This window comes from Streptomyces sp. NPDC050504, assembly GCF_044458065.1.
In the GTDB taxonomy this organism is placed as follows: Bacteria; Actinomycetota; Actinomycetes; order Streptomycetales; family Streptomycetaceae; genus Streptomyces.
In genome coordinates this window covers 1,232,829-1,288,745 of record NZ_JBITHO010000001.1, presented here as the reverse complement: position 1 = coordinate 1,288,745, position 55,917 = coordinate 1,232,829, and the positions used below count along the sequence as shown (strand labels likewise).

52 protein-coding genes (1 of these 52 cut by a window edge) are annotated in these 55,917 nt (G+C 73.6%); 19 read left to right on the top strand and 33 right to left on the bottom strand.

Features of this window, described 5'->3' with window-relative positions; genetic code table 11:
- On the bottom strand, positions 1 to 235 hold the 5' portion of the coding sequence (locus ACIBNE_RS05345; RefSeq protein WP_399269726.1) for a hypothetical protein. 140 nt of this gene lie to the left of the window's left edge; 235 of the gene's 375 nt are visible here — the first part of the coding sequence; its start codon is at positions 233 to 235; its stop codon lies off the left edge, out of view.
- A gap of 305 nt (positions 236 to 540) precedes the next feature.
- Here ACIBNE_RS05345 and ACIBNE_RS05340 point away from each other — a divergent pair, with 305 nt between their 5' ends.
- Entirely contained in the window at positions 541 to 1,875 is a 1,335-nt protein-coding gene (locus ACIBNE_RS05340; RefSeq protein ID WP_399269724.1) for a hypothetical protein, read from the top strand.
- A gap of 402 nt (positions 1,876 to 2,277) precedes the next feature.
- On the opposite strand, the gene ACIBNE_RS05335 is transcribed toward ACIBNE_RS05340, so the two are convergent.
- The 3 genes from ACIBNE_RS05335 to ACIBNE_RS05325 form a co-directional block, all read right to left on the bottom strand.
- Complete coding sequence (locus ACIBNE_RS05335; RefSeq protein WP_399269722.1) at positions 2,278 to 2,604, bottom strand: WhiB family transcriptional regulator; 327 nt, start codon at positions 2,602 to 2,604, stop codon at positions 2,278 to 2,280.
- A gap of 184 nt (positions 2,605 to 2,788) precedes the next feature.
- Positions 2,789 to 4,102 (bottom strand): tetratricopeptide repeat protein, encoded by a 1,314-nt coding sequence (locus ACIBNE_RS05330; RefSeq protein WP_399269720.1) that lies wholly within the window; start codon positions 4,100 to 4,102, stop codon positions 2,789 to 2,791.
- 141 nt (positions 4,103 to 4,243) lie between these two features.
- Positions 4,244 to 5,542, bottom strand: a complete 1,299-nt coding sequence (locus ACIBNE_RS05325; protein WP_399269718.1) for an alpha/beta hydrolase family protein — start codon at positions 5,540 to 5,542, stop codon at positions 4,244 to 4,246.
- Positions 5,543 to 5,782: 240 nt separating this feature from the next.
- Here ACIBNE_RS05325 and ACIBNE_RS05320 point away from each other — a divergent pair, with 240 nt between their 5' ends.
- Positions 5,783 to 6,286, top strand: a complete 504-nt coding sequence (locus ACIBNE_RS05320) for a hypothetical protein (protein ID WP_399269716.1) — start codon at positions 5,783 to 5,785, stop codon at positions 6,284 to 6,286.
- Between the two features lie 59 nt (positions 6,287 to 6,345).
- Positions 6,346 to 6,594 (top strand): hypothetical protein, encoded by a 249-nt coding sequence (locus ACIBNE_RS05315; protein ID WP_399269714.1) that lies wholly within the window; start codon positions 6,346 to 6,348, stop codon positions 6,592 to 6,594.
- Positions 6,595 to 6,640: 46 nt separating this feature from the next.
- Here the strand turns inward: ACIBNE_RS05315 and ACIBNE_RS05310 are convergent, their stop codons facing one another.
- Positions 6,641 to 7,243, bottom strand: coding sequence for a DNA-binding response regulator (locus tag ACIBNE_RS05310; RefSeq protein WP_399269712.1), 603 nt, complete (start codon positions 7,241 to 7,243; stop codon positions 6,641 to 6,643).
- The gene (locus tag ACIBNE_RS05305; RefSeq protein WP_399269710.1) at positions 7,240 to 8,412 is read right to left on the bottom strand and encodes a sensor histidine kinase; all 1,173 of its coding nucleotides are present in this window, start codon (positions 8,410 to 8,412) and stop codon (positions 7,240 to 7,242) included. The genes ACIBNE_RS05310 and ACIBNE_RS05305 overlap by 4 nt, the downstream gene beginning before the upstream one ends.
- A 255-nt stretch (positions 8,413 to 8,667) precedes the next feature.
- Here ACIBNE_RS05305 and ACIBNE_RS05300 point away from each other — a divergent pair, with 255 nt between their 5' ends.
- The 4 genes from ACIBNE_RS05300 (at position 8,668) to ACIBNE_RS05285 (ending at position 13,665) form a co-directional block, all read left to right on the top strand.
- Entirely contained in the window at positions 8,668 to 8,949 is a 282-nt protein-coding gene (locus ACIBNE_RS05300; RefSeq protein ID WP_399269708.1) for a hypothetical protein, read from the top strand.
- Between the two features lie 166 nt (positions 8,950 to 9,115).
- The gene (locus ACIBNE_RS05295; RefSeq protein ID WP_399269706.1) at positions 9,116 to 10,282 is read left to right on the top strand and encodes a radical SAM protein; all 1,167 of its coding nucleotides are present in this window, start codon (positions 9,116 to 9,118) and stop codon (positions 10,280 to 10,282) included.
- A 94-nt stretch (positions 10,283 to 10,376) separates the two neighbouring features.
- Positions 10,377 to 11,882 carry a glycine betaine/L-proline transporter ProP gene (gene proP / locus ACIBNE_RS05290; RefSeq protein WP_399269704.1) on the top strand — a complete coding sequence of 502 codons (1,506 nt, stop codon included), beginning with the start codon at positions 10,377 to 10,379 and terminating at the stop codon, positions 11,880 to 11,882.
- Between the two features lie 154 nt (positions 11,883 to 12,036).
- Positions 12,037 to 13,665 carry a PP2C family protein-serine/threonine phosphatase gene (locus ACIBNE_RS05285; RefSeq protein ID WP_399269702.1) on the top strand — a complete coding sequence of 543 codons (1,629 nt, stop codon included), beginning with the start codon at positions 12,037 to 12,039 and terminating at the stop codon, positions 13,663 to 13,665.
- A gap of 25 nt (positions 13,666 to 13,690) precedes the next feature.
- Here the strand turns inward: ACIBNE_RS05285 and ACIBNE_RS05280 are convergent, their stop codons facing one another.
- A complete protein-coding gene (locus tag ACIBNE_RS05280) occupies positions 13,691 to 14,203 on the bottom strand; it encodes a DUF4383 domain-containing protein (RefSeq protein WP_399269700.1) in 513 nt (170 codons plus the stop codon).
- 170 nt (positions 14,204 to 14,373) lie between these two features.
- On the opposite strand from ACIBNE_RS05280, the gene ACIBNE_RS05275 reads away from it, so the two are divergent.
- From ACIBNE_RS05275 to ACIBNE_RS05245, 7 genes are all read left to right on the top strand, one after another.
- Complete coding sequence (locus ACIBNE_RS05275) at positions 14,374 to 15,267, top strand: AfsA-related hotdog domain-containing protein (RefSeq protein WP_399269698.1); 894 nt, start codon at positions 14,374 to 14,376, stop codon at positions 15,265 to 15,267.
- Positions 15,268 to 15,315: 48 nt separating this feature from the next.
- A complete protein-coding gene (locus ACIBNE_RS05270) occupies positions 15,316 to 16,863 on the top strand; it encodes an SDR family oxidoreductase (protein WP_399269696.1) in 1,548 nt (515 codons plus the stop codon).
- Positions 16,860 to 18,230, top strand: coding sequence for a cryptochrome/photolyase family protein (locus ACIBNE_RS05265; protein WP_399269694.1), 1,371 nt, complete (start codon positions 16,860 to 16,862; stop codon positions 18,228 to 18,230). The genes ACIBNE_RS05270 and ACIBNE_RS05265 overlap by 4 nt, the downstream gene beginning before the upstream one ends.
- Positions 18,231 to 18,417: 187 nt before the next feature.
- Complete coding sequence (locus ACIBNE_RS05260) at positions 18,418 to 19,629, top strand: polyprenyl synthetase family protein (protein WP_399270086.1); 1,212 nt, start codon at positions 18,418 to 18,420, stop codon at positions 19,627 to 19,629.
- Positions 19,626 to 21,194 (top strand): phytoene desaturase, encoded by a 1,569-nt coding sequence (locus ACIBNE_RS05255; RefSeq protein WP_399269692.1) that lies wholly within the window; start codon positions 19,626 to 19,628, stop codon positions 21,192 to 21,194. The genes ACIBNE_RS05260 and ACIBNE_RS05255 overlap by 4 nt, the downstream gene beginning before the upstream one ends.
- Positions 21,181 to 22,236 carry a phytoene/squalene synthase family protein gene (locus tag ACIBNE_RS05250; protein ID WP_399269690.1) on the top strand — a complete coding sequence of 352 codons (1,056 nt, stop codon included), beginning with the start codon at positions 21,181 to 21,183 and terminating at the stop codon, positions 22,234 to 22,236. The genes ACIBNE_RS05255 and ACIBNE_RS05250 overlap by 14 nt, the downstream gene beginning before the upstream one ends.
- Positions 22,233 to 23,291, top strand: coding sequence for a DUF5914 domain-containing protein (locus ACIBNE_RS05245; RefSeq protein ID WP_399269688.1), 1,059 nt, complete (start codon positions 22,233 to 22,235; stop codon positions 23,289 to 23,291). The genes ACIBNE_RS05250 and ACIBNE_RS05245 overlap by 4 nt, the downstream gene beginning before the upstream one ends.
- A 25-nt stretch (positions 23,292 to 23,316) precedes the next feature.
- Here ACIBNE_RS05245 and ACIBNE_RS05240 read toward each other — a convergent pair whose 3' ends face one another.
- The 5 genes from ACIBNE_RS05240 to ACIBNE_RS05220 form a co-directional block, all read right to left on the bottom strand.
- On the bottom strand, positions 23,317 to 24,888 hold the full coding sequence (locus ACIBNE_RS05240) for an FAD-dependent oxidoreductase (protein WP_399269686.1): 1,572 nt from the start codon (positions 24,886 to 24,888) through the stop codon (positions 23,317 to 23,319).
- The gene (locus ACIBNE_RS05235; protein WP_399269684.1) at positions 24,885 to 25,616 is read right to left on the bottom strand and encodes a methyltransferase domain-containing protein; all 732 of its coding nucleotides are present in this window, start codon (positions 25,614 to 25,616) and stop codon (positions 24,885 to 24,887) included. Before ACIBNE_RS05235 ends, ACIBNE_RS05240 begins: the two co-directional genes overlap by 4 nt.
- Positions 25,613 to 26,860, bottom strand: coding sequence for a lycopene cyclase family protein (locus ACIBNE_RS05230; protein WP_399269682.1), 1,248 nt, complete (start codon positions 26,858 to 26,860; stop codon positions 25,613 to 25,615). Before ACIBNE_RS05230 ends, ACIBNE_RS05235 begins: the two co-directional genes overlap by 4 nt.
- Before the next feature lie 221 nt (positions 26,861 to 27,081).
- Positions 27,082 to 28,044, bottom strand: coding sequence for a MerR family transcriptional regulator (locus ACIBNE_RS05225; protein WP_399270084.1), 963 nt, complete (start codon positions 28,042 to 28,044; stop codon positions 27,082 to 27,084).
- 36 nt (positions 28,045 to 28,080) lie between these two features.
- Positions 28,081 to 28,956, bottom strand: a complete 876-nt coding sequence (locus ACIBNE_RS05220) for an anti-sigma factor (protein ID WP_399269680.1) — start codon at positions 28,954 to 28,956, stop codon at positions 28,081 to 28,083.
- Between the two features lie 367 nt (positions 28,957 to 29,323).
- On the opposite strand from ACIBNE_RS05220, the gene ACIBNE_RS05215 reads away from it, so the two are divergent.
- Positions 29,324 to 29,986: an RNA polymerase sigma factor gene (locus ACIBNE_RS05215; protein WP_399269678.1), complete on the top strand. Its 663-nt coding sequence runs from the start codon at positions 29,324 to 29,326 to the stop codon at positions 29,984 to 29,986.
- A 445-nt stretch (positions 29,987 to 30,431) separates the two neighbouring features.
- On the opposite strand, the gene ACIBNE_RS05210 is transcribed toward ACIBNE_RS05215, so the two are convergent.
- Together ACIBNE_RS05210 and ACIBNE_RS05205 are read right to left on the bottom strand one after the other, a co-directional pair.
- The gene (locus ACIBNE_RS05210; protein ID WP_399269676.1) at positions 30,432 to 31,235 is read right to left on the bottom strand and encodes a maleylpyruvate isomerase family mycothiol-dependent enzyme; all 804 of its coding nucleotides are present in this window, start codon (positions 31,233 to 31,235) and stop codon (positions 30,432 to 30,434) included.
- A gap of 127 nt (positions 31,236 to 31,362) precedes the next feature.
- Entirely contained in the window at positions 31,363 to 32,325 is a 963-nt protein-coding gene (locus ACIBNE_RS05205) for a LysR family transcriptional regulator (RefSeq protein ID WP_399269674.1), read from the bottom strand.
- 105 nt (positions 32,326 to 32,430) lie between these two features.
- On the opposite strand from ACIBNE_RS05205, the gene ACIBNE_RS05200 reads away from it, so the two are divergent.
- Positions 32,431 to 33,363, top strand: a complete 933-nt coding sequence (locus ACIBNE_RS05200; protein WP_399269672.1) for an NAD(P)H-binding protein — start codon at positions 32,431 to 32,433, stop codon at positions 33,361 to 33,363.
- Entirely contained in the window at positions 33,353 to 33,724 is a 372-nt protein-coding gene (locus ACIBNE_RS05195) for a darcynin family protein (protein WP_399269670.1), read from the top strand. The genes ACIBNE_RS05200 and ACIBNE_RS05195 overlap by 11 nt, the downstream gene beginning before the upstream one ends.
- Before the next feature lie 77 nt (positions 33,725 to 33,801).
- Here ACIBNE_RS05195 and ACIBNE_RS05190 read toward each other — a convergent pair whose 3' ends face one another.
- The 7 genes from ACIBNE_RS05190 to ACIBNE_RS05160 form a co-directional block, all read right to left on the bottom strand.
- Positions 33,802 to 35,037 carry a serine hydrolase domain-containing protein gene (locus ACIBNE_RS05190; RefSeq protein ID WP_399269668.1) on the bottom strand — a complete coding sequence of 412 codons (1,236 nt, stop codon included), beginning with the start codon at positions 35,035 to 35,037 and terminating at the stop codon, positions 33,802 to 33,804.
- A 209-nt stretch (positions 35,038 to 35,246) separates the two neighbouring features.
- On the bottom strand, positions 35,247 to 35,915 hold the full coding sequence (locus tag ACIBNE_RS05185) for a class I SAM-dependent DNA methyltransferase (protein ID WP_399269666.1): 669 nt from the start codon (positions 35,913 to 35,915) through the stop codon (positions 35,247 to 35,249).
- A 133-nt stretch (positions 35,916 to 36,048) separates the two neighbouring features.
- Positions 36,049 to 36,624 carry a hypothetical protein gene (locus ACIBNE_RS05180; RefSeq protein WP_399269664.1) on the bottom strand — a complete coding sequence of 192 codons (576 nt, stop codon included), beginning with the start codon at positions 36,622 to 36,624 and terminating at the stop codon, positions 36,049 to 36,051.
- Positions 36,621 to 38,090, bottom strand: a complete 1,470-nt coding sequence (locus ACIBNE_RS05175) for a sensor histidine kinase (RefSeq protein ID WP_399269662.1) — start codon at positions 38,088 to 38,090, stop codon at positions 36,621 to 36,623. Before ACIBNE_RS05175 ends, ACIBNE_RS05180 begins: the two co-directional genes overlap by 4 nt.
- On the bottom strand, positions 38,087 to 38,773 hold the full coding sequence (locus tag ACIBNE_RS05170) for a response regulator (protein ID WP_399269660.1): 687 nt from the start codon (positions 38,771 to 38,773) through the stop codon (positions 38,087 to 38,089). Before ACIBNE_RS05170 ends, ACIBNE_RS05175 begins: the two co-directional genes overlap by 4 nt.
- A 49-nt stretch (positions 38,774 to 38,822) precedes the next feature.
- Positions 38,823 to 40,514 carry a murein biosynthesis integral membrane protein MurJ gene (gene murJ, locus ACIBNE_RS05165; RefSeq protein WP_399269658.1) on the bottom strand — a complete coding sequence of 564 codons (1,692 nt, stop codon included), beginning with the start codon at positions 40,512 to 40,514 and terminating at the stop codon, positions 38,823 to 38,825.
- Positions 40,511 to 41,701, bottom strand: a complete 1,191-nt coding sequence (locus tag ACIBNE_RS05160) for a lipid II:glycine glycyltransferase FemX (RefSeq protein WP_399269656.1) — start codon at positions 41,699 to 41,701, stop codon at positions 40,511 to 40,513. The genes murJ and ACIBNE_RS05160 overlap by 4 nt, the downstream gene beginning before the upstream one ends.
- A 209-nt stretch (positions 41,702 to 41,910) precedes the next feature.
- On the opposite strand from ACIBNE_RS05160, the gene ACIBNE_RS05155 reads away from it, so the two are divergent.
- Both ACIBNE_RS05155 and ACIBNE_RS05150 read left to right on the top strand, forming a co-directional pair.
- A complete protein-coding gene (locus tag ACIBNE_RS05155) occupies positions 41,911 to 43,092 on the top strand; it encodes an Ig-like domain-containing protein (protein ID WP_399269654.1) in 1,182 nt (393 codons plus the stop codon).
- Positions 43,093 to 43,340: 248 nt separating this feature from the next.
- Positions 43,341 to 44,381, top strand: a complete 1,041-nt coding sequence (locus ACIBNE_RS05150) for a methyltransferase (RefSeq protein WP_399269652.1) — start codon at positions 43,341 to 43,343, stop codon at positions 44,379 to 44,381.
- A gap of 84 nt (positions 44,382 to 44,465) precedes the next feature.
- On the opposite strand, the gene mgtE is transcribed toward ACIBNE_RS05150, so the two are convergent.
- From mgtE to ACIBNE_RS05090, 12 genes are all read right to left on the bottom strand, one after another.
- A complete protein-coding gene (gene mgtE, locus ACIBNE_RS05145; protein ID WP_399269649.1) occupies positions 44,466 to 45,824 on the bottom strand; it encodes a magnesium transporter in 1,359 nt (452 codons plus the stop codon).
- Between the two features lie 253 nt (positions 45,825 to 46,077).
- Positions 46,078 to 46,821, bottom strand: coding sequence for a VOC family protein (locus tag ACIBNE_RS05140; protein ID WP_399269647.1), 744 nt, complete (start codon positions 46,819 to 46,821; stop codon positions 46,078 to 46,080).
- 387 nt (positions 46,822 to 47,208) lie between these two features.
- Complete coding sequence (gene wrbA, locus ACIBNE_RS05135; RefSeq protein WP_399269645.1) at positions 47,209 to 47,880, bottom strand: NAD(P)H:quinone oxidoreductase; 672 nt, start codon at positions 47,878 to 47,880, stop codon at positions 47,209 to 47,211.
- The gene (locus ACIBNE_RS05130; RefSeq protein ID WP_399269643.1) at positions 47,877 to 48,401 is read right to left on the bottom strand and encodes a flavin reductase family protein; all 525 of its coding nucleotides are present in this window, start codon (positions 48,399 to 48,401) and stop codon (positions 47,877 to 47,879) included. The genes wrbA and ACIBNE_RS05130 overlap by 4 nt, the downstream gene beginning before the upstream one ends.
- Positions 48,402 to 48,436: 35 nt before the next feature.
- A complete protein-coding gene (gene phzG / locus ACIBNE_RS05125) occupies positions 48,437 to 49,084 on the bottom strand; it encodes a phenazine biosynthesis FMN-dependent oxidase PhzG (RefSeq protein WP_399269641.1) in 648 nt (215 codons plus the stop codon).
- A gap of 10 nt (positions 49,085 to 49,094) precedes the next feature.
- Positions 49,095 to 49,928: a PhzF family phenazine biosynthesis protein gene (locus tag ACIBNE_RS05120; RefSeq protein ID WP_399269639.1), complete on the bottom strand. Its 834-nt coding sequence runs from the start codon at positions 49,926 to 49,928 to the stop codon at positions 49,095 to 49,097.
- Positions 49,913 to 50,296, bottom strand: coding sequence for a hypothetical protein (locus ACIBNE_RS05115; RefSeq protein ID WP_399269637.1), 384 nt, complete (start codon positions 50,294 to 50,296; stop codon positions 49,913 to 49,915). The genes ACIBNE_RS05120 and ACIBNE_RS05115 overlap by 16 nt, the downstream gene beginning before the upstream one ends.
- Positions 50,286 to 52,178, bottom strand: coding sequence for an anthranilate synthase family protein (locus ACIBNE_RS05110; protein ID WP_399269635.1), 1,893 nt, complete (start codon positions 52,176 to 52,178; stop codon positions 50,286 to 50,288). The genes ACIBNE_RS05115 and ACIBNE_RS05110 overlap by 11 nt, the downstream gene beginning before the upstream one ends.
- Positions 52,175 to 52,798: an isochorismatase family protein gene (locus tag ACIBNE_RS05105; protein WP_399269633.1), complete on the bottom strand. Its 624-nt coding sequence runs from the start codon at positions 52,796 to 52,798 to the stop codon at positions 52,175 to 52,177. Before ACIBNE_RS05105 ends, ACIBNE_RS05110 begins: the two co-directional genes overlap by 4 nt.
- A 41-nt stretch (positions 52,799 to 52,839) precedes the next feature.
- Positions 52,840 to 54,024 (bottom strand): 3-deoxy-7-phosphoheptulonate synthase, encoded by a 1,185-nt coding sequence (locus ACIBNE_RS05100; RefSeq protein WP_399269631.1) that lies wholly within the window; start codon positions 54,022 to 54,024, stop codon positions 52,840 to 52,842.
- A 73-nt stretch (positions 54,025 to 54,097) separates the two neighbouring features.
- Positions 54,098 to 54,577, bottom strand: coding sequence for a PhzA/PhzB family protein (locus tag ACIBNE_RS05095; RefSeq protein WP_399269629.1), 480 nt, complete (start codon positions 54,575 to 54,577; stop codon positions 54,098 to 54,100).
- A gap of 56 nt (positions 54,578 to 54,633) precedes the next feature.
- Positions 54,634 to 55,842 carry an acyl-CoA dehydrogenase family protein gene (locus ACIBNE_RS05090; RefSeq protein WP_399269627.1) on the bottom strand — a complete coding sequence of 403 codons (1,209 nt, stop codon included), beginning with the start codon at positions 55,840 to 55,842 and terminating at the stop codon, positions 54,634 to 54,636.
- Positions 55,843 to 55,917 lie beyond the last annotated feature (75 nt).

The window sequence follows — 55,917 nt, the reverse complement described above, 5'->3', positions numbered from 1 at the left end:
CCCATGCCTGGTATCCCCAGGTGAGCCCCGCGACGACCACGAGCGCGGCCGCCGCGTTCCGCAGCAGCCCCGCCAGGGCCGGGCGCCGCTGCCTGGTCAGGTCCGCGGCTGCCTGCAGCATGACCAGCGGCCCGAAAGCCTGGTAGGGCTCCACGTATCCGGCGTGGAAAGCGTCGCTGACGGCGCCTGCCGTGACCACCACTCCGCAGAGCATGGCCAGCTTCGCTATCGTCATCGGTTCTCCTGCGGTTCCCCTGCGATTCCGTGCGGTGCCCGTAGCGCTTCGGGCGTACTAGGGAGGACTTTCGAACCAAGCCCCGCCCGCGCGGAAATGCTATTTCGTCCGCACCACCCCTTGCAAATCGATTCGCGGGATTTCGGAATTCCCGCTGTTTCACGGCGTGTTCACCGCTCCGGGCCTGTGACCTGGATTGATTCCCTCCTGGGGACCGGTTGTTCAACGACCGCGCGCCTGGTGGACTGACCCCGAGCACACAGCAGTTCGCACGAGGCTGCTGGGGAACGAGAGGCAGGACGGGAATGACGGGGATCAGTCGCCGGGGGTTGCTGCGCGGCGGAGCGGCAGTTGGCGCCATCACGGTCGCGGGAGGTGTCACGTCGTCGGCGCGGGCCGCCGCGCCCGGCATCAATCCGGTCGTCGCGAGCGAGGCGGCCCACGTCCGCGCTCTGCGCAAGGCCCTGGACAACGCGGCGGCGGGCATCGCGGGACCGGAGGGCGTCGACGGCAAGGGCCGGATCATCGTGAAGGCCGGGTACGCGGGTGTTCCCACGTACACCCTGCTCGACACCCTCGTCATCGGCGGCAACACCGTGCTGGACGCCACCGGCGCCCGGTTCGTCGCCAAGTTCGGCACCACCGCGCGCACGTACACGCTGGACAGGAAGAACCAGCACTCCCCCACGCCCGTGTACGACACCGACGCGCAGGGCGTCTTCACCGCGCCCGCCGTCAGTGGCGCGAAGGCCGCCACCATGCTGATCAACCACGTTCCCGGCACCGGGACGACGGGCTATTCCGCGCCGGGCAACATCAAGGTCGAGGGCGGCGAGTGGGACCCCGTCTCCGCCTGGGTGTGGGAGGACACCGGCGCGGCCAGGGCCCGTGCGGACAAGGCCCCGCCCATGAACGTGCTGACCTTCGTGCACACCCAGGACGTCGAGGTGGCGGGCGTCACGGTCTGGAACGTCAAGTGGTGGCACGCGGTGGAGCTCAACGCCGTGCGCCGGGCCGTGGTCAGCGACTGCTTCTTCAAGGGCTGGGTGGAGGACCCGACGCAGGGGCTGTGGCACGGCGAGGCCGTCCAGCTCGACCTCCCCCTCACCGGCAACACCTGGGCCGGTGCGGCCGACGGCACGCCGACCGTGGACGTACAGCTCCTGCGCAACTACGCGGGGGCCTCCGGCTCCCAGCCCGCCTGGGCGAAGCTGATCGGCTCGCACACCGGCGGCGAGAAGACCGGCCAGGTCCACGCGCGGGTGCTGATCGAGGGCAACATCGTGGACGGCGCCAAGTGGGACGCCATCGGCCCGATGAACACGACGGCCGTCACCGTCCGCGGCAACACCGTCAACAACAGCTGCGGCGGCATCTACGTCAGCTCCATGACGGCACGGAAGGCCGGTGCAGCGGTGGGCGCGAATCCCATCGCGGGCATCGACATCGTCGAGAACCGGGTGACGATCGTGGCCGGAGCCTCGGGAGCCAGGCGCAACGCGGTCCGGGTGAACGCGGACACCGCCGACTTCGTCTCGCCGGTGAGCGATGTCGCGGTGGCGGGTAACACGGCCGTCGGCGGCGCGTACTCCTACCACCCCGAGGTGACGTTCCGGGCAGGCACCACGCCGCAGCGGTAACCGCACCCTGGTCGGAGTCCTGTTCGACGCCTCGGCGCGTTACCGGGTGCCGGTTCCGCCGGGGCGTCCGTCCGACACAGCAGCGCTTCGTCGTCGCTCAGTGCCGCCAGGTACCGGGGGTCGGCGCTGAAGGTGAGTCCCCGCAGGCCCGTGCGGACGATGCTGCGGCCCGTCCGGCCCGTCGCGGGGGCGATGAGCTGGATTACTTGGATGTCCAGGAGGCCCAGGGCGGCGCCATCGGGAGTGAAGCCCGGTTCGAGTCCTCCGCAGTCGGCCCGTCTCGTCCATGCCGGCCGGAGGGTGTCGGCCCGGCCGGATTCGGCCGCCGCCCCCGGCTCCCCCGGATCTCCCAGGTCCCACGGGGAGAGGCTGGTGCCGATGCGCAGGGCCGCGCGGCCGGGCTCAGCTGGCCGTCGCGTATCCGATGTCGTCGTCGGGGCGCGCGTGCCGGGCGTGTTCCGTGCGGGCCGCTTCCAGCAGGCCCCGCCACGAGGTCACGGTGGGGCGGCGACGCAGCAGGGCGCGGCGCTCCCGCTCCGTCATCCCGCCCCACACGCCGTGGTCGATCCGGTGGTCCAGGGCATAGGCCAGGCACTCGGTCCGCACCGGGCAGCCCGCGCACACCGTCTTCGCCTGGTTCTGTGCCGCGCCCTCGACGAACAGCTCCTCCGGATCCGCGCTCCGGCAGAACGCTCGCGCGCGCCAGGCCTCTCCGTTCCCGTGTGTCACTCCGTTGCCGTCCTCTCCCCTGAGACAGGCCCGCCCGCCCCCGACTCCCCGGGGCGGCAGTGCGGAAACGGTACGGCAACCCCGCCGGACATAGTCCACCGTCACAGTGAGGCAATCCCATCGAGTGAACGGGACTTGACGACCAGGCGGATGCTCCTCCAACAGCGCTGGAGGCGGCGAACGGTCAGGCGGCCTTGCCTCGGGCGACGTAGAGCCGCATGGCGGTGAAGTCGACGGTGATGTTGTAGGGCTTGTGGAAGCAGTGGAAGAAAGCGGCCCGTACGTCGAACCCGTACGGGGCGAGCCCGGCCTGGGGGTGCGTCTCGCAGTAGATCTCCCGCGCGACCGCCTCGCCCAGGCGGATCTCCTTCGGGTAGCAGGGGTAGGTCACGGCCGGGTGGCTGTGGGCGAACGTGCCGAGCGGGCGGTCGTAGTCGGCGCGCACCCCCAGCTTCTCGGCCGTCTCCCCGAACAGGACCGCCGCGCTCTCGCCGCCGCTTCCGCCGAAGTTCACGCCCACGATCCCCGTGCGGGAACCGTCGGCGCCCGCCACGCTGCCCCTGCTGTGCAGGAACTGGTCGGCCAGCCACAGCGGCAGCGGCTCGACGCCCGCTCGGGCCGCCGCCGCCCGCGCCTTCCCGGACGTCTCGGGGGTGCGGCGACGCAGGATCAGCTGTCGGCCCGCGTAGTCGAAGGTGGTCAGCAGGTGGGCGAAGACCCATGTGCCGATCATTCCGCCGCCCCCGTCGGGGTTGGGGCCGACGTCCTCGCCCGACTCCGTCGACGACCAGCCCACGGGGACGTTGCGCAGTTCGATGCCGCCCAGCCTGAAGGAGTCAAGCATTCCGTAGTGCGCCCAGACCGAGCCGCCCTCGAACTCGACCTTCTGGCTGGCGACCGGGCTCAGCCCGGCCGCCTTGGCCACCGTCGCGGTCAGGCTCAGGTTCGAGGCGCCGGTGTAGAAGGCGAAGCGCATCGGCGGACCGCCGTTCACCGACGCCTCCACCAGCGGCCCGGGGTCCGTCTGCTTCCATTCCAGCCGTGCGGTGTCGCCGTGGACCTGGTACGCCTCGCCGCTGACCGCCGCGAACCACTTGGCGTACGCCTCTTCTCCGGCCGCTCGCCAGTGGGGTGCGCAGAGCGCGAACTTGTCCTGCCTGAGGTAGCAGTCGCCCAGGAGGTAGTGGGCGTCCTTGTCGCCGGGCGCCAGCCGCACGGCCTGCTTGAGGTACTTCTCGGCCGCCGGGAACTCCCCTGCCAGCAGCCCCAGTTGGCCGCGCCGACGGGCCGCGTGCAGGTTCTCGGGATCCTTCCGCAGGATCTCCTCGTACGCGCGGCCCGCCTTCTCGAACTCCCCCGCCTTGAACAGCGCGTCCGCGTCACCGCCACCGGACAGCGCCGTGGCGGCCCCGTCCAGCAGCGGCGCGGCCGCCGCGGCACCGGCCAGAACGGCGGCACCCCGCAGCAGCGAACGCCGGTCCCACTTCCCGTCAGTCACGCCTTCTCCTTGTGGTGAGTCGGTACGTGACTCCACTGAACAGGCGGGCGTGTTGCCGAGGCGTATGCGTTTTTCGATACGCCCGCGATATGCCCCGGCCGACGGACGGGAGGGGAGGGGAGGGGAGGGGAGGGGAGGGGACTATCGGTCGCCGCCCGTGCGGAGCGTGCTGAACCAGCGCACCACCTCCGCCGTCCCCCGCACGTTCGAGCCGAGGTGCCGCGACTTCTGGTGGTCGACGGCACCGAGGTCGACGACAGGCACCTCGACGCCCTTCCCTGCGAAGGCCGCGGCGCAGTTGGCCGTGTTGCGGACGGTCGCCTGCTCGTCGCCCTTCGCCATGTAGAGCCGCATCGGCGCCTTGGGCTTCCAGTCCTCGCACACGCTGTCGGTCGCCCGCAGCCCGGCCGCGAGGCCGCCCCTCGGGTGGGCGAGCAGATCGCGGCCGTACGGCGTCAGCAGGTCGTCCAGCGTGCGGGGCAGCGCGCCGATCATCTGCGGACCGGTGTGCAGGCCGTCGAAGAGTTCCTCCACGGCGGGGTCGCGGAACACCTCGCCCGGCTGCTCGTACACATCGTGGACGCGGTCGAAGGCGACCAGGGTGTACGCGGCGTACGCCACGCCCGACCTGGGTTCCAACTCGCCGTCGCCCGCCAGCAGCGCGGGGAGCTCGGCGCCGCCGAAGTCGTAGGCCCCGCTGATGGGGGCGAGGGCACCCAGCCGGAAGTACCGGTCCTCGTCCGCCTGGAGCGCCCTGCCCAGACCGAGCGCGGCGGACGCGCCCTGCGAGAAGCCGGTGACCAGGACTTCGCGCTCCAGGGTGCGTCCGGTGCGCGGGGCGAACCGGTGGGCGGCGCGGAGCAGGTCGAGCGACGCGGTGGTCTCGGACGGCACGTCCATCCAGGGGTGCCTGCCGGGCCCCGTGCCCATGCCGAGGTAGTCGGGAGCGACGGCGGCGAAACCAGCGGAGGCGTACGCGACGGAGGGGCCGGTCAGGAACGTCTTGCGCTGCATCGAGGGCGCGTCGACGCGGTGGACGCCGGTGCCGTGGGCGAACGAGACGGTGCGCAGCCGCCCCTGGACCCCGCGCGGGACGGTGAACAGCCCGCTGGCGACGGTGGGTCGGCCGTGCTCGTCGACGGTGCGGTAGACGAGGCGGTACGCGTCCACGCCGTGGCGGGCGGCGCCGGGGTCGTACCCGGAGGCGGTCAGCTCGGCCGCGGATTCCTTGGCCGATGCGAGGGTGTAGAGCAACTCGGCGGAGACCAGGGTGCCGCGCTGGGGAGCGGTGCGGGAGGAGGCCGCGGTGGACGTCCGCGGCTCGGCTCCGGCGCTGGCACTGGCGACGCCCGCCCCGGCGAGGACCGTGAGGGCGACGGCGACCGTGGCGAATCGACGGCGGTCGCGGTGACGGCGGTGTGGGGTCCGGGCGACGGGCATGACGTGTTCTCCCTCGACTTTCGATGATCCGAAGCGGGTTCAGACTCCATCGGGAGGGGCGCCGGGCGCACTGGTGCACACCCCCGGACGGGGGGAGGGAAACCCCCCGTCCGCCGACCTCGCGGGGAGGAGCGCGGGCCTTCGTCCGCGCGGGCCGGGCGCATCCGCAACACCCGCTCGCCGCCGCGTCGTCGGCGCGGTGTGTACTGAGGTCCGATCCGCTTCGACCTGGAGGTTTCGATGCCCCAGCTGTACGTACGGTCCGGTGTGGACCCCGACGACCCGAACGTGCCCGCGGCCGTCCTCGTCATCGACCCCGAAGGGACCCTTGGGGAGCGCGCCCTGGCCCGGCTCGGCGGTGCCCACTGCCACGAGATGGACGGATGGGCCTGCCTGCTCCAGACCGACGGCTGGGCCGAGCACACCCGCGACGGCAACCGGCTGAAGGTCCAAGTGGCCGTCCACCCGGCCGCGCTTCGGGCCGTCGACGTGGATCCCGCCGACTTTCCCGGACGCTCGGCCGTCGATCCGGCGGCCGTGCTGGTCCTGCGCGCGGAAACGGACACCGCTCCGGAACCTTCCGTACCCCTGTCGGAGGGAACCGCCATCTACGCCTCGGTCCTGGACCTCCCCCTGGACGAGCTGCTCGCGGCCTACGACGACTGGCCCATGGTCCTCATGCCCCCGCCCGAGAGCCCAAGCGGCGGCGAGGGGGACGAGGCGCCGGCCGGGGCCGGGGACTGACGCCCCCGGCGCGGCGGGGGCGCGAGCATCCTGACGCCGCGTTCGTCGTTGGACCGGACATGAAGATTCTCGCGTCCGCCTCGCTCGCCGTCGTGGCCCTTGCCCTGCCCACCGTTCCCGCCGCGGCGGACTCCGGTCCCGCGCTCGGCGGTGCCGTCGTGGGGCGCACCGAGTCCTCGCTGGACAGCGCCGGTCCCGGGCTCGCCGGGGGCCTCACCGGCAAGGACGGGGGCGCACCCCACGCCATCGTGGAGACGGGCGAGCCGGGGGCCGTCTCCGGCCTGGTGAGCCAACTGACCGCCCCGTAGCCCTCGTCGACGGTCGCGTCGACGGCGGACCGGGCTCGGGCCGACGTCAGATCCAGCCCTCCTCCCACGCCTTCCGCGCGGCCTCGTGGCGCGTGCGGGAGGCGAGTTTGGCCATCGCGGACGAGACGTAGTTGCGGACCGTCCCGGGAGCGAGGCCGATGGCCACCGCCATGGCCTCGACCGTGTCTCCGCGTCGGGCGTAACGAAGCACGTCGAGCTCGCGCGGGGTCAGCGGGCAGGGGGCCTCGGTGAGTGCCAGAGCCGCGACCGACGGATCGATGTACCGCGCCCCGGAGTGGAGGTCGCGCAGGATCGAGGCGATCCGGGCGGCGGACGTGGACTTGGGGACGAAGCCCTGGATGCCCGCCGTCAGGGCACGCCTGAGCACACCGGGGCGGGAGTGCCGGGTCACCAGCGCCATCGGCACATCGAGGTGGCGGCGGATCTCCAGGGCCGCCTCGACCCCGTCGAGCACCGGCATCTCCAGGTCCAGCAGCACGACGTCCGGGCGCAGTTCGACCGCCGCCCGGACGACCGTGGCGCCGTCGCCGACGTGCGCCACCACGTGGATGTCGGGTTCGAGGTCGAGCAGGGCGGCGAGCGCTCCGCGCGTCAGCTCCTCGTCCTCGGCGATCAGTACGCCGATCACGGCTCCCCTCCTTCGCACCCGGCTCCCACCAGACCCGTCAGTTCGAACGTCCCGTCCGGCAGGCGGGTGGCGCTGACGCGGCCGCCGACCGAGCCGAAGCGTTCCCGCAGGGCCGCGAGGCCGCTGCCGCCGCTGCCCTCGGCAGGGGCGGCCGTGCCGTTGTTGCTGAGCCGTACGCGGGTGCGGGCGCCGTCCGCCGAGATGGTGATGAGGCAGCGGCTCGCCGCGCTGTGCCGCAGCACGTTGGTCGTTCCCTCCCGTACGAGCGTGCCGAACAGCGGTTGCAGCTGGGACGGTACGCGGGCCGCGTCGCCCTCGACTTCCGTACGGATCCCGGCGGCGCGCAGCACCTGCACGGCGTTGGCCAGTTCGGTGCCGAGGCTGGCCCGGCGGTACCCCCGTACGACGGCCTGGGCCTCCGCCATGGCCTCGCGGGCCAACCGCGCGGCTTCGGCCACCTGCTCCCGCGCCGACGAGTCGTCCCGCCCGATCATCCGCTCCGCCAACTCGCTCTTGAGGGCGATGACTTGAAGCCTGTGGCCCTGGATGTCGTGCAGGTCGGCGGCGAAGCGCAGCCGCTCCTCGGCCACGGCGAGCGCGGCGGCGCCCGCGCGCGCCCGCTCGGCCTCCTCCAGCGCCTGCCACAGGCGCACCAGCATCAGCTCGACACCGCTGATGAAGAGCACCAGGGACACGCCCGTCAGCGCCGGAACCCCCGGCAGGGCAAGGGGGTCGCTCGCACGCCACCGCGTGAGGGCCTCCCCCGCGACGCCACCCACCGACGCCGTCGCCGCGAGCAGTCGCCACCGGGCCGGCGGGGGCAGGGCGACGGCGAGCGCGGCGGCGTGCGCGGCCGGGACCATGGCCCAGTCGATGCCCGTCAGCGGCCGTTCCGCGAAGTTCGCCCAGAGGAGGAGCGTCACGACGAGCAGCGGGCCGTCCACCCACGGAAGGACCGCACCCGGGCCGGCCCCCGACAGGGCGCGCACGGTCAGCCGCGTGTGCCGCAGGAGCACGAGCACCAGGACACAGCCGATCGCGGCGCTCGCGGCGACGGGGCGGATGTTGAACCCCAGGTCGTTCGCGGCCAGCACCAGCCACATCGGTCCCAGCCCGACCAGGCTCCAGCGCGTCAGCACGCCGAGCCGTCGCGCACGCGCGTCGATCATGAGCCACAAAGTAGGTGCTGCCCCGTCGGCTGTCACCGGCTAAAACTGGCCACGCCATGACAAAAGTCACGGGTGCGGGCTGAACACCGCACTGCCGACTCCTGACGTTTACGACTACCCGCCGGTCCCGGCCCGCGGAGAGGCTGGGCGCCACCGGCAGCCGGGGCCGCGCCGTTCGGGCCAGGGCCGCATCCCGGGGCCGAACGGCCTCCCGGCCGACCGGACCACATGACGTGACAAGGCAGGAGAATCAGCATGGAGAAACCGGCGAAGCTGCTCGCCCGGCTCGCGGTGATCGCGACCACGGCGAGCGTGCTACAGCTGACCGCGCCCACGATCGCCTCGGCCACCGTCTCCGACCGCGCGCTGGACAAGGCGCACGGCGCGGTCCAGGCGGTCGGCGCCGCGGACGCGAACGCCGCGTCCCCGCAGTGGGGGGAGTGCTGGGGCGAGACGTGGAGCCAGGTCTGGCACGAGATCCCCGGCGGCCCGGGGCAGTGCGATTCCGGGTCGGCGCTGCACACGATGCTCGACTGACCACCGGACCGAGTCCCCCGCACGACGAGCCCCCCACGGCATCCCCGCGTCACGCGCGCCCCACCGCTGACGCGGCACACCCCGCCCCGCCACCCGTCAGGGGCGCCGGCCGTCGCGGCCGGCGCCCCTGGCGCTCCGCCCGGTCCGCGACGAGAGGAACGGCCCCGTGCCGACAGACCGCACCATGCAGTTCGTCATCAAGGTCTCCAAGTTCTGCAACCTGCGCTGCCAGTACTGCTACGAACTCCCGGAGCTGGGCAACCGCGAGAGGATGTCCACGCGACAACTGGCCACCATGTACGAGCACATCAGGGACTTCGTGGTGGAGCGGGACCGGGCCGACGGGGTGCGCTCGGGCGTCTCGCTCATCTGGCACGGCGGGGAACCCCTGCTGCTGGAGCCGGAGTTCTACTGGACCACCTTCGCCGACCAGCGCCGCGTCTTCGGTGACGCGGTCGAGGTCCGCAACGCCGTGCAGACCAACCTCACCCGCCTCGACGAATCCCGCGTCGAGCTCCTGCGCGACGGTTTCGACCAGGTCGGCGTCTCCCTCGACCTGTACGGCCAGTTGCGGATCAACCTGGCAGGACACGATTCGCAGGACCGGGTGCTCGACCACCTGGAGACGCTCCGCACCGCCGGTGTCGCCTTCGGCTGCATCACGGTGCTCACCCGGCGCAACCTCCACCGGCTGGACAGCGTCTTCCGTTTCTACGACCGCTCCGGGATCGGATTCCGCGTCCTGCCCCTGTTCGACGCGGCCTCCGACGAACAGACCGAGCAGTTCGCCCTCACCCTGGACGAGGAACTCTCCGCGCTGTGCCGCACGGCCGACCTGTGGTTGGAGAGCGACAGGATGAAGCACCCGCCCGCCCCTCTCGGCACGTACGTCGACGCGGCGGCCCGCGTGGTGGCCGACACCGGCGAACGCCGCTACTACAACCGCCGCAACTGGCCCTGGGTCGTCCTGGTCAACACTTCGGGGGACTGCTACACGCAGGGCGAGCCCTACGGCGACCCCTCCTGGTCCATCGGCAACGTCTTCACCACCCCGCTGACGGAGATCCTGGCCGGTGGCGCCTTCGACCGGTCGGCCCGGGAGGCGGAACGGCGGCAGGCCGCCAACTGCCTCTCCTGCCCGTTCTACGGGTACTGCGACGGCCTGCCGGTCGCCGAGGCCGAGCGGCGGGGCCGGGACGCGGACGACGAGGGCGTGCAGGCGTGCACCGCGCGTCCCGTCATCGGGCACATCGCGAGCCGCATGCGCGCCGGCGCCCGTGCGGCCGCGGTGGAGGCGGACGCCCCTGCGGCCGCGGTGGGCGCGGACGTGTGACGGACGTCTTGGTTTGCGGGAATTCCGTTTGCAACCGCTCGAACCGTGCAGGAGCCCTCCTCGGAGCCACGTACCCGAGGAAAGGACCCCGCACATGGCGGCCCGCGAACCCGATCAGGCGGCCGATCCCGAGACGGCCGAGCGGCGCAGACGGCATCCGGCCCTCTTCCGGGCCGTCAACCAGCGGAAGAACCCCAGGCTGCGCCGCTCGGACATCACCGTCACCGACGACGCCGCGGTCAAGCGGGCGGTGCGGGCCGCCTCGCTCGGCAACGCGATGGAGTGGTTCGACTTCGGCATCTACAGCTACCTCGCCGTGACCATCGGCCACGTCTTCTTCCCCTCGGGGAACGACACGGCCCAGCTCCTCTCCTCCTTCGCCACGTTCGCCGTCGCGTTCCTCGTGCGGCCGCTCGGCGGGATGTTCTTCGGGCCGATGGGCGACCGGCTCGGCCGCAAGAAGGTCCTCGCCCTGACGATGATCCTGATGGCGGTCGGCACCCTGTCGATCGGGCTGATCCCTTCGTACGAATCGATCGGCTTCTGGGCCCCCGCACTGCTGATCTTCTTCAGGCTGGTGCAGGGCTTCTCCACCGGCGGCGAGTACGGCGGCGCGTCCACCTTCATCGCCGAGTACGCGCCCGACAAGCGGCGCGGGTACTTCGGCAGCTTCCTGGAGTTCGGCACCCTCGCCGGGTACGTCGGGGCCGCGGGCCTGGTCACCGCGCTCACCGCGTGGCTCGGTTCCGGGACGATGGAGGCGTGGGGCTGGCGCATCCCGTTCCTGGTGGCGGGTCCGCTCGGCCTGGTCGGCCTCTACCTGCGGATGCGGCTGGACGAGACCCCGGCGTTCCAGAAGCTGGAGGGCGGCCACGCGCACGCCACGGACGCGGCCGACCCGGTGGAGGCCACCGCCAAGGGCGACCTCGCGAAGATCTTCCGCCAGTACTGGCCCACGCTGCTCCTGTGCGTCGCGCTCGTCGGCGCGTACAACGTCACCGACTACATGCTGCTGTCGTACATGCCGACGTACCTCTCCGACGAACTCGGCTACAGCGAGACCCACGGGCTGCTGGTCCTGCTCCTGGTGATGGTCTGCCTGATGCCCGCGGTCAGCCTGGTGGGCCGCCTCAGCGACCGCTTCGGGCGCAAGCCACTGCTCATGACCGGCATGCTCGGTTTCCTCCTCCTCTCGCTGCCCGCGTTCCTGCTCATCGGACAGGGCGGCCTCCCGGCGCTCACGGCGGGCATGCTGATGCTCGGCCTCTCGCTGGTCTGCCTGCTCGGCACGATGTCGGCGGCGCTCCCCGCGCTGTTCCCCACCCACGTCAGGTACGGCTCGCTCTCGGTGGGCTACAACCTCTCGGCGTCCCTGTTCGGCGGTACGACTCCGCTGGTCGTCACCGCGCTGATCGGCCTCACGGGCAGCCGACTGGTTCCCGCGTACTACGCCATGGCCGCGGCCCTGGTCGGGGTCGTCGCGGTGGCCTGCATGAAGGAGACCGCACGGCAACCGCTGGCGGGCTCGCCGCCCTCCGTGGAGACGCGGGAGGAAGCGGCCGAACTGGTCGAGGCGCGGGCACCGTCCCCGAAGTTCTGACCGGACGTGCCGACGGGCGCGTGCGGCGGACCCCGCGGTCCTGATCCGGTCGGGCTCGGTGTGTCGTCGCAGTCCGCGATGGCAGAATCACCGGGCGACGGGAGACTCGCGGGCACGCCGTGCCCGGACCGTGAGGGACGGTGAGGAGCCTCAGATGGCTGGATCGGGCAGAAACGGCATCGGTACGTTCGGCGGCGACCCCGCCTTCGCGTCGAACCGCTGCGCAGTGCCCCGGCCGGCCACCGCCGCTCAGGAACCCCCCGTACCGGCCTCCACGATGCAGCCGGTGCTCGACGGACTGTCCGGTTCGGTGATCTTCCTGATGCCGGTGTACGGGTGCGACGGCCGGGTGACGGACTTCCGGGTGACGGCCGCGTCGCCCGACGCGGTCGACATCGGGTCCCGCCGGGGCGGGGAGCTGGTCGGGCTGAGCGTCCTGGAGACCTACCCGACGGTGGTCGGCACCGAGTTGTGGGACGGGTACCTCAAGGCCCTGGAGGGCGGGGGCCGTTACGAAGGGGAACCGTTCGAGTACGAGGAGGTGCTGGCCGGCGTGGCGCGCCTGTCGCGCTTCGCCGTTCGGGCGGCGGCCTGTCAGGGCGGGCTGGTCGTCTCCTGGGTGCGGCTGGACACCGGGGAGCGCGAGCAGCGCCGCCTGACGGCGATGCAGCGCCTGGGCGGGATGGGCTGGGCCGACTGGGACCTGGTCCGCGGCGGGGTCACCTGGTCGCGGGAGGCGTTCGCCGTCTTCGACCGGGACCCGTCCCTGGGGCCGATGACGCTGGAGGAACTGGCCGCCCACGCCGTCCCCGACGACCTTCCCGACGTGGAGGGCCGCGTCGAGCGCCTGCTGGTGCGGGGCGAGCCGGTCGACCACACCTTCCGGATCACGACCGCCGCCGGAGAGGTGCGGCACGTGCGCTTCGTCGCCGAGGCCGAACTGGACGTGCGGGGCGCTCCGGTGGAGGTGCACGGCTTCTTCCAAGACCTCACCGCGTCCAAGCGGGCCGAGCAGCAGTTGCTGGCGCACCAACGGGCCGTCATGGCCCAGCGCGGCCTCCTGGAGGCCGAGCGCGATCTCGCGGGCCGCCTCCAGCACGCCCTGCTGCCCCTGCCCCAGCAGTCCCTCCGCCTGGCCGGGCTCACCGTGGACGTGGCCTACCAGCCCCTCCAGGAGGGACTCAACGTGGGAGGGGACTGGTACAGCGCCATCGAACTGCCCGACGGCAGCGCCCTGCTGGTCGTCGGCGACGTCGCGGGCCACGGGCTGGACGCGGTGGCGGTCATGGCCCAGCTGCGCTTCACCGCGAAGGGCATGGCCATCACCGGAACCCCCCTGCCCGCCATCCTCGACCGCCTCAACACGCTGATGCTGCACTCGTCGGAGCGGTCACCGAGCACGGCGACCATGGTCATGGCCCGCTACGACCCCGGCACCGCACGGTTGACGTGGGTGCAGGCCGGTCACCTTCCGCCCTTGCTGCTGAGCGGGGACCGGGCGCACTACCTTCCCGCTCCCCGGGGCATCCTCCTGGGCGCCTCGTCCGCACCCCGTTACGAGGAGTCCACCCTCCGGTTGAGGCCGGGGGACCAACTGCTGATGTACACCGACGGCCTGGTCGAGGATCCGGGCCGGGACCTCGACGAGGGGCTCGCCCGCCTGTCCCGCGCCGCGACGGCCCACCGGGAGAGCACCCGGGTCCTGGACAGCGTCCTGGAGTCCCTGGTCCTGCCCCATGCCCGTCGTGACGACATTTGCGTCCTGCACGCCGCCCTGTGCTGACGCTCCCCAGCCGGGACCGTCGGGCTCACTTCCCCGGCAGCCCCGCGACAGGCGCCCGCGGCGTCTCCCGGTCGGTCCGCCCGGGGTGTCTGCGGCGCCAGTAGGGATTGTCGTGGGCGAGTTTGCTGGAGACCCTGCCGTACATCCCGAACGTGGCGATGAGCAGCCCCATCAGGAAGCTGAAGACCACGTTGGTCATGCCGAAGTCGAGGACGTTGGCGGGGCGGTCGAGCACGAAGAGGTGGGCGAAACCACTGAGCACGAACAGCCCGCCCACCACCAGGTTGAGCGTGGAGGCGAAGTTGCCCCCGACGGCGGCTCCGACGAGGAGGGCGACCCCCACCACGGTGGAGACGACGCTGAGCGCGATGTTGGTGGACATGCCCGCGATCGTGTCGCCCGAGGTGTCGAAGGGGCTGAGCGCGTCGGCGAAGCCCAGAGCGGCGAAGACGAGCAGGACCAGGCCGCAGAAGGCGGCACCGCAGCGGTAGACGGTCGCCAGGTGGTGGTCGACCGGTAGTTCTTCTCGCAGCTTCATGCCCGGTTCTTCCGCGCGGGAACCGACAACGGATGCGTTTTCTCCCGAAGCCCTGTGAATCGCGTGCATCTCGCGCATCTCGTGCATCCAGTGGCGGTCCCGCGGGCGAAGTGATCAGTGAAGGCCCTGCCGGTGGCGGCACGGCCCCGGACCTCAGGCAGGAGACGCCCATGCGCGGTGTGGCGATGGAACCGGCCCACGCGGCGGACCGCCGCCCGGCCGATCCGCTCTCCTGGCACTCGCTCGGCCTCGGCACCATGGCCTCGCTGCTGGTCGTGTCCCTGGAGCAGTTGGGCGGCCGCTACTACGAGGCGCGGTGCCAGTGGGCGCGTACGCACCCCCTCAACGAACGGACGGTGGCGGCCGTCCGGCACCACCCGATGCTCCTGGCGGAATCGACCCGCCAGCTGGCCTCGGCCGTGGAACGCCGCCACCTGTCGGCACCCGGCCGACCGCCCCTCGTCCCGGTCTCGGTGCACCTGGGCCTGGACGCGGCGGCGCACCCGGTGGAGCACGGCAACGCCACCGACGTCGCGGTACGCGTGGTGGTCAGCGACCTCGCCCCGCGGAACGAGGGGCCGACGGCCTACCGCCTCACGGCCGAGTACCTGCACGCCGGGGTGCCGTTCGGCTCCTGCACCATGCGCTTGGCCCCTGGCCCGGCCGACGCCCCGGATCCCTGGAAGGACGCCGGTGCCGTCGGTGCCCTCCACCCGTCCGCCGCCGCGGTGGGCGCCGCCGCGGAACCCGACGTCCTGCTCGCGCGGTCCCCCAGGGGGCGCCTGCTGATCGTCCCGCGCGACGCGGGACACCCCGTCTTCCTGCCCGACCGCCCCCGTCGGCTGCCCGCGCTGGCCGTCATGGAGGCGGGGCGGCAGGCGGCGCTCTTGGGCTGCGGCCTCACGTCGGCCGCCGTGATCGGACTGCGCGTGGAGCTGCACGCGGCCACCCCGGCGAACGGGGCGGAGATCGAGGCGGTGGCGGAACACGGCGGCGCACGGTTCGCCGTCAGCGCGGCGGGTGGCGTCACGGCGACGGGTGGTGTGACGTTGCGGTGTCCGTGACGGCGCGGGCGACGGAACAGATCGAGACGAACGCACGGAGGAAGAGCCATGGACGGTGACGGACCGCGTACGCCCGAGCGGCTGCGCTGCCTGGTCACGGGCGCGTCCGGGTACATCGGCGGACGGCTGGTGCCGGAACTGCTGCGGGCGGGGCACACCGTGCGGTGTCTGGCCCGCTCCCCCGGCAAGCTCCGCGACCACCCCTGGGCGGGAGAGGCGGAAGCGGTACGGGGAGACGTCACCGATGCCGCGTCGGTCGCCGCGGCCATGACCGGCATCGACGTCGCCTACTACCTGGTGCACTCGCTGGGCAGCGGCCCCGGCTTCGAGGACACCGACCGGCGTGCGGCGGAGGTCTTCGCCGCGCAGGCGCACGCCGCCGGGGTCCGTCGCATCGTGTACCTCGGCGGGCTCACCCCCCGGGACGTCCCCGAGCGGTCGCTCTCCGCGCACCTGCGCTCCCGCGCGGAGGTGGGGCACGTCTTCCTGGACGGCCCGGTGCCCGCCACGGTGCTGCGGGCCGCGGTCGTCATCGGCTCGGGGTCCGCCTCCTTCGAGATGCTGCGCTACCTCACGGAGCGCCTGCCGGTCATGGTCACCCCCAGCTGGGTGCACACCCGCACCCAGCCCGTCGCGGTGCGCGACGTCCTGCGCTACCTCGTCGGCTCGGCGGCCATGCCCGCCGAGGTGGACCGGGCGTTCGACATCGGCGGGCCCGACGTCCTGACGTACCGGGACATGATGTGCCGCTACGCGGAAGTCGCCGGGCTGCGGCGGCGCCTCATCGTGCCGGTCCCCGTGCTCACGCCCCGGCTGTCCAGCCACTGGGTCGGGCTCATCACCCCGGTCCCCGCCTCCCTCGCCAAACCGCTCACCGAGTCGCTGCGCCACGAAGTGGTCTGCCACGAGCACGACATCGCCCGCTACGTGCCGGACGCGCCCGGGTACCCGCTGCCGTTCGACGAGGCGCTCGCGCTGGCGCTGCGCAAGGTGCGGGAGGCGCAGGTCGCCACCCGCTGGTCGTCCGCCGCGCTGCCCGGCGCCCCCAGCGATCCGCTGCCCACCGATCCTGACTGGGCGGGCGGCAGCCTCTACGAGGACGAGCGGCGGCGCACGGTCGACGCCTCAGGGGCCGACCTGTGGAAGGTCGTCGAGGGCATCGGCGGCGACAACGGCTGGTACTCCTTCCCGCTCGCCTGGGCGGTCCGGGGCTGGCTGGACAGGTTCGTCGGCGGGGTCGGCCTGCGCCGCGGCCGCCGCGACGCCCAGCGGCTGCGCGTCGGCGACTCCCTGGACTTCTGGCGCGTGGAGGAGATCGAGCCCGGCCGTCTGCTGCGGCTGCGCGCGGAGATGCGGCTGCCCGGACTCGCCTGGCTGGAGATGTACGTGGAGGAGGCCGAGGGCCGCACCCGCTACCGGCAGCGGGCCCTGTTCCACCCCCGGGGGCTGCTCGGCCACGCCTACTGGTGGAGCGTCTCGCCCTTCCACGCCGTCGTCTTCGGCGGCATGGCCCGCAACATCGCGCGGGCCGCCGCCGGGACACCTCCCCCGCGCCGTTCCCACCCCCGTACCACTGCTCCAGGAGAGTCACCATGACCGTTGCGGTCGTCCTGTTCACCTCGGACCTGCGGCTGCACGACCACCCGCCGCTGCACACCGCGCTCGCGTCGGCCCGTGAGATCGTGCCCCTCTTCGTACGGGACCCGGCCGTCGCGGCGGCCGGCTTCGACGCGCCCAACCGCCTGGCGTTCCTCGCCGACTGCCTGCACGACCTGGACGCCTCCCTGCGCGAGCGCGGGGGCCGACTGGTGGTGCGCAGCGGTCCCGTGCCGCGCGAGGTCGGCGCGGTGGCCGAGGCCTGCGGGGCGACGCAGGTGCACGTCGCCAAGGGCGTCACCGCGTACGCCAGGCAGCGCGAGAAGCGGCTGCGGACGTACCTCGCCGGGCGCGGCATCGAGCTGTACGCGCACGACGGCGTGATCACGGCGGTGGCGCCCGGGGCCGTGACACCGGCCGGTTCCGACCACTACGCGGTGTTCACCCCCTACTTCCGCCGCTGGTCGCAGGAGCTGACGCGGGTGACCGTCCCCGCGCCGCGCACCGTGCGCGTCCCCGCCGCCGCCCGGGGCGAGGAACTGCCCTCCCGCGACGGCACGCCGGAGGTCTCGCCCGGTCTGCCCGACGGGGGCGAGACGGCGGGGCGCGAGCAGTTCTCCCGCTGGGTCCGCAGGGACCTGTCGGACTACGAGGACCTGCACGACGACCTGGCGGGCGACGCGACGTCGCGCCTGTCGCCCTACTTGCACTTCGGCGCGCTGTCGGCCGCGGAACTGGTCCACGGGGCCAGGGCGCACGGCGGGGCGGGGGCCGAGGCGTTCGTGCGCCAGCTGTGCTGGCGCGACTTCCACCACCAGGTGCTGGCCGCCCGGCCAGGGGTGTCGACCGAGGACTACCGCACCAGGAACGACCGCTGGCGCACCGAGGACGAGGCCGCGAAGGACATCGAGGCGTGGCGCGAGGGCCGCACCGGCTACCCGCTCGTCGACGCGGCGATGCGCCAGCTGCGCCACGAGGGCTGGATGCACAACAGGGCGCGCCTGCTGACGGCCAGCTTCCTGACCAAGACCCTGTACGTGGACTGGCGCGTGGGCGCCCGGCACTTCCTGGACCTGCTCGTGGACGGCGACGTCGTCAACAACCAGCTCAACTGGCAGTGGGTCGCGGGGACCGGCACCGACACCCGCCCCCACCGGGTGCTCAACCCCGTCGTCCAGGGCAAGCGCTTCGATCCCCGGGGCGCGTACGTGCGCCGCTGGCTGCCGGAGCTGCGGGGCGTGAAGGACGCGCTGGTCCACGAACCGTGGCGGTTGTCCGGGGACGAGCGGGCCACGGGCTATCCGGCGCCGGTGGTCGACCTGGGCGAGGGCCTGGCGCGGTTCAAGCGGGCGCGGGGGCGGGACTGAGCGTCGGGCCTGCGCGGGGACGGGACCCGACGGGGGCGTCCCGTCGCCGCCCCTGCCCTTGACGGTCGCAGCCTGGCTCTCCCCTCGACGGTCGCATCCAGGCTCTCCCCGCAATGGGCGCATCCGCCGCGGGCCCGGTGGCGGAAGCAGTGGTGTGCAGATGACCGAGAGCCAGAAGGGGTTGCGCATGCTGGGACTGCGCCCGGTGGGGGCCGAACCACTCGCACACGTCGACGGGCCGGGTACGGCCCGCGACGCCGCCCGGGACGTGGACGCCGTCCTCGCGGACCTCATGGCGGCGTACCTGCGCCGGGCGCGCGAGGTGGACCCGGTGTTCGCCCGGGACGTGGTCGAGCGGCTCGCCGGTTTCGTCCAGCGGGGCGGCAAGCGGCTCCGTACGGCCTTCGCGTGGTGCGGTTGGCGGGCCGCGGGCGGTACGGGCGACGCCGGGGACCTGCTGCGCACCGCCGCCGCGATCGAGCTGCTCCAGGCGTGCGCCCTCGTGCACGACGACGTGATGGACGGCTCCGCGCTGCGCCGGGGCGGGCCCGCCCTGCACGTGGAGTTCGCCCGGATGCACCGCGGGGCCCGCATGGCCGGCCCTCCGCAGGTGTTCGCCGCCTCGACGGCGGTGCTCGCCGGTGACCTGGCCCTGGCGTGGGCGGACGACCTGCTGACCGAGACGGCGTTGGGCTCGCCCCACGGGACGCGGTTGCACCGGGAGTGGCGAGCGGTGCGCGGCGAGATGGTCGCCGGGCAGTACCGCGACCTCCAGGCACAGGCCACCGGCTCCCGCGACGTCGCCGACGCGCTGACCGTCGCCACCCTCAAGAGCGCCCTGTACACCGTCGCGCGCCCCATGGCGCTGGGCGCCGCGCTCACCGGCGCCGACGGACCGGTCCTGCGGTCCCTGCACGCCGCGGGGCGGTGCGCGGGGCTGGCCTTCCAGCTCCGCGACGACCTGCTCGGCGCGTTCGGCGACCCCGCGCTGACCGGCAAGCCCGCCGGTGAGGACCTCAGGGACCGCAAGGTCACCTATCTGCTGGCCGTGGCGCTGCGGCTCGCCGAAGCCGTGGGCGACGAGGACGCCATCGCGGTCCTCGCGGCCCCGCGCGCCTCCGGTGACCCGAGGGGGAACGTCGAGGCGATGCGCGCGGCACTGGACCGCACCGGGGCGCGCGCCGCGGTGGAGGCCAGGATCGCGGAACTGGCCGCGGCAGGCGTGCGGCACTTCGCGCACACCGGCGCCGCGCCTGCCGTACGGCGGGAGTTCGCCGCGCTGGTGGCCAGGGCCGCGGGAACCGCCCCGGGTGAGGCCGCGGACGCCGCTTCCGGCGGCGCCACGGGCGGCGCGCCCGGCGAGGCCGCGGGCACCGCCTCCGACGGGGAGGCGCGATGAGGACCGTGGCGGGACCGACCGACCACGTCGTGGTGGTGGGGGCGGGGCTGTCCGGGCTCGCCTGCGCCCTGCACCTGCTGGGCGCGGGGCGGCGGGTCACGGTGGTCGAGCGGGATCCCGGCCCCGGCGGCCGGGCGGGCCTCCTGGAGATGGGCGGCTACCGGGTGGACACCGGGCCCACCGTGCTGACCATGCCGCACCTGGCCGACGAGGCGTTCGCCGCCGTCGGCGACAGCCTCGCCCGCCGCGTGGACCTGCTTCCGCTGCGCCCCGCCTACCGGGCCCGCTTCGCGGACGGCTCCCGGCTCGACGTCCTCACCGACGGCGCGGCCATGGAGGCGGAGGTCCGGCGCTTCGCCGGTCCCGCGGAAGCCGCGGGGTACCGCAGGCTGCGCCAGTGGCTGGAGCGGCTGTACCAGGCGCAGTGGCGGCGCTTCATCGACACCAACTTCGACTCCCCCTTCCAGTTGCTGCACCCCGATCTGGCGCGGCTCGCGGCGCTGGGCGGCTTCGGGCGCCTCGACCGGCACATCGGCCGCTTCCTCGGCGACGAGCGGCTGCGCCGCGTCTTCTCCTTCCAGTCGCTGTACGCCGGGGTCGCCCCCGCACGGGCGCTGGCCGCGTACGCCGTCATCGCCTACATGGACACCGTGGCGGGCGTGTGGTTCCCCAAGGGCGGCATGCACGCGCTGCCCCGGGCGATGGCGGACGCGGCCCGGTCCGCCGGGGCCGACTTCCGCTGGTCGTCCGAGGTGACGAAGCTGGAGCGGTCGGCGGGGCGGGTGCGTGCCGTACGTCTGGCGTCCGGCGAGCGGATCGCGTGCGACGCGCTCGTACTGACCTGTGAACTGACCACCGCGCACCGGCTGTTGGGCCGCGCACCGCGGCGTCCCGTGCGGCTGCGGCACGCGCCGTCCGCGGTGGTCCTGCACGCCGGGACCGACCGGACCTGGCCCTCGCTCGCCCACCACACGCTGTCCTTCGGCGCGGCGTGGGAGGAGACGTTCGACGAACTCACCCGTACGGGGCGGCTGATGAGCGATCCTTCCTTGCTGATCACCCGTCCCACCACGCACGATCCCGGCCTGGCTCCCGAGGGGCGGCACCTGCACTACGTCCTCGCGCCCTGTCCCAACACGACGGTCGGTCCTGCGGCCGCCGCCTGGCGGGACCTGGGGCCGCGCTACCGCGACGAACTGGTCGCCGAGCTGGAGCGCCGGGGCCTGACGGGCTTCGCGGACAGCGTCCGGGAGGAGGTGCTGGTCACTCCGCTGGACTGGACGGCGCAGGGGCACGCGGCGGGCAGCCCGTTCTCCGTGTCCCACACCTTCGCCCAGACCGGCCCCTTCCGGCCGCGCAACCTGGTGAACGGCGTGGACAACGTCGTGCTCGCCGGCTGCGGCACCACTCCCGGGGTGGGCGTGCCGCCCGTGCTGATCAGCGGCAAGCTCGCCGCCGCGCGCGTCACCGGCGACGGGCACCGCCCCCGTCGGGCGCGGGCCGCCGCGTCCGCCCCGGCAGCCGTGTCTGGTGCTGCCAGGGGAGGTGCCCATGACCCGTCGTGAACTGGACGCGGCCCAGATCACCGATCCGGCCCTGCGCACCGCCTACGCGCACTGCCGCCGGCTCAACTCCCGTCACGGCCGTACCTACTTCCTCGCCACCCGGCTGCTCCCGGTGGAACGCCGCAGCGCGGTGCACGCCCTGTACGGCTTCGCCCGCTGGGCCGACGACATCGTCGACGACCTGGACGCGCGCCACACCCCGGCGGAGCGCGACCGACGGCTGCGCCGTCTGGAGGACGACCTGGCGCGGCAGCTGTCCGGCCTTGAGGGCTCCGGTCCCCCGGTGCGGGCCGTCACCTCCGGGCCCGCAGGACAGGCCGTCACCTCCGGGCCCGTGGTGCGGGCCGTCGCCGACACCGCCCGGCGGTACGGCATCGCGAGCGCGCTGTTCGCCGACTTCCTGGCTTCCATGCGGGACGACCTGAGCGTCACGGACTACGCGACCTACGCCGAACTGCGCGCGTACATGCACGGTTCGGCCGCCGTCATCGGCCTCCAGATGCTGCCGGTGCTCGGCACCGTGGTGCCGCGCGAGGAGGCCGCTCCCCACGCCGCGGCCCTGGGCGTGGCCTTCCAGCTGACCAACTTCCTGCGGGACGTGGGCGAGGACCTGGAGCGGGGCCGCGTCTACCTCCCGGCGGACCTCCTCGCCGCCCACGGCGTGGACCGGCCGCTGCTGGAGTGGAGCCGGCGCACCGGACGCCGCGACCCCCGGGTCGACGCCGCACTCGCCGCCACCGCGGACCTGACCCGCCAGGTGTACGGGGAGGCCGAGCCGGGGATCGCGATGCTGGAGCCGCGGGCGCGGCCGTGCGTCCGTACCGCGTTCGTGCTGTACGGCGGCATCCTCGACGCGATCGCCCGCGACGGCTACCCCGTGCTGCACCGACGCGCCGTGGTGCCCCGCGGGCGCCGCGCCGCCGTCGCGGCGGCCGGAGCCGCGGACGTCCTCGCCGCCCGGTGGCGGCACCGGTCGCACGCCCGCGTGCGCGCCGCGTCGGCACGGGGTGCGGCGCTGGAGTGGAAGGGGCCCGTCCGGTGAGCTGGGAAGACGGGCGGGCACGTCGGCGGCAGCCGTTGCGCCGACGCGGCCCGCAGGGCTGGGCCGGACAGGAACCGACCTGGCGGCAGGCGCGGCCCGCGCTGATCGCGGACGCGTTGGAACGGGCGTCGGCGCGTGCGGGCGGCGACTGGTTCGTCGTGGGCGCCTCGCGGGACGTCCGTGCGGGCGAGCGGCCCTACGGAAGGACGGTCGCCGGTCGGGAAGTCGTGCTGTGGCGGACGCCCTCCGGGGAGTTGCGGGCCGGGCCAGGCAGCTGCCCGCACCTGGGGGCTCCGCTGCGGGACAGCCGGGTGGTGTGCGGGACTCTGGTGTGCCACTGGCACGGGCTGGCCCTGGACGGCGGCGCCTTCGCGGGCTGGGAGCCGTATCCGGTGCACGACGACGGTGTGCTGGTGTGGATCCGGCTGGATCACGTCGGCCGGGACGGGCCGTCGGGCCCCGCCGTCGGGGACGGGCCACCGGAAGAAGCGGGCGGTGACGGGCCATCGGGGCGTCCGCCCGTTCCCGAGCGTCCGGCGCCGGACCGCGCGCTGAGCGCCGTGTACACGGCGGTGGGGCGCTGCGAGCCGCAGGACGTGGTCGCCAACCGGCTCGACCCCTGGCACGGCGCCTGGTTCCACCCCTACTCGTTCGTCGACCTGACGGTGGTGCGTACGCCCCGGGAGGAGGACGACGCGTTCGTGGTCGACGTGTCCTTCCGCGTCACCGGACGTCTCGTGGTGCCCGTCAGGGCGGAGTTCACGACCCCCGGACCGCGTACCGTCCTGATGCGCATCACGGAGGGCGAGGGCGCGGGCTCGGTGGTGGAGACCCACGCCACCCCCTTGACCGGCAGCGCCGATCCACGGCCCCGGACTGCCGTGGTCGAGGCGGTCGTCGCCGCGTCCGACCGGCGCGGTTTCGCCCTGGCCAGGGCAGCCGCTCCGGTGTTGCGCCCGCTGGTGCGCCGGGCCGCCGGGCGCCTGTGGCGGGACGACCTCGCCTATGCGCAGCGGCGCTGGGCGCTGCGCAGCACGGGCCGCTTCCCGGGGTGAGCGGCCCTCACCCGGGCGCGGTGCCTCACCCGGGCGCGGGGCCGCGCCCCGCCAGCGCGGCCAGGGCCCGCAGCGCGCGGGAGCGGCCCGCCCTGGGCACCGTCCACAGGGTCTGGCCCCGGACGTTCCAGGCGGCCAGCAGGTGGTTGGCGGCCAGGAATCCGGTGGTGGCTGCCCGTTCCATCAAGGCCACCGGCAGGTCGCAGCGGATCGCGTCGCCCGCCAGCGTCAGGAAGGGGTGCGGGGTGCGGACGGCGGGCCGCCGCCGGTGGCCGCCCACCGGGAAGAGCGGGCAGTCGTCGTGCCATTCGTGCCGGGCGTCGACGATCCGCGCCCCGCGGGTCTCAGGGTAGACGTCGCGGAGCCGTTCGACGAGCGCGTCCTGGACGTGTCGGCGGCCCTCCCGCGTGTCGGCGGCGTACGCGTGGAGTTCGACGACCGACCCTCCGGTGCGCGCGGCCCAGCGGGCCGCCTCGCCTTCGTAGCGCTCCAGGACGCTGATGTTGTCGAGCCCGCCGTATCCGCTGGTGCCGAGGAAGCCGGGGCGCTCGGCGTGCACGGCCCGGTCGAGCCAGAGCCGGGAGACGAGGAAGGGCGGGGCGGTCCGCAGCGCGGCGACGTCCTGCCGCCAGGCCGGGGTGCCCAGGGCGGGGGACGCGTCGACCAGGCGGCGCAGCGCCCCGGGGTCGAGGGCCAGGACGGCAGCGTCGTGGTCATCTGCGGAGGCGGCCGTGCGCACGTGTACGCCGCCGCCGTCCCGGGGCCGTAGCTCCTCCACGGCGGTTCCGGTGCGGAGGCGGGCCCCCAGCCGTCGCAGGTAGGCGGCGTGGGGCTGCCACAGGGCCTGGGGGAAGGGTTCGCCGGGAACGTCGAAGAGCAGTCCCTCGGCCGAGCCGAGGAAGTAGATGTGGAACATCAGCAGCAGTTCGGCCGCGGACAGTTCGCGGGGGTCGGCGAAGAAGCTGCGGGAGAACACCTCGAACGCGAGGTGGTGGGCGGCTTCGGGGAAGCGGATCCGCTCCAGGAAGGCGGTGGCGCTGACGTGGTCGAAGCGTTCGTAGACCTCGGGCACGCGGACGTCGAGGAGCGGCAGCGCGGCCCTCGCGTTCATCGCGACGAGGTCGCGCGGGCCGAAGGTGGGGCTCAGCGCGACGAATCCCAGTGCGCTGAGCGGCGGGGTGCGCGGGACGCGGGCGAAGCTGTCGCGCAGCCCCCCGCTGTGCTGGAGCGGGTAGTCGGGAAGCGGAGCGAGCCGGGTGAGGCCGGGGTCCGTGCGCCGGAGCAGGCCCCGCAGGTTGTAGTACTGGCGGAAGAAGGCGTGGAAGCCGCGGCTCATGGTGACGGTGGATCCGTCGGCCAGGCGGGTGCGGTGTCCGGCGAGCCGTCCGCCGAGGCCGTCCGCCCGCTCGTACAGGGTGACGCGGGCGCCGCGTTCGGCCAGCAGGGTCGCGGCGGCCAGCCCCGCGATCCCGCCGCCGACGACGGCGACGGCCGGTGCGTCGCCGGGCGCGAAGCGCTCGCGGCCCGGTGGGGGCGCGAGGACTTCGGCCCTGCGGTCGCGGCCGTGCCGGGCGCCTCGGGGAGGAAGGGTGCTCACCTGGGGTGCTCCGTTGCGGTGGTGGCGGGTTCGGCGGCGAGGAAGGTGTGCACGATGCCGGTCTGCCAGCCTGCGACGGGAAGGGCGCGCGCCTCGTGGAACCCGGCGCGCGTCAGTCGGCGGGTGAAGGCGGGAGCGGTGTCGAAGGCGCGCACGCTGTGCCACAGGTGGTGGTAGAGGGCCCGGTCCCCGCTGAGGGTGCCCGCGGGAACGACCACCGAGCGGCACACGGCGGTCCACAGGGCGCGGTGGACGGGCGAGCCGCTGAGGCTGTACTCGTGGACGGCGAGCCGCCCTCCGGGCCGCAGCAGGGTGCGGACGGTGGCCAGGACCCGGTCGGGGTCGGTGACGTTGCGGAAGAGGTAGGCGGCGAAGACCGCGTCGTACTCCGCCGGGCCCGCTGCGGCGGCCTCTTCGGCGGTGCGGTGTTCGAACCGTACGTGCGGGGGCCAGGTCTTGGCCCTTGCGTGGCCCAGCATTCCCGCGGAGGCGTCGATCGCGGTGATGCGGGCGCGGGGCGCGGCGCGCAGCAGGGCCCGGGTGGAGGAGCCGGTGCCGCAGCCGAGGTCGAGGACGCGCAGTCCTTCCCCTTGGCCGGGCAGGCGCAGTCGGCGTGCGGAGCGCAGCAGTTCGCGGTGGTAGCCGGGGTTGAGCGCGGTGAGGCGGTCGTAGGTGTGCGCCGCGTGGTCGAAGGCGCGTGCCAGGTCGTGGTCGCGCAGCAGTGTCATGGCCGGGGTGCTCCTGGTCGGTGGGCGGCGTCGGCGGGTCGGTGGACGGGGCCGGTCGGGGACCGGCGGGGCAGGAAGGGGAGTTCGACGGCGGTGCGGAGCATGGGGACGACGGGTACGTGCAGGCCGACGGCCGCGTCCTCGCGCGGGGAGGTGGCCCCGTCGAGGAAGCGCAGCAGGCGTGCGGGCGGGACGGTGCGGAAGAGGCGGGTGAAGAAGTCGGGGCCGTCGACGCGTCCGGTGTCCAGGGCGCGCAGCATGACCGCGTCCATCGCGAGCGCGCGCCGTCCGTGCGGCGCGGGGACGCGGCGGTTCCCGTGCAGGGCGGCGGCGATCGCGGCGCCGTGCCGTGCCGCGGCGGCGAAGGTGTAGCCGGTGGAGGGCCGGGTCGCACCGCCCGCGGTGCCGATGCGGAACGTGGCGCGTCCGGTGCGGTGGGGGAAGCGCGCGTCGGTCATGGGGATGACGCCCTGTTCCGTCCGGTCCACGCTCAGCGCTCCCAGGCGCAGGACGTCGCGGGTGTAGTGGCGCAGTGCCGTTTCGTACGCGTCGTGGGTCAGCGGGGCCCGGGAGAACTCGGTGTACTCCACGAGCGCCCGGTCGGGTGCCAGGGGCAGGACGTATCCGAAGGCGAGCCCGTGGCGCGGCTGGGGTACGCGGAAGTCCATCAGGTCCGCGACCTCGGGGTCGAACCGGTCGGTGGCCGTGCGGACGAACCAGCCGCGGAAGTGCTGCCACAGGAGGGTGCGGGCGGGGGGCACGGTGCGCGGCGGGCGGGAGTCGAACAGGTGGCGGGCGCGCAGGGTGAGCGTGCGGCCGTCCGGTGCCATGCAGCGGACTTCGACGGCGTCGGGCGCGGTGCGGACGGCTCCGGCCGTCGCGCGCACGAGGCGCGCGCCGGGCGCGTCGGCCATGCGGTCGTGGACGAGCCGTTCGAACCGGGTGGAGCGCAGCATGCGGTAGCGCAGCGGGGAGGGGTCGACCGTGACGGGGCCGCCGTCGGCGCCGTGGACGCGCAGCCGGGTCCAGGAGGCGCTGACCGCGTCTTCGAAGGGGTCGCTCCGCCCGGTCCAGTAGCACCAGGTGCGTTCGGGCGGGCGGGCCGGGCCGTCCGGCGGTTCGATCACCGCGAAGCTCAGGGGCGGGGACCGCAGGAGGTGGTGGGCGAGGCCGAGTCCGGACGCGCCGCCGCCCACGATCACCGCGTCGAGGAGTTCACCGGCGCCGGGGTCGGGGCGGCTCATCCCGCGTGCCGTTCGCGGGCGGGGCCGTACGGCGGTGCGTTGGACGTGCCGTGTGCGCGGAACGTGACGCGTGCCCTGTCGATGTCGGCTCCCGGGTCCTGTGGTGGCTGCCGTGCGTGCACCGTCTCTTCGGCCGGAGGGCCGCGTACGGATGCGCCCGGCCGCGCTGCCGGTGGAAAGCGGCGGCAGGGCCGTCCGCCGGATCCCGTCCGCGCGGCGGGCTATCCGCCGGCGCGCGACTCGACGGCGGCGACCGCCTGGGCCAGGTCCAGTGGCCGCAGCAGGCCGGAAGCGGCCTGCCCGTTCCATCCCGGGCCCAGGAGCAGGACGGCCGGATTCCTGCGGGCTCCGCTCACCCCCCACTGCATCGCCGCGATGTGCTGGGCCAGGGGCGGGTTCGCGGTGGTGCGGGACTGGGCCCACAGGGCAACGACGGCCGGTCCGGTCCTGCGGACCGCCGCGACGAGCGATTCGACGGGCACCGCGGCACCGAACATGCGGACGGGAAGGGCGCGTTCGGAGAGGGCGGCGGCCAGGACCTCAAGCGGTAGCGTGTGGTTCTCCCCCGGCATGCAGGCGAGCACGGTGGCGGTTCCCGGGTGGTCGCCCGCGACGGGTGCGGTGGCGCGGTGCAGGGCGCCGGAGACGTGCCAGGACAGGAAGTGTTCGACTTCCACGTACCTCTCCCCCGAGGTCTCCCACTTGCGGCCGACCGCCTGCAGGGTCGGCATGATGACCTCCGTCCAGGCCGTGACCAGCCCGTGTTCGGCGATGACGGACAACAGCAGGGAGTCCAGCGCGGCCGCGTCCAGGCGCAGGGCCGCGCGGGCGATTCCCCTGCACTCCTGTCGTACGTCGCCCAGCCGCAGGCCGCTGCTCGCGCCGCCGCGCCGGGCGGCGGGCGCTCCCGGTGGTTTCGCGGGGGCGGGCGGGCCGTCGTCCGGGGCGGGCGGTGTCCGGCCGCTGACCATGCGCGCGGCGTCGGCGGGCGGGACACCGGTCGCCGTCAGGGCGCACATGCGTTCCAGTCGTGCCACGTCGTCAGCGGTCCAGCGGCGGTGCCGTCCTCCGGTGCGCGTCCTCGCGCCCAGTCCGTAGCGGCGGTCCCAGGACCGGACCGTGGTCGGCGCGACGCCCAGGCGCCGGGCCACCTCACCGGTGGTCAGACCGGTGCCGCGCCGCATGTCCTCGTCCTCGGTGGGCGCTGTCACCGCCTCACCCTACGACGCACGATCGACGCACGCGATCTGCGTCGATCGTGCGTCCATCCGCGGGAGCGGGCCCGCACCGGCGCCGCGCGCGATGCGGCCCACGGGCAGCTCGCCGCGCACCACGCTGCGGCCCGAGTGCGCCGGATTGCCGTCGTAGGGCTGCTCGGAGACGTCAAGCACGGGGTAGGTATGCAGGTCGACGCCCTCGGGGAGCGGGAGCGCAGCCGTGCGGCGGGGCCCCAGCGCCCCCATGGCGATCAGCTTCTCGTGCGTGCGGTCCATGAGCCACACCTCGTAGTAGCCGTCGGTGGCGGGCAGCCCCGTCACGGCCACCGCCACCCCGCGGGGCGCCGCGGTGCCGCCGACCAGCCTCGCCGTGCCCGCGGCCGTGGGCACGGCGAGGGGGTCAAGGGGCACGGCTGCGCTCGTGGCGGTGCCGGTGCCGTCGCCGAGAGTGCCTCCGGGTCCTCCACCGGGCTGCGGGCGGGCCGTCAGGCTGCCCAGAGCGGCTCCCAGCACCAGGGCTGCCGCGGCGAGCAGGAGGGTGCGGCGCCCCTGGCGTGTGCGGGACTTCGCGGTCCGCCGGGCCGTGGTGTCCGGGTGCGCGGGGCCGTCGGCGGGCGCGGCGTCCGGGCCCCGGCCGTACGGGGCGGCCGCCCTGAGTTCCGCCTCGATGGCCTGCCAGACCGACGCGGGAGGCTCGGTCAGGAGATCGTCGCTGGTGGCGGCGCGGGCGGCGCGCACCACGTCCCCGAGCCCGGCCAACTCCTCGCGGCAGGGGGCGCATGCGTCGAGGTGGTCGCGCTGGTGCGGGGTGAGGGCGGCGGGCAGGTCCGACGCGAGGGCCAGTTCGACCAGCTGGTGGGGGGTGAGGTGGTCGGCCACGGTACGCCTCCGCGCGGATCCGGGGGTACGGGACGTTCCGCCACCCGGCACGGGCGGGTGCGGGAGGCGGTGCGCGGTCGGCGGACGGTTCGTCGCGGGGAGGGGCCGCTCGCGCCCCGGCGGACGGCGGGCGTCCGGGAATTCACCGTCGCGGTTCCCTTCGTACGAGATCGTCCCTGGCGGCCGAGTGGTTGCTCGGTACTTCCCGGCCGGACCGTCCGGGGGATGCGGATTTCTTCCGCGAGGGGCCTTCGCCGCCCATGGTGCCCGCAATTCGATGCGGAATCGACGCATGTTGATGCACCGCACCGGCTTGCCGGAGCTTGGAGGGAGCAGTTCCCCACCGCAGTGCCGCGAGGAGTGCGCCATGACCGCTACCGGACACCACCACCCGGCCGTCGCGCTGCCCGTCTGCCCCGCCCCGGCGTCGGCCCGGCCGCCGGAGGCCGTACGGCGCGCGCCGACGGCGGAACGGACCTCCCTGGAGGCGGAGATCGCACGCCGCTTCGCGTCCGGTGACCCGGAGGCCCTGTCCGACGCCTACCGCCAGTGGGGTTCGCTGGTCTACACGCTGGCCCTACGGGCCCTGGGCGACCCGCAGGAGGCCGAGGACGCCACCCAGCACGTCTTCCTCTCGGCCTGGCGCGGGCGCGCCGGGTACCGCGGGGAGCGCGGGCCTCTGGCCGCCTGGCTCGTGGGCATCACCCGGCACACGGTGGCCGACGCGCTCGCCGCCCGTTCCCGCCGGGCCGACCTCGCCCGTACCGCCGTGGCCCAGAGCGAGGAGGCGCTGCGCCGCCACCACGACGACGAGAGCGACACGGCGCTCAACCGGGTCCTGGTCCTGCAGAAGCTCGCACACCTCTCGTCCGTGCAGCGGCGGCTGCTCGGCCTGGCCATCTGGGGCGACATGACCCAGGCCCAGATCGCCGAGGAGACCGGCCTGCCCCTGGGGACCGTGAAGAGCCACATCCGGCGGGCCCTGCACGTGCTGCGCCGCGTGATGGAACCTCCGCCGTCCCGGGCGTGAGCGCCCGGTCCGCAGTGCGGGGTGCCCGCCCGTACGCATCGCGGAGCGCCGGCATGTGACGTGCGGTGCCCTGCCCCGACAACCGTGAGGCCGGGGCAGGGCACGTCCGTGGCGGGACGACGCAGTGGGGTTTCCCGGTCCCCCTCCTGCCTCGATCAACCGTTGGATCGACCTCAGCATGCACACCTCCGCGCGGCTCGGCCAGAGCACCCGGAGCGGGCTGGCCGGAAAAGGTGCCATGGGAAACCACCAGTCGCGCCACCGTGTCCGTGCCCTCTTCGCCGCCCCTGCCACAGGGCGCACCGCGCCCCGAGCCGTGCCCAGGGGCGACCGTCGGCCGCCTGACGTCGTCCTTGCCCGTCGTGGTGAATGTCGGGAAAGGCGGGGGTGCGGTGGCCGATGGGATCACCGTCGCCGCGTCGCACCCGCGTGCGTCTTCGCCGTGTCAGACCGGCGGGACCAGTTTGAAGTAGCGGTCCAGGAGCGCGGCGTCGCCCCGTACGGCCAAGTCCTCCTTGGGGACGCGGTGCCACAGGAACAGCATCAAGTCCGACGTGGTGCCCGCGAGTTCGACGTGGCAGCAGCCGCTGCCCCGGTTGAGCAGGACCTCGTCGGGGTCCGTCTGCACGACCCAGATGCGGAAGCCGTCCGCTTCCTTGAAGCGCATCCGTTCGCCCGCCCCGGGCGGCGCCGCGCGCCACGCGCGGCGGGCGGGGGCCATGACCTCGAACGTGTGGGTGACCGCGTCGGCGGCCAGTTGCCGGTCGACCGGCTCCGGGGCGCCGAGCGCGTTCTGCGCGTCCCAGCGGTGCACGGCCGCCTCGATGGTCTGCATGCGCAGCCAGAACCCGACCGACTGCTCGCTCGACCAGGACCAGACACGCTCGGCCGGATCCCGCGCCGCGAACAGCTCCGCCAGCGCGGCGGCCCCGTCCGTGAACCAGTCGAGGAGCCCCTCGGCCAATGGGCCCCGGTTCGGGGCCTGTCGGGGGTCAGGCCACCCGGGCCGGCCGGGCGGGAGTCCCGGAAGGGGGCTGTCGGGGTCCTGCGGCCACTCGCGCAGACCTCCCTCGATCACTTGGATCACCGAGCGGTGCACCGACCCCAGATGGAGCACCAGATCCGCGACTGACCACCTCGGGCACGACGGCACCAGGGCGATGCCGTCGCTCCCCGCCTCACGCGCTGCCGTGCGAACCGCGGTTTCGAACGCGTCGACTTCGGAGCGGAACTGCGTGACGTAGTCCATGCTTCACCCTCTGCCATCCGGCCCGACGCACGCAACCGGCATCCCCGAAGTGCCCTGTTCCCCCACGCCCCTTCGGCACCCGGACCCCCGGATCCCCGAACTGGCACTCCAGGAACCGGCCGCGCCGTCAGTGGGGCTCCTTCCCGGTCGCCGCGGGCGGGCGGAGCACCCGGCGGACGGCGTCGCGCAGCCAGCGGTGGCCTCCGTCGGCGGTGTGGCGGGGGTGCCAGGCCATGCCGATCGTCAGGGGCGGCAGCGGCAGCGGGATGTCCAGCAGGCGCAGCCCCAGTGCGTGCGCCGTCCCGGTGAGCGGGGACGGGGGCTCGCCCGGCAGCGCGGCCGGTACCAGGCAGACCGTGTCACCGGCCGCGGCCAGCGCCATCGCGGCCAGGTGTCCGGGCAGGACGGCGCGGACCCGGCGGCCGAGCCCCCGCTCGGCCAGGGCAGCGTCCAACGGGCCGGTGAAGCGCCCCCTGCGGCTGACCACCACGTGCTCGGCCGCGGCCAGCCCGGCAGGGGTCAGGGGGCCTTCGGCGAGCGGGTGCCCGGCCCTGACGCCGGCCACCATCCGCAGCGTGACCAGCTCTTCGACCCGGGTCTCCGGGTCGACGTGGTCGACGGCCCCGATCTCCAGGTCGACCCGGCCCTCGCGCAGCGCGGGGCCCGCCTCCCACTCCTCCGCCAGCACCCGCAGCGAGACGCCGGGGGCCTGGTGCCCGGCCAGGCCGAGCAGGCCGGGCGCCAGGGCCGCGCCGACCAGGTCCGCGGCCTGGACGGTGAAGGTGCGCCGCAGCGCGGCGAGGTCGGTCGCGCCGCTCGGGGAGAGCAGCGCCTCCAGTCGGCGCACCACCGCGGCGGCCTCGTCCCGCAGTGCCTCCGCGCGGGGCGTGGGCACCATCTTCTGCCCCGCCCGCACGAGGAGCGGATCCTGGAGCACCCGGCGCAGCCGGGCCAGGGTGCGGCTCATCGCCGCGGGCGAGGTGCGCAGCCGCGCGGCGGCGCGGGTGACGCTCCGCTCGGCCAGCAGGGCGTCGAGGGCGACGGCGAGGTTGGCGTCGAGGTTCGAAGAAGGGCTGCTCACCGGCATCATTCCGTTTCGGGCAACGATTGATTGCTGAAGTTCCCATTGTGGCAACGCCGTTGGCGTCCGCACGATGAACGGGCGTACCGATCCGAAACGAACCGAGAGGTTTTCATGATCGTCATTACCGCCCCCACCGGGAACATCGGCAGCAGGCTGCTGTCACTGCTGGTCGAGGCCGCGCCCGCGCACGGCGAGGAGTTGCGCGTCGTGGTCCGCGACCCGGCCCGGCTTCCCGGCGCCGTACGCGCACGGGTCGAGGTGGTCACCGGCTCGCACGGCGACCCCGCGACCCTTGAGCGCGCCTTCACCGGAGCGGACGCCGTATTCTGGCTGGTGCCGCCGGACGCCTCGCTCGCGCCCGGGGAAGGGTTCAGCGGCTTCACCCGCCCGGCCGCGCGGGCGTTCGCGGCCCACGGCGTCGGCCGCGTCGTCGGCGTCTCCGCGCTCGGCCGCGGCACCCCGCAGGCGGCACGGGCCGGGCTGGTCACCGCTTCACTGGCGATGGACGACCTGATCGCCGGATCCGGTGTCGCCTTCCGGGCCCTGGCCTGCGCCTCCTTCTTCGAGAACCTGCTGGAGGAGGCCGGTTCGATCCGTGCGGACGGTGTCTTCACCGATACCCTCGCGGCGGACCGCCCGGTCCCGATGGTGGCCGTCGCCGACATCGCCGCGACGGCGGCCGGGCTGCTGCTCGACCGTTCCTGGGCGGGCACCGGCAGTGTTCCGGTGGTCGGCCCGCAGGACCTGTCGCCCGACGACCTGGCCCGCGTCATGACCGAGGAGTTGGGCCGCCCGGTCCGCTACCGGCGCCAGTCGCTCGACGAGTTGCGGACCGCCCTGCTCGGTCACGGTCTCAACGCGGCGTTCGTCGAGGGCGTCGTCGACATGAAGCGCGCCAAGGAGCAGGGGATGGACTCCGCGGGCCTGGAGCCGGGCACCGGGCGTCCGGCACCGGCGGGCCCGGCCACCACGTTCGCGCGGTGGTGCGCGCGGACCCTCAAGCCCGCCGTCCTCGCCGCGCCGGAGGCAGCCGATGCCCACTGACCGCACCGAACCGCCGGTCACCGCGTTCATCCTGGTCAAAACCACGCCCGAGTGGCTGGCGATGACCGTGGACGAACGCGTCCACGCCTTCACCACCCGCGTCGTCCCGGTGATCGAGGCCCGCACCCGTGGCGTCCGGTCCCGCTTCTACGACACGGAGTTCTACTCGTCCCGGGTCACGGACGTCTGGGTCTGGGAGGCGGACGACCACGAGGCCTACCGGCTACTGATCGACGCGCTGCGCGAAACCCCCTTCTGGGACCGCTACTTCGACGTCGTGGACCTCCTCGTGGGTACGGAGAACGGCTACGCCCGCACGTACGGCGTGGCGCCGGTGGCCACCCTCGACACCAGTACGTGAGGGGGCCTCCGGCGGAGCTGGGGGCCACGGCCTGGGCGCGGTGCGCCGTCTCCTCCCCCGCCTCGGTACGGAAGTTCCTACCGCTCCGCTGACGCGGCCGGGCAGAACACCGCCTCCAACGCCTTGCCCATGGCCTGGCCCGCCCTGGTCGTGTCCTTGGTGCTCAGGGTGACCGACACCGCGAACTGACGGCGACCGTCTTGCGAGTAGAAGGTCATGGCGACGGACCCGGGCGCCAGCCCGCCCGTGATGTAGAAGTCCTCACCGCAACCGCTACGGCGCTCGCGCGGAGAGTACGGGGAGTCCGGGGCATCCAGGGCGTCCGGGGCGTCCGGGGCGTCCGGCAGCCGGTCGGTCAGAACGCGCTGGAGTTCCGGCGGCAGCAGCCTGCCCCGGGTGAACGCCCGGTTGAAGGCGCTCACGTCGTGCGCGGTGGAGACCACCCCGCCGGCTCCCCCACCGGCGAAGGAGGCGTTGAACCGGTCCACGTCGCGCGGCCTGCCGTCGGCGTCGGGATAGTAGCCGTGGCCGTGCGGCCCCCTGACGCCGTCCGGCGGCTCGACCATGAGGTAGCTCTTGGTCATCTTGAGCGGGCCGAACAGGCGCTGGTGCAGTTCGGTGGCCAGGTCGTGGCCGGTCAGCCGCTCGATGAGCATGCCGAGGAGGATGTGGTTGGTGTTGGAGTAGGTGAACCTCTCGCCCGGTTCCCCGGTCCTGGGCCGGTCGCGGCTCCACTTCACCAGGTCCACCGGCCGGTAGCGGGTCGTGAAGTCGAACACGTCGAACGCGGGGTCCCCCTCGCTCCCGTCCGGCTTCGGCTCCCCGGCGTACCAGTCGGGAATGCCGGAGGTGTGCCGGAGCATCTGCCGCACCGTGATCTCGTCGGCCCGCGCCACCAGGTCCTCGTCCACCACCGCGGGCAGCAGGTCGCCGAGCTTGTCGTCCACGCCCAGCCTGCCCTCCGCGACCAGTTGCAGCACCACGGTGGCCACCATCTGCTTGGTCTGCGACCAGATCCGGAAGCGCGCGTCCACGGGGATCGGCCCGCCCCTGCCGCCCAGCAACCGGGAGCCCCCGCTGCCCAGCCCGATCGGCTCCCCGTCGACGTAGGCGCCCCCGACGGCCCCCACGACCCCGGGAACCCTGGCCAGCTCCTCCATCGCCTTCTGCACGTTCCCACGTGGCGCGGGACCGGCGGTGACGGAGGTGGCGGGGGTGGCGGTGGCGGGCCCGGCATGGGCGAGCAGCAGCGCGGCGACCCCCACCACGAGCGTGGCCCTCTTCGGGAACCGACGACCGTTCGCGTACGACATGAAGCGCCCTCATTCCACGATCACCTGTCTGAGCCGGGACACCTCTGCCCCGACGAGGACCGTTGCGGCCCTTGCCCCCGACTAAAGGCGACGGACTGTTGCGCGCGCGTACGCGTTTTCCGATACGTCGGCGATACGCCACCGCACGCGGACGACCGGGCCACGGATGTACGGGCCACGGATGTACGGGCTCGGGCGACGCGGGGACCTCAGGCGGGGCGCTCGGCCATCACGACCAGGCTCGGCCCGCTCTGCTCGTCCGCGGGGAGCCGGAGTTCGGCGACCGGGCGCAGCCCCGCCCGCTCGATCAGGTCCACGAACCGCTCCGGCTGCCACTTGTGCGTCGTCCACCGGACGGGCACGCCCCCGTACGCCTCGGTGCGCACCGCGTCCTCGTCTCCGACGTGTGTCCCGGCGATGAAGTGCCCGCCAGGCTTCAGGGCCCGCGCGAACAGGGCGAGGACCTGGGGAAGGACGTCGCGGGGGAGGTTGAACAGCGACCACCAGCCCAGTACGCCGCCGAGGGACGCCTCTTCGAGGTCCAGGTCGGTGGCCGAGGCGACGCCGAAGCGGCAGTGCGGATGGAGTCGGCGCGCGTTCTCGATCATGCGGGGCGAGAGGTCGACTCCGGAGACGTCGAGTCCGCGTTCGGCGAGGTAGGCGGTCACCGTTCCGGGCCCGCAGCCGACGTCGAGGACGGGCCCTAGCCCGCCCACGGTGTCGGCGAAGGCGTCGATCGACGCCTTGAGCCACGGATATCGCCGGATGTCGCCGATTCCCGTCGTCACCACCATGTGGGCGTAGTTGTCGGCCACCCGGTCGTAGGAGTCCCGGACCACGTCGAGGTCGGCCGGCCGGTCGATACGGTGTGCGCGCATCGGCCCACCCTATGCGGCGAGTTGGCGAAACGAGGTCCGCGAGAGCGGCAGGAGGGGCGAGGGCCTCCCGCGGTTTGGGGCGCCCGACGCCGGGCCCCGTCGGGTCGCCCCGTCAGTCCAGCGGGTCGTCCCGTCAGCCCAGCTCGCAGCGGGCCTCGGGCAGGGATCCGTCCGGGCCCGAGACGACGACCGGCGGAACGAAGTCGTCGCCGCCCTCCGCGTAGGCGGCCGTGCACACCAGCTGTTCGAGGGCCAGCGGCCGGATGCCGTGGACCTTGGTCCCGACGCGGAGGTCCACCCTGGCCGTTCCGTCGGTGTCGCGCCGCAGGTGGCTGTACACCTCGACCCCCTTCAGCGCCCCCAGCTCCGTGACGAGCCCGGAGGCGCGCTCCTTCCCGGTGGGGCCTTCCAGCAGGGTGGCGAGCACCTTGCTGCCGGCGAGGCGGTATCCGGTTCCGAACGGGCTGCCCGTGCCCGTCCCGACGCCGTCCGCGTCGACCCGGGCGCGGAAGCCGAGGTCGCGGGAGACCAGCATCAGGCGCCCGTTCGGGCCGACGAAGAACAGCACTATGTTCGTGCCGTCGATCGGTCGCACGATGACCGTGGCCGCTCCCCCGGCCTCCACCACGTCGCTCTCCTGGATGCCGCAGGCGGCCAGCGGCAACAGGGACAGGAGTGCGGCGGCCGCGCGCCGCACGGTCCGGCTCACAGCGGGATCCTGACGGTGAAGACCGCGCCGCCGTCCGGGCGGTTGCCCGCGGCGACGGTGCCGCCGTGCAGCCGTACGTTCTCCAGGGTGATGGCGAGGCCCAGGCCGCTGCCCGCCGAGCGGGTGCGGGCCGGGTCGCCCTTGTAGTAGCGGTCGAAGACGTGCGGCAGGACGTCCTCCGGGATGCCGGGCCCCCGGTCGGCGACCTCCGTGACGAGGTGGTCGCCGTCCGCGTGGACCCGCACGGTGACCGGCGGGTGACCGTGCCGCAGGGCGTTGCCGACCAGGTTGGCGACCACGACGTCGAAGCGGCGCGGATCGAGGCGGACCCGGATCCCGTCGGTCAGGTCGACCGTCAGCTGCCGCGGATCCGTCCAGTGGCGGTTCAGCAGGGTCTGGCGCACCGCCTCGGCCGCGTCCACCTCGTCGGTGTGCAGCTCGGCGACGCGCGCGTCGAAGCGCGAGATCTCCATCAGGTCCTCGACGAGCACGGCCAGTTTGCCGGTTTCCGAGCTGATCAGGCGCACCGCGCGGGCGGTGTCCGAGTCGAGCGTCCCGGCGTCCTCGTCGAGCACCTCGGTCACCGCGAGCATGCCGGCGAGCGGGGTGCGCAGTTCGTGGGAGACGTCGGACGCGAAGCGGCGTGCGCGTGCCTCGGCCTGCCGCAGCTCGGTGACCGAGCGCTCCAGTTCGGCCGCGGACTCGTTGAAGGTGCGGGCGAGGTCAGCGAGTTCGTCGCTGCCCTTGGCGTGGATGCGGGTGTCCAGCTCGCCGCGCCCCATGCTGTGGGCCGCGCGCCGCAGCTCCCGTACGGGCCGCAGGACGCTCCGCGAGGCGAGCAGCGCCGGGACCAGCGCGACGAGCAGGGCGGGCAGGGCGCCGTCGCGGGCGGCGACGAGCATCGCCTCGATGTTGGCCTCCTCGTCGCCGAGGTCCGTCACCGCGTACACGACGAGGCCGGTGGCGTGGCCCTCCGGGAGGCGCCCCACCTTGCCGAACACGGCGGGGACCGCCACCGCGAGGTAGGGGGTGCCGTTCCTGACCACCCGCTGGAAGCTGGCGTGCGCGGTTCCGGCGGCGCGGCGGCGCAGTTCGGAGGTGAGGACGCTGGACTCGGGCCGGTCGGTGGACGAGACGCGCATCGTGCCGTACTCCGCGTACACCCGCCAGGGGCGCGGTTTGCCCTGCCGGGCGATGCGCCGCAGCTCGTTCTGGAGCCCTTCGCGGTTGACGGGCAGCTCGATGCTCAACGTCTCGACCTGCTGCCGGAAGGCGGCGACCGCGGTGTCCTGGGTCTGCACCAGGATCGCGTTGCGGGTCGCGCGGTAGGTGAGCGCGGCGGTGGTGCCGCAGCCGACGGCGGCGACCAGCAGGAAGGCGAGGACGAGCCGGGTGCGCAGGCCGAAGGGGCGCAGGCGGCGCCCGCGCGGCGGTCTGGTGCCGCCGTCGCGGGCGTGACGCCTCACTGGAGCGGGCCGAAGCGGTAGCCGAACCCGCGCAGCGTCTGGATGTAGCGGGGCTCCCCCGGGGTGTCCTCGATCTTGTTGCGGAGCCTTCGGACGCAGGCGTCGACGAGTCGGGCGTCGCCGTGGAAGCTGTGCTCCCAGACGTGTTCGAGGAGTTGCTGGCGGCTGAAGACCTGCTCGGGGGCCGCGGTGAGGTGGAGCAGCAGTTTGAGCTCGGAGGGGGCGAGGGTGACGCGTTCGCCGTTCTTGGTGACGGCGAGCCCGGCCCGGTCGATGGCCAGCTCCCCGTGGAACTCGACGGCGGGACGGCCGCCGCCCGGCTCCTCGATGCGGCGCAGCACGGCGCGTATGCGGGCTTCGATGACCTCGGTGCGGGCGGGTTTGACGATGTAGTCGTCGGCGCCCGCCTCCAGTCCCACGACGACGTCGAAGTCGTCGCCGCGCGCGGTGAGCATGATGATCGGCAGCTGGCTGTTCTCGCGGACCCGGCGGCACACCTGGACGCCGTTCATGGCGGGCAGCATCAGGTCGAGCAGGAGCAGGTCGGGGCGGAACTCGTCGAGCGCCGCGAGCCCGGCCTCGCCCGTCGCGGCGGTCCGCACCTCGTGGCCGCGGCGCCGCAGCCCGAGCTCGACGCCCTCGCGGACGGAGGGGTCGTCTTCGATCAGCAGCACGCGTGGCATTCGTGGAGTATCCCAAGGTCGGAAGGGTGGTCGGGAGGCGGGTCCTGGGTCAGCGTCCGCGCCGTACGAGACGGGCGGCGCGACCGGTGAGGTTCCCGGTGAGGGCGGTGACTTCGGTGAGCCGCAGCGGCCGGGCGAGCAGCACGAACACGGCGCCGATGGCGGTGGCCCCGGCGAGCCCCGCGGCCACCGGGCCCGCCGGGCCGCCTGTCGCGTCCGCCGCGAGCAGGCCGAGCCAGGTGGCGGGGACTGCGGCGACCAGCAGCCGTACGAGCGAGCCGCCCGCGCCCCCGCCTCGTTCCGCCTTGCGGGCGCCCCTGCGGCGGCGCCGGTTGAGCCGCCGGTGCAGTGCGTACGCGGTCAGGCCCCAGCCCGCCCAGAGCGCCAGGGAGTATCCGGCCGACATGCCCGCGACCGCCCACTCGGCGGGCAGCGCGGTGTGGGCGACGACCGCGAGCAGCGCGTTGAGCCCGGCGATGACCAGGTTGAGGAGGAACGGGGTGCGGGTGTCCCGCAGCGCGTAGAAGGCGCGGGTGCACACGTACTGCCCCGACAGGGCGATCAGGCCGGGCGCGAGGGCCATCAGGATCCGGGCCATCGAGCGGATGGCGTCCGCGTCGGCCTGCCCGTACTGGAACACCGTCGTCATCAGCGGCACCGCGAGCGCGAACAGGGCGCAGGCGGCCGGGACGACGGCCGCCGCCGTGGTGCGCTGGGCCTGGGCGACGTCCCGGCGCACGCCCGCCAGGTCGCCGTCGGCCGCGGCGGCGCTCATGCGCGGCATCAGGGCGGTGACCAGGGCGACGGTGACGATGCCGTGCGGGACCACCCACAGCAGGTAGGCGTTGTTGTACGCGCTGAGCCCCGCGCCCTCGGCCTGCTCGCCGGCCGCCGTGGCGATCTTGGTCGTGACCCAGTACGCGGCCTGGTTGGTGAGCACGAGCAGCATCAGCCAGCCCGCCGCGCGCAGCGGCGCGGCGAGGCCGCTGCCGCGCCAGTCGAACCGGGGCCGCCAGCGGAACCCGGCGCCGCGCAGCGAGGGCAGCAGGGCGAGTGCCTGGAGGGCGATGCCCGCGGTGGTGCCCCAGCCGAGCAGCGAGGTCTCGTCCGGGGTGAGCTCCCCGCCGTCGGACACGGCGAGGAAGAGTCCGAAGACCGTGATGACGACGAGGTTGTTCAGGACCGGTGTCCACATCATCGCGCCGAACCTGCCGCGTGCGTTGAGCACCTGGCCGAGCAGGGTGAACAGGCCGAGGAAGAAGATCTGCGGCAGGCAGGAGCGGGCGAAGGCGACGGTCAGGTCGCGCTGCGCGCCGGTGTAGTCGGTGTAGCCGTCGACGATCGCGGGAGCGGCGAGCACCGCGAGTGCCGTCAGGAGGGTGAGGGCGAGGACGCAGACGGTGAGCAGCCGGTCGGTGTAGGCGGCGCCGCCGTCCTCGTGCTCCTTGGCGGCCTTGACCAGTTCGGGCACGAAGACCGCGTTGAGGGCGCCGCCGAGCAGCAGTGTGTAGACGATGGTGGGGACGGAGTTGCCGACGGCGTAGCCGTCCGCGACGAGGCCGGTGCCGATGGCCGCGGCGACGATCGCCGAGCGTACGAAGCCGGTGGCGCGCGAGACCAGCGATCCCGCGGCCATGAGCGCGCTGCTGCGGGCCACGGACGGGGCGGCCCTCCTCGTCCCCGGTGTGCGTCTGGCCTTGGGGGCGGCGGCGTGTCTGGCTCTGGTGGCGGCCGGTGTCATCGGCGGGCCAGGTACGCCTGGAAGGCGCGGTACAGCGTGTGGTTCGTCGTGCCCGGCAACGGAATCTCCCACTCCCCCAGGGTTTCGACGACCTGTCCGCCGGTGCCGAGCTTCCAGCGCAGCAGTCCGTGGGAACGGTCGTTCGGGTCGAGGGTGGAGGGTATCCCCCGCATGTCGTAGACGTCGGCGCCCTGGGCGTGCGCGTCGAGGAGCATGCGCCACTGCAGGGCGTTGGAGGGGCGCACCTCGCGGCGGTGGTCGGCCGACGCGCCGGTCTGGTACCAGACCCGGCGGCCGACGGTGATCATGGTGTGGGCGGCGAGCACCTCGCCCTCGTGGCGGGCCAGGTAGAGCTTCATGCGGCCGGGGTGCTCGGCGTTGAGCGCGGCGTACTGGCGCTCGTAGTACGCCAGGGAGCGGCCGAGCCGGAAGCCGTCGCGCTCCTCGGTGATCCGCAGGAGGCGGTAGAACTCGGGCAGGTCGGCTGCGGAGCCCACGACGACCTCGACGCCGGACTTGCGGGCCTTGCGGATGTTGCGCCGCCACTCCTGGTTGAGGCCGTCCCACAGGTCGTCGGTGGTACGGCCGGTGAGGGGGATCTGGTACACGTACCGCGGCTGCGCGTCGGCCCCGTCGTCGGCGCCCTTGCCGTCGCCGCCGCAGCGCTGCCAGCCGCGGGCCCGCAGCCGTTCGGCGACGGCGGAGCCGAGCGGGTCGACCTCGCTGGCCAGCACGTCGCCGAGGCGCCGCCCAGGCCCGGTGTGGGACTTGAGGTGGGCGGCGGTCCAGCGGCGGTAGTCGGGCCCGGGGCCGATCCGTACGGCGAACGCCCCTGACGCGCGCAGGTGTCTCAGGAGCGGGTCGAGCCATGCGTCGAGGTCGGGGTCGGCCCAGTCGGCGACGGGCCCTTCGGGGAGGTAGGCGAAGTGCTTGCGGGTGCCGGGGAAGGTGCGCAGCAGCACCAGGGCGACGCCCGCCGGGCGGCCCGGCTCCCGTCCCCAGCCGACGAGCTGGTGGCTCCAGCCCTCCTTGACCCGGGCCCAGGCGGGCAGTTGGAGGAAGCTGGGACCGCCCGCGTCCGTCGAGCGGGCGGCCAGGAACGCGCGGTACATGTCCGGGGTGAGCGTTTCGAACCACGGTGCCGGGGCGGCGGGCGCGGGTGCGGGCGTCACGAGCAGCGCTGACACGACGGGGGCCTCCTTGTTCCGCCCCGTTCGGTGGTGGGGCGCACAGCAGGCTCACAGCCGGTCTTGACCGGTCCGCGCGAGGAATGTGACCGGACGATGACCGTTTCCCCTCAGCCGCTGTCACATGGCCCCGGAGCCGCCCGGAAGGCACGGCGGTCGTCCTAGAGTCCGACGCATCCCACACCACTCCTCGCGCGGAGGTCCCCGTCGTGCCGCACTCCCGTGTCCGCCCCGTTCGCATACCCCTGTTCCTGCTCACCGCCGTGACGCTGACCGCCTGTTCGGTGGTGACGGACGACGAGCCGACCAAGGTCGACCACCGCGCCGCCGTGCCGGACGGCGCTCCGGCGAAGGTGCGGGTGACCCCGCCGGCGGCCGGGCGGCCGGTCACGGTGACGGCGAGCGGCGGCACCCTCGCGCGGGTGAAGGTCGTCGACGCGAAGGGCGCCGAGCTCGTGGGGCGCACGGGGGCGGGCGGGGCGTCCTGGACCTCCGACCGCAAGGCCGCGCCCGGCGCCTCGTACACCGTCGAGGTCGTCTCGCGCGGCACCGGCGGCAAGGAGACGACGTCCCGTTCGACGCACGCGCTCCCCGAGGCGGACGAGGTCAACAAGCTGACCCTGGCGCCCGGCAAGAACTCCGTGGTGGGCGTCGCGCAGCCGCTGTCCATCGTGTTCGACCGCCCGGTGAAGAACAAGGCCGACGTGGAGCGGCAGTTGAAGGTCACCACGTCCAACCGCACCGAGGGCTCGTGGGGCTGGATCGAGGACTACACGGGCAAGGACCGGGCGGACTGGCGCCCCAAGGAGTACTGGAAGCCGGGCACCAAGGTGACCCTGGACGCCACGCTGAACGGTACGGACTCGGGCGGCAGTTGGTTCGTGCGGGACTACCGCACCGGCTTCACCGTCGACTCGGCGGCCCGGATCGTGAAGGTGGACCTGGACGGCAAGAAGCTCTCCGTCGTGCGCGACGGCCGGACGGTCTCCACGATCCCGGTCTCGGGCGGCACCCCCGGCGGCGACAAGCGCTCCTGGCGGGGCACGGCCGTGCTCATGGCGAAGGAGGGCACCATCAACATGAACTCCGAGACGGTCGGGCTCGGCGACGCCTACGACAAGATGGTCGACTACTCGATGCGGCTGACCTGGTCGGGGATGTACGCGCACGCGGCGCCGTGGAACGCGCGGTGGTTCGGCGTCGCGAACAAGAGCTCGGGCTGCATCGGCATGAGCAAGGAGCAGGCCTCGGCCCTGTTCTCGGCGCTTCGGCCGGGCGATCCGTTCGAGATCAAGGGCGAGGACACCAAGGGCACGGTCGCCGAGGGCAACGGCTACGGCGCCTGGAACGTGAGCTGGGAGCAGTGGCGGGAGAAGAGCGCGGTGCGCTGAGCCGCCGGGCGCGGTGCCCGCCCGGTGGACCGGGGCACGGGGCCGGGGCGTCGCGCGTGTACGCATCCTTCGCCAGGGGCCCGTCGTGTGGAACAAAGTTGCAGATCGCCCGGAGCGCGCTGTCGACGCGGTCGGACCGGCCCGCACAATTCCCTCAGTTCACCGCCCGGCCGCGGGCGTCCGCTCGTGCGGAGCGCCACGGCAGGTACGACGACGACCGCGACGACCATGAACGGAAGTGATCGAGGGTGACCGCCGACACCGCTGTCAACAACGAGCTGAGCCCGGACGCCGCGAAGGGGCGCATGCTGGACTTCCAGAACGGCCTGAGGCTGGCGCACCTGCTGTACGTGGTGGCCGAGTTGGGCGTGGCCGACCAGCTCGCCGCCGGTCCACTGCCGGTGGACGAGATCGCCAAGCGCGTCGACGCGCACCCCGGCACCTTGTACCGCGCGCTGCGGGCCGTCGCCAGCCGCGGGGTGTTCACGGAGGTGGCACCGAGCACCTTCGCGCTCAACACCATGGCCGAGACGCTGCGCTCGGACGTCCCCGGTTCGCTGCGGGACCACTTCAGGTACGAGGGTCAGCCCGCGCTCCAGCAGGCGTACGCCGCGCTCGGGCACAGCGTCCGTACCGGGGAGTCCGCGTTCGAGCACGTGCACGGCACCGACCTGTTCTCCTATCTGAACGCCCGCCCTGAGATGGGGAAGATCTTCAACAGCGCGATGGGGGAGATCGTCAGCCACCTCCAGAGCGTCGCGGTCGCCTCGTACGACCTGACCGGCGTCCGGAAGGTCGTGGACATCGGCGGCGGCCACGGATACCTCGTGGCGCGGATCCTGCAGCGCTACCCGCAGATGCGCGGTGTCGTGTTCGACCAGCCCGAGGTCGTGCCGGGGGCCGTCGACGTGCTCGCCGACGCCGGTGTCGTCGACCGCGCCGAGACCGCGTCGGGCGACTACCTGGCCGCCGTCCCCGCGGGCGCCGACGCCTACGTGATCTCCCACGTGGTGCACCAGCTGAGCGACGAGGAGGCCATCACCGTGCTGCGGAACATCCGCGAGGTCATGGACCCCGCGGGCCGGGTCGTCGTCCTCGACCCGGTGATCCCCGAGGGGGACGTCCCGCACCCCGGGAAGTTCCTGGACATCGTGATGATGGCGCTCACCCCGGGGCGGGAGCGCACCGAGGCCGAGTTCGCCGCCCTGTTCCGGGCGGCCGGTCTGCGGCACGCGGAGACGGTGGCGCTCTCGGCGCCCTCCAGCGTCGTCGTGGCCGTCGCCGACTGAAGCCCCCGGCGGGCAGGGCCCCCGGTGCTCGGGAGGCCCTGCCCGCCGTGCCCGGTGTGCCCGTCCCGCTCGGCGTGCTCGGCGTCAGACTCCCAGGACGGCTCGGGCGGTGAGGAAGTAGATCACCAGCCCGGTGGCGTCCACCAGCGTCGTCACCATCGGGGCAGAGACCACCGCCGGATCGATGTGGAGGCGCTTGGCCAGGAGCGGCATGGTGCCGCCCACCGTCGCGGCCCACCCGCAGATGACCACCAGGGTGACGCCGACCACCAGCGCGATGCGCGCGCCCACGAACACCGTGCCGAGCGCCGCCCCGAGGGCCGCCAGCATCGCCCCGAGCACGAGCCCCACCCGGCACTCGCGCCAGATGATCGCGGGCAGGTCGGAGCCGCGCACCTCGCCCAGGGCCAGCGCGCGGACGGCCGCGGTGGCGGCCTGGGCGCCGGTGTTGCCCCCCGTGCCGATCAGCAGCGGGATGAACAGGGCGAGCTGGGTGACCTGTTCGAGCGTCCTCTCGAAGACCCGGGTCACCGCCACCGTGAACGTCGCGGCCAGCAGCAGGAGCAGCAGCCACACGACCCGGTAGCGGGCCAGCTGCCACACGGTCGCGGCCATGTAGTGGCCGCTCCACGGGGCCGCCCCGGACTGGCGCGCGACGTCCTCCGTGTCCGCCTCCTCGATCACCTCGACCGCGTCGTCGATGGTGAGCAGCCCCACGAGCCGCTCCTCGCTGTCGACGACGGGCAGGTCCAGGGTGTTGGTCTCGCGCATCAGGCGCGCCGCGTTCTCGGCGGGGTCCGCCGCGTGCACGCGGGGGGCGTCGGTCACGACGAGGTCGGCGACGTGCCGTCCCGACGGGCTGAGCACGAGCTCGCGCAGTTCGACGACGCCGATCAGGCGGCGTTCGGCGTCCACCACGGGCAGGGTGTAGATGGTCTCGGCGTCCGCCCCCTCGGCCCGTACGTGGTCCAGTGTCTGGCGGACGGTCAGGCGCTGGTCGACGGCGACCACCTCGGGGGTCATGTAGCGCCCCACGGAGCCCTCCGGGTATCCCAGCAGGGCCGCGGTCGTCCGGCGCTCCTGCGCGCTCAGCCCCGCCAGCACCCGCTGGACCACCTTGGCCGGGGCCTCGTGGAGCATGCGTACGCGGTCGTCGGGATCCAGCTCCTCGACCAGTTCCCTGAAGGCCGTGTCGCGCAGCCCCATCAGGACGGCCTGCTGGTCGACCGGCTCCAGTTCCTCGAAGACCTTGATGGCCACGTCCTTGCCCAGGAGCCGGAAGGCGACCACCGCGTCGACGGCGTCCATCCGCGCCAGTTCGTCGGCGATCACGTGGGGCGGGCGCCTGCCCAGCAGGAGCTGGGCGTCGCGCAGGTCGTGGCGTTCGATGGCGTCCCGGAGTTCGGTGGGCAGTTCGTCGTCGGAGAGTCGCACGTGCGTCATGGCAAGAGTCACCTCGGCAGGCAAGGGGTACGGGATGCTCCACTGCGCGAGACGCGTACCGGCGTCGGCCCCCGGACGGCGGTACGCGGGGTTCGACCGGGAGGTTCGCTCCGCACGGCGAACCACCTCCCTCCTCCACACGGGCACCCGAGGCGACCGCCCCGGCAGGAGTGCTCCTCGCGGAGCGGCCCGCCGGAGCGGTACGGCTCGGAACCGGCACCGACGGCCTGGTGCCGCCCACGACGGTTCGGTGTCAGCCGCGGGCGACCAGCGCGAAGCGCACACCGGACGGGTCCTTCAGGACCGCGACGCGCCCGGCACCGGTCGCGTCGGCGGGGGCGGCGACGACGGTGCCGCCCAGCGAAGCGGCCTTCGCCGACGCCGCGTCCACGTCCTCGACGCCGAAGTACAGGGTCCAGCCCCCCGAACCCGCGGGGCCCGCGGCGATCGCACCGAACTCCGCCGCGTCACCGGCCGCCGCGACGCGCGTGGGGCCGCCCCCCGCCGTCGGCAGGCCGGTCCAGCCGAAGACCTGCACGTAGAAGGCCGTGGAGCCGTCGACGTCCGGGGTGCTCAGGCCGAACCAGGACGGTGTGCCGGGCTCGCGCACCAGACCTGACCCGGGGTGCTTGTCGGGCTCCCAGGCGCCGAAGAGCGCCCCGTCGGGGGCCCGGTACACGGCGGCGCTGCCGGCGACGGACACCTTCCTCGGGGGGCTGACCACGAGGCCGCCCGCCGCCGCCACGGCCTTCGTCGTGCCGTCCAGGTCGTCCGTCATGAAGTAGACGCTCCAGCCCGCCGAGTGCTCCTCGCCCGCCCTGAGCTCGACCGCGCCCACGATCTTCTCGGAGCGCAGCGCGAAGTTCACGTACCCGGTGGGCAGTTCGAGTGCGTCCCAGCCGAACAGGGCGGGGTAGAAGGCGCGCGCGGAGGCGACATCGGGGGTGTCGAGGTCCGCCCAGCACGGTGCGCCCGGAAGGTGGCGGGTGATCTTCATCGTTGTCTCCTCGTACCGCAGTGGTCCGTCGTCGTCACGGTGGGGCGCCGGGCCCCTGGCCCGGCTCGACCAGCGTGGGGCGCACCGGTGCGGGGCTCCAGCGAGCGCGGGCAACTCGCGGATTTCTTCCACCGCTCGGGCCGGATGTGCCGGATTCACCCACGAGGGGCGGGCGCCCCCGTCCGCAGGGCGCGAGGGGGGGGCGACGTGCGGCGGCCGGGCGCGCGGAGGCCGGAGAACTCTCCGGGGGACGGAAGAGCTCTCCGGCCGGTGGGAACGCGGACCGGGCCGACGGAGCTGTCGTCCGGCTCCTGTCGGCGGGCGGTCCCGTCGCCGGGGGCGTCGACGGGGCCCGCTCTCCGCGTTCCGTACGAGGGGGCGGAGCCGCTACCGGTCTTTGCCGGGCAGGGCGGCGATCGCCCGTGCGAGTGCCACCACGCGCTCGGCCTGGACGCGCGCCGCGTTGCGGGTGACGTCGCCGACCGGCACGGTGCCGCCCGCGTCGTGGTGCGCCGTCCCGTAGGGGTTGCCGTCGACGAACTTGTCGGGGTGGGTGAAGCCGGGGGCGACGACGATTCCGCCGAAGTGGTGGAAGGACTGCATCAGCGCCAGCAGCGTGGACTCGTTGCCGCCGTGCGTGCTGCCCGTCGAGGTGAAGCCGCTGTAGACCTTGTCGGCCAGCTCGCCCCTGCGCCAGGCCTGGCCCAGGGTGTCGATGAACTGTTTGAGCTGGGCGGACACGTTGCCGAACCGCGTCGGCGACCCCATGAGGACGGCGTCGGCCCACACGACGTCGTCGACCCGGGCCACCGGTGCTCCGGCCGTCGCCGCGTCGGGGGCGGCCCGGCCCCGACGGGGATCGGCGGCGTCCTCGGGCACCGGTTCCCGCACCCGGCGCAGGCGGACCTCGGCGCCCGCCTTCTCGGCCGTCTCCGCGATCTCGCGGGCGATGTCGGCGACGTGTCCCGTGGCCGAGTGGTAGACGACGGCGACCTTCACCGGCTCCCGCGCCGCGTCCAGCACCGGCTCCCGCGCCGCGTCCCGTCCGGCGGCGCTCACCAGTCCGCCAGGTGCAGGACCTTCACCGGCTCGGCGGCCGCCGCGTCGGCGGCGGTGACCGGGCGGGTGAAGGAGCGGTCGCAGTACACGAGCGGCGTCCGGTCGTGCGCGGCGGCGGCCGCCACCCGGCCGATGAGGATGCTGTGGTCCCCCGCGTCGACGACGGCGTGCATCGAGCAGGCGACGCGGACGCAGGCGCCGGGCGAACCCGGCAGCCCCAGTTCGCAGGGCACCAGGTCGCCCGCGGCGAACCGGTCGACGCCGGACCGGGCGAAGCGCCGCGCGACCCCGTCCTGGCCGTGCGCCAGGACGTTGACCAGGAAGCGGTCGGCCGCGGCGAACGCCCCGTGCGTACTGGCGGTCTTGTTCAGGCAGACCAGGACGAGCGGCGGTTCCAGGGACACGGAACTGAACGAATTGGCGGTGAACCCCCAGGGTTTGCCCGTGCCGTCGACCGTGGTCACGACGGTCACGGGGCCGGGGACCCCGGCCATCGCTCGGGTCAGGGCGGTGCGTTCCATGGCGTCAACTCCGGATCGTGGTCGGACACGGGCTCTCAGGGCTGGAGACGGCTCACGTGCCACGTGCCGTCCCGGTGGTCGTAGCGCAGCCTGCGGTGCAGGCGCTGGGAGTCGGCGCACCAGAACTCCACGGTGACCGGGGTCAGCCGGTACACGACGAAGCGGTCCGGCCGGGGCAGCGCGGTGCCCGCGGCCGCCAGACGGGCCGCTCCGGTGCGCAGGGCGGCGACCGCGGCCGTGCCGTCGAGCGGTTCGCTCTGCCGGGAGAGCGAGGACATGGCGTGCAGCGGGACGGGACGGCCGTACCAGAAGGCGTCGGACTCGGCGTCGTCCACCCGCGCCACCGGGCCGGAGAGGATGAGCTGCTGTCCGGTCTCGCGCCAGTAGAGCAGGCCGGAGGCCCAACCGGTGGCGGCCAGTTCGCGGCCCTTCTGGCTGGTGCTGTGGCTGGCGAACGCCACTCCGCTCCCGTCGACCGAGGTGACGGCGACGATGCGGTTGGAGGCGCGCCCCCGGCCGTCGGCGGTGGCCAGGGCGAGCGAGCGGGGTTCGCGCACGCCGTACGCGGTCGCCTCCTCGATCCACCGGCGGACCAGCGGCACGGGGTCGGGCGGCGGGGCGTCGTACTCGGGGAAGTCGACGTCGACTTCCCCGGTGAGGCTTTCGAACCGACTGGTGTCCACCTGGTCCTCGCTAGACGTAGATCGTGCCGCGGGCCGCGATGGCGCCGTGGCCTCCGACGTGCACGCTGCGGACGTGTTCGCCGGTGCCCTCCGCGGTCGCCAGCATGAGCGAGGGGCGGCCCATCTCGACCCCCTGGAGGATCCGGTGCCCCTCCCCGTACGCGCTGAGCCCGTGCCGGGCCAGGTGGATGGCGAGGGGACCGGCCGCCGAGCCCGTGGCCGCGTCCTCCACCACCCCGTAGGCCGGGGAGAACATCCGCGTGCGCCACCGGGTGCCCGATCCCGCGAAGCAGTTGGCCGCCATGTCGGGGAACCTGCTCAGGGCCCGGTGGTCCGGCCTGAGCGCAGAGAGCGCGGCCACGCTTTCGAGGCCCACGAGGACGTGCCGGGGGCCGTTGCGGTAGATCTCGACCGGTGTCGTGGAGTCCGCGACGCCGAGCGCTTCCAGCAGCTCGGCGCCGTGCTCGTACGGCTGCCAGGTGGGTACGGGCTGCTCCATCCGCACCTCGGGCACGCCGCCGTCGTCGCGGAGCCGGAACGGGACGGTCCCCATGGCGGTCTCCAGGAGCAGCCGGTCCTTCTTCGTGGTGTGGCCCACGGCCACCGCCGTGCCGAGCATGGGGTGGCCCGCGAAGGGCAGTTCGTTGACGGGGGTGAAGATGCGGATCCGCGCGTCACCGCCGTGCTCGGGCGGCAGGACGAAGGTGACCTCGGAGAGGTTCATCTCCTTGGCGATGCGCTGCATCGTCTCGCCGCTCAGGTCGTCGGCGTCGAAGAAGACGGCCACGGGGTTGCCTTCGAGCGGTCGGCGCGCGAAGGCGTCCACCACTATGTACTCGTGCACGGTGTGCCTTTCCCTGGTGTGGTGTCGGTCGGTGGGGTGGGTCGCGTGAACACCGGGCCCAGGCCGTGCAGTTCGCGGAGCGCGTACGCCCCTTCGACCGCGGCCTCGACGTCGAACCCGGTCCTGTGGGTGGGCGGGCCGCCGATCAGTTCGGCGGCGCGGTTGGGCGGGAGGACTTCGGGGCGGTCCGACTCCCAGAGCATGACCGCGCCCCAGCGGTTCAGCCGCCGGTCGGCCAGCCACAGCTTCAGCCGCAGGCCGGGGACCTCGCGCCAGGCGTCGGCCGTGCCGTCCCGCAGGTGCTCGCGCAGGGAGTCGATGGTCTGCGGGGAGCCGTCGAGGTCCCACCAGGCGATGTCAACCCGCACGGTCGAACACCTCCCTGATGGTCTGCCCGACGATGCGCGGCCCGTCGACGGTCAGCACCGACTCGGCGTGGAACTGCATCGAGGCGAAGCCCGGACCCCGCAGGGCGTGCACGTGGCCGGTGTCACGGTCGCGGCTGACCTCGACCGGTCCGGTCCCCTCGATGTCGAGCTTGTCCTCGGTGCTGCGGGCGGCGAACGTGTTGTAGAAGCCGACCCGCTCGCGGGAGCCGAAGAGGTCGATCTCCCGCTGCACGCCCTGGTTGGGGACCTTCCTGCGCACCAGGTCGAGGCCGAGGGACAGGCTGAGCACCTGGTGGCTCAGGCAGACGGCGACGAAGGGTCTGCGCCGCTCCAGGAGCCACTCGATCGCCGTGCGCAGGCGGCGGATCTTGGGGTCGTCCGCGGCCCTGGGGTCGCCGGGGCCAGGACCCATCACCACGAGGTCGTGGTCGTCGAACCGGAACGGCTCGTCGAAGCGTCTGACCGTGACCCGCAGGCCCTGTGCGCGCAGTTGGTGTCCGATCATCTCGGTGAAGGTGTCCTCCGCGTCGACGACCAGGGCGTTGAGCCCCGCCAGCCCGTCGACCGCGGGCCTGCGGCTCGTGGAGTCCTGCAGCCAGAACTGGGCGATGCCGCTGTTGCGGCGCCTGAGGGCGGCGCGGACATCCGGATGGGACCCGAAGCCGCGGGGGGACCCCGCCTCCAGGGCGGCGAGGAGCCCGGCCGCCTTGGCGCGCGTCTCCGCGACCTCCGAGTCCGGGTCGGAGTGGCGCACCAGGGTGGCGCCGACCCCGATGCGCGCGCGGCCGTGCGCGTCGATGTCGGCGGTGCGGATGAGGACGGCCGAGTCGAGCGAGCGCTCGCCGGCCACGTCCCGGCCGATCAGCGCGGCCACGCCGCTGTAGTAGCCGCGGCCCTCGGGTTCGTACTTGCGGATGACGCGTGCCGCGCTCTCCAGCGGGCTGCCCGTCACGGTGGGGGCGAACATCGTCTCGCGCAGGATCTCGCGCACGTCGCGGTCGGTGCGCCCCTTGATGACGTACTCGGTGTGGGCGAGCCTGGCCATCTCCTTGAGGTACGGCCCCAGGACCCGGCCGCCGTCCGCGCAGATGCGGGCCATCATCTTCAGTTCCTCGTCGACGACCATGTACAGCTCGTCGGTCTCCTTGCGGTCCGCGAGGAAGTCGGTCACGCCCTGCAGCGTGGGGCCGACGGGCGGGTAGCGGTAGGTGCCGCTGACCGGGTTCATCACGGCCGTCCCGGCGTCCACCGAGATGTGGCGTTCCGGCGTGGCGCCGACGAAGGTGCGGCGGCCGGTGTGGACGAGGAAGGTCCAGTACGCCCCCTGTTCGCGTTCCAGCAGACGGCGGAAGAAGGCCAGCGCGCTGCGGGGCGAGTAGTCGCCGATGTCGACGACGAAGGAGCGCTTGATGACGAAGTTGGCGCCCTCGCCCGTGCCGATCTCGTCCGTGACGACGCGCCGTACGGTCTCGGCGTACCGCTCGTCGTCGACGTCGAACCCGTGGGCCGTCACCCGGGCCGGGGCGTCCGGGAGCCGTGCGAGGAGTTCGGCCAGGGGCACCCTGTCCTGGTCCTCGACGGACAGCGCGACGACCGGTGCGCCGTCGTCGGGCGCCGTGAACCCCCGCTCTGTGATCTGCCGGTACGGCAGGAGGACCAGGACGTCGTGCTCCGTGCGGGGCGCGTCGCCGTCCGGTCTCCCGAAGGGGACGTCCGCCAGGGTCCGGGACAGGGAGACGTCCCCGGTCAGGACGTCGACCGCGTCCGGGGCGCCGGACTCGGGCCGGTGCAGCAGGGCGAAGGCGGCCGGCTCCAGGTCCAGTACGGCGCCGAGCAGGTCGCCCCGCTCCGGGCCGCTCACGCGAACACCTCGGCGGCCGGGACGACCATCGCGCAGCGCCGGGCCGCGTAGTCGAGCGCGAGGCGGTGGTGGTCCTCGGAGAAGTCGCCCAGGGCGTCGGCGGCCAGGAACGGCTGGACGTCGTGGGTGAAGGCGTCCACCGCCGTCGCCAGGACGCCGACGTGTGCGTAGACGCCGCACAGGACGAGCTGGTCGCGGCCGGCGGCCCGCATGCGCCGCAGCAGGTCGGTGCGGAAGAAGGCGCTGTAACGCCATTTCGTGAAGGTCCAGTCGCCCGGGGCGGGGGCCAGTTCGGGCGTCACCGCGCGGTCGGCGGGGTCGGTGCGCATGCCGGGCCCCCAGAAGTCCTTGAGCAGCCCCCGGTCCTCCTCGGTCATCCGGCCCGGCTGAGCGGTGTACGCCACCGGTACGCCGGCGGCGGCGCACCGCTCGCGCAGCCGTGCGGTGTTGTGGACGAGGTCCGTGCGCAGCGGGTCGGGCAGGGCCTTGAGGAAGTAGCGCTGCATGTCGTGGACGAGGAGGACGGCGCGCTCGGGGCACGGGGTCCACCGCGCCAGGTTCTCGGGCAGGCTCTCGGCGGTGGGCAGCGGGTAGGAAGCGACGGGCGGCAACCCGGCCATCGGGCAGCTCCTTTCCAGTGGTGCGGCCGAACCGGCGGGGGTCACGGGGTGTCGGACCAGGCGGTGACCAGGGAGACGGCCTGGCGCGAGTTGAGGCGGGGGTCGCAGAACGTCGTGTGCCGGTCGCCGACCGATCCGAGGTCGGCGGTGTCGGCGACGCATTCGGTCACGTCGTCGGGCGTGGTCTCCAGGTGCAGTCCGCCGGCCGTGCCGCCCGCCGTCGCCACCGCGTGCCGGAACCCGGCGACCTCGCCCGCGAGGGCGCTCAGCAGGCGGGTCTTCCGGCCGCCCGGCGCGGTGACGGTGTTGCCGTGCATGGGGTCGCACAGCCAGATGGCGGGGTGTCCCGCGGAGCGGACCGCCGCGACCAGGGGCGGCAGGCGTTCCGCCACGGCGTCGGCGCCCATGCGGGAGATGAACGTGAGGCGGCCGGGTTCCCTGAGCGGGTCGAGGCGCTCGCACAGGGCCGTGATCTCTTCGGTGGTCATGGCCGGGCCCACCTTGCAGGCCACGGGGTTCACCACGTCGGCGAGCAGTTCGACGTGGGCGCCGTCCAGTTGCCTGGTCCGTTCGCCGATCCACGGCCAGTGCGTGGAGCCGAGCCAGCGCCTGCCGTCCCCGACCTCGCGGATCATGGGGATCTCGTAGTCCAGGAGGAGCGCCTCGTGGCTCGTCCACACCAGGGGTTCGATGCTCGGCCACGCGCGCGGAGCCGGGGCGCGCCAGCCCAGGTGCTCCATGATGTCGCCCGCCGCCATGTATCCGGTGAGGATGCGCAGCGGGTCCGGCTGCCGCTTCTCGGGGTCGGGTTCCGGGCTGTTGACCATGTGCCCTCGGTATACGGGCAGGACCAGGTCGTCGACCTGCTCGAAGGAGTTCGACCGCGGTTTGGCGAACTGTCCCGCGATCCGTCCGACGCGCAGGACGGGCTTGCCCGTGACCATCTTCAGCGTGGTGGCCAGCAGGTCGAGCACGGCCGACTTCCGTCGTACGTGCTCCGCCGTGCACTCCTCCGGGTCCTCGGCGCAGTCGCCCGCCTGCACCACGTGTGCTTCGCCCGCGGCGACGGAGGCGAGCAGCGACCTGAGTGCGTGGACGTCGTCCACGCGGACCAGCGGAGGGCGGGAGCCGAGGATCTCCCGCACCCGCTGGACCTGTGAGGGGTCGTTCCATTCGGGTTGTTGCAGGGCTTTCGCCCGCTGCGTTTCGGTTACTGCGTGTCCCACGACACTGCCCCCCGTGAGGCGATGAGGATGAACGGCCGGAGCATGACGTTCCCGTGCTCTTTCCGGCGGCCCGTCAGGTCGGTATTCCCTCGCGCTCGACGCGCGGAACGGGAATTCCCAGGGACTGGAACTGCCGGCACGGGTTCATGAATTCGCGCTGCTGCTTTATCTTCCCGTCCTCGAACAGGAAGGAGTGGATGAAGTGGTTTCGGTAGAAGCCTTCGGGATATCCGGGGAAGAGGATCCGCCCCTCGCCGTCGCACTCGACCCAGAAGCGGTCGGGGTCCTGGGTGTCGAAGACCTCGACGTTGGTCCAGGCCCAGTCGGGGAAGCACTTGAGCGACCAGACGGCGTGCTCGCCCAGCCGGTCGCGGCCCCGGATGACGATCGGCTCGCCGCTCTCGGTGGTCCACAGTCCGCCGATGCCGTCCTCCGTGAAGAGGAGGTGCCGCCTGAGCCGGTCCTCGCCTCGGGTGTTCATGTACCGCTCGACCACGGCGCGGTTGCGGGCGCGCGGGTCGCTCTCGTCGATGGGGGTGGGGGACTCTGCCATGGTGTCCTCAGCTGTGGGGTGGGAACGGGCGGGGTCGGGTGTCCCGGGGCGCCGGGTCAGACGATGAAGCTGATGTCGCGGGGGTCCCGGCCGACGAGGGCGCGGCCGTAGGCCTGCTCGGGAATGCCCATGCCGAAGCCGGCGTGGCGGCTGCCGACGTTGATGTCGCGCCAGAGCCGTTGGAGCGGGTTGGCCTCGTTGAACGCGGAGGAGCCGTGCGCGGTCATCAGGGTGTCGACGGCCTCCCGGCACAACCGTCCGACCCGGGCGGACTCCATCCGGTTGCGGGCCCGCACGGTCAGGTCCGTGTTCTTGCCCGCCCGTGCGTACTCGTCGACGGTGTCGGCGATGCGCGCGGCGATCAGCCTGGCCGTGTCGATCTTCGACGTGGCTTCGGCCAGGTCGAGCTGGAAGGTCGGCGACTCGGTCTGGTCGCGGTAGGTGGAGCCCGCGACGGGGCGGGTGGGGCCCTTGTCGCGGACGAAGGCCAGGGCGGCCTCGGCGCCGCCGATGAGCGAGCCGATCAGTCCGATGGCGAACAGGCCCGTCAGGCTGTTGCGGTAGGGCAGGTCGGGGTCGACGACCCCGTCGGTCTCGCCGTTGAGGACGGGCACGTAGGGCATCAGCCGGTGGTTCGGCACGAAGACCCGGTCGGCGACGACCGTGTTGCTGCCGGTGCCGCGCATGCCGGCGAAGTGCCAGGTGTCCTTGATGGTGGTCTCGTCGGCCCGCAGCAGGGCGAACCGGACGTCGGGGTGTTCGCCGTTGGTGGGGACGGCGATCAGGGCGCTGATCCACTGGGCGTGCAGGCAGCCGGAGACGTAGGCCCATTCGCCGCTGACGACGACGCCGCCGTCGGCCCGCTCGACGCCCGGTGCGGGCATCCCCAGGACCAGGGCGCACCGCGCGTCGGGGTCACGGCCCCACACCTCGTCGCCCGCGGCGGCGGGGAACAGGGACGCCACGAAGTTCCCGGCGTTCAGGACGCCCACCGTCCAGGCGGCCGAGCAGCAGCCGCGGCCGAGGGCGGCGGCGACCTCCAGCAGGGTGCGCATGTCCGTCTCGTAGCCGCCGAGCCGCCGCGGCGTCATCAGCCGCAGCAGGCCCGCATCGGTCATGGACGAGACGACCCGTTCGGTGACGCGTCGTCCGCGTTCGCAGTCGAGGGCGTCCTCCCACAGCAGGTCCCGCAGACCTTCGGCCCGTTTCACCAGCTCGGCGCGGTCGGGTGTCCGTACGGCGGAAGCAGCCACCGAATTCGACATTCCGAATCATTCCCTTCGGGTTTATCGGCTCTAGAACACTAGGACTCCGAAAACGTCGGAGTCAAGGAAGAATTT

Excerpts from the sequence above, each read along its gene's own strand:
- ACIBNE_RS05340 (WP_399269724.1), top strand. The coding sequence starts at position 541 with ATGACGGGGATCAGTCGCCGGGGGTTGCTGCGCGGCGGAGCGGCAGTT.
- ACIBNE_RS05325 (WP_399269718.1), bottom strand. The coding sequence starts at position 5,542 with ATGCCCGTCGCCCGGACCCCACACCGCCGTCACCGCGACCGCCGTCGA.
- ACIBNE_RS05320 (WP_399269716.1), top strand. The coding sequence starts at position 5,783 with ATGCCCCAGCTGTACGTACGGTCCGGTGTGGACCCCGACGACCCGAAC.
- ACIBNE_RS05315 (WP_399269714.1), top strand. The coding sequence starts at position 6,346 with ATGAAGATTCTCGCGTCCGCCTCGCTCGCCGTCGTGGCCCTTGCCCTG.
- ACIBNE_RS05305 (WP_399269710.1), bottom strand. The coding sequence starts at position 8,412 with ATGATCGACGCGCGTGCGCGACGGCTCGGCGTGCTGACGCGCTGGAGC.
- ACIBNE_RS05300 (WP_399269708.1), top strand. The coding sequence starts at position 8,668 with ATGGAGAAACCGGCGAAGCTGCTCGCCCGGCTCGCGGTGATCGCGACC.
- proP (WP_399269704.1), top strand. The coding sequence starts at position 10,377 with ATGGCGGCCCGCGAACCCGATCAGGCGGCCGATCCCGAGACGGCCGAG.
- ACIBNE_RS05285 (WP_399269702.1), top strand. The coding sequence starts at position 12,037 with ATGGCTGGATCGGGCAGAAACGGCATCGGTACGTTCGGCGGCGACCCC.
- ACIBNE_RS05280 (WP_399269700.1), bottom strand. The coding sequence starts at position 14,203 with ATGAAGCTGCGAGAAGAACTACCGGTCGACCACCACCTGGCGACCGTC.
- ACIBNE_RS05275 (WP_399269698.1), top strand. The coding sequence starts at position 14,374 with ATGCGCGGTGTGGCGATGGAACCGGCCCACGCGGCGGACCGCCGCCCG.
- ACIBNE_RS05270 (WP_399269696.1), top strand. The coding sequence starts at position 15,316 with ATGGACGGTGACGGACCGCGTACGCCCGAGCGGCTGCGCTGCCTGGTC.
- ACIBNE_RS05265 (WP_399269694.1), top strand. The coding sequence starts at position 16,860 with ATGACCGTTGCGGTCGTCCTGTTCACCTCGGACCTGCGGCTGCACGAC.
- ACIBNE_RS05260 (WP_399270086.1), top strand. The coding sequence starts at position 18,418 with ATGCTGGGACTGCGCCCGGTGGGGGCCGAACCACTCGCACACGTCGAC.
- ACIBNE_RS05255 (WP_399269692.1), top strand. The coding sequence starts at position 19,626 with ATGAGGACCGTGGCGGGACCGACCGACCACGTCGTGGTGGTGGGGGCG.
- ACIBNE_RS05250 (WP_399269690.1), top strand. The coding sequence starts at position 21,181 with ATGACCCGTCGTGAACTGGACGCGGCCCAGATCACCGATCCGGCCCTG.
- ACIBNE_RS05235 (WP_399269684.1), bottom strand. The coding sequence starts at position 25,616 with ATGACACTGCTGCGCGACCACGACCTGGCACGCGCCTTCGACCACGCG.
- ACIBNE_RS05230 (WP_399269682.1), bottom strand. The coding sequence starts at position 26,860 with ATGAGCCGCCCCGACCCCGGCGCCGGTGAACTCCTCGACGCGGTGATC.
- ACIBNE_RS05225 (WP_399270084.1), bottom strand. The coding sequence starts at position 28,044 with ATGCGGCGCGGCACCGGTCTGACCACCGGTGAGGTGGCCCGGCGCCTG.
- ACIBNE_RS05215 (WP_399269678.1), top strand. The coding sequence starts at position 29,324 with ATGACCGCTACCGGACACCACCACCCGGCCGTCGCGCTGCCCGTCTGC.
- ACIBNE_RS05210 (WP_399269676.1), bottom strand. The coding sequence starts at position 31,235 with ATGGACTACGTCACGCAGTTCCGCTCCGAAGTCGACGCGTTCGAAACC.
- ACIBNE_RS05205 (WP_399269674.1), bottom strand. The coding sequence starts at position 32,325 with ATGATGCCGGTGAGCAGCCCTTCTTCGAACCTCGACGCCAACCTCGCC.
- ACIBNE_RS05200 (WP_399269672.1), top strand. The coding sequence starts at position 32,431 with ATGATCGTCATTACCGCCCCCACCGGGAACATCGGCAGCAGGCTGCTG.
- ACIBNE_RS05195 (WP_399269670.1), top strand. The coding sequence starts at position 33,353 with ATGCCCACTGACCGCACCGAACCGCCGGTCACCGCGTTCATCCTGGTC.
- ACIBNE_RS05190 (WP_399269668.1), bottom strand. The coding sequence starts at position 35,037 with ATGTCGTACGCGAACGGTCGTCGGTTCCCGAAGAGGGCCACGCTCGTG.
- ACIBNE_RS05185 (WP_399269666.1), bottom strand. The coding sequence starts at position 35,915 with ATGCGCGCACACCGTATCGACCGGCCGGCCGACCTCGACGTGGTCCGG.
- ACIBNE_RS05170 (WP_399269660.1), bottom strand. The coding sequence starts at position 38,773 with ATGCCACGCGTGCTGCTGATCGAAGACGACCCCTCCGTCCGCGAGGGC.
- murJ (WP_399269658.1), bottom strand. The coding sequence starts at position 40,514 with ATGACACCGGCCGCCACCAGAGCCAGACACGCCGCCGCCCCCAAGGCC.
- mgtE (WP_399269649.1), bottom strand. The coding sequence starts at position 45,824 with ATGACGCACGTGCGACTCTCCGACGACGAACTGCCCACCGAACTCCGG.
- ACIBNE_RS05140 (WP_399269647.1), bottom strand. The coding sequence starts at position 46,821 with ATGAAGATCACCCGCCACCTTCCGGGCGCACCGTGCTGGGCGGACCTC.
- ACIBNE_RS05130 (WP_399269643.1), bottom strand. The coding sequence starts at position 48,401 with ATGGAACGCACCGCCCTGACCCGAGCGATGGCCGGGGTCCCCGGCCCC.
- ACIBNE_RS05105 (WP_399269633.1), bottom strand. The coding sequence starts at position 52,798 with ATGGCCGGGTTGCCGCCCGTCGCTTCCTACCCGCTGCCCACCGCCGAG.
- ACIBNE_RS05095 (WP_399269629.1), bottom strand. The coding sequence starts at position 54,577 with ATGGCAGAGTCCCCCACCCCCATCGACGAGAGCGACCCGCGCGCCCGC.
- ACIBNE_RS05090 (WP_399269627.1), bottom strand. The coding sequence starts at position 55,842 with ATGTCGAATTCGGTGGCTGCTTCCGCCGTACGGACACCCGACCGCGCC.